The following is a 57,671-nucleotide window of genomic DNA, read 5'->3' on the forward strand; positions in this document are numbered from 1 at the left end:
CTGCCCGACCTGCGCGGCCGCACTCGCACTCACCGATCCAACGCCAGGAGGAAACGCACCATGACCATCGCCCCCGAACTCCCCAGCACAGCAACGCCCGAGTTCCTGGAACTCGAGATCACGAGCCGCTGCCAGCTCACGTGCTCGTCGCACTGCTACGCCGAGGCCGGTCCAACGCGCGACCATGGCAGCATGACCGCCGACGACTGGATGCGCGTCCTCGACCAGGCCGCTGCCGGCGGGACGAAGATCGTGCAGTTCATCGGTGGCGAGCCCACCCTGCACCCCGCCTTCACCGAACTCGTCGGCCACGCCCTCGACCTCGGCCTGCGAGTCCAGGTGTTCAGCAACCTCTACCGCGTGCGCGCCCAGCACTGGGCGCTGTTCGCCCACCCGCAGGTGAGCCTGGGGACCTCGTACTACTCCGACGACCCCGCCGAGCACGACGCCATCACCGGCCGCACGGGCTCCCACGATTCGACCCGAGCCAACATCGCGGAAGCGGTCCGCCGAGGGATCCCGGTCAAGGTCGGCATCATCCACATGAGGGACGGCCAACGCACCCAGCAGGCCCTCGCTGAGATGCGCACGCTCGGCGTGCAACGGGTGCACATCGACAACGTGCGCGCCGTGGGCAACGCGGCCCAGGCCGGTCTCCCGATCCCGTCGACGTCGGAGTTGTGCGGGCGGTGCGCGGACGGGAAGGCGGCGATCCTGCCAGACGGCAAGGTCGCGCCCTGCGTACTCGGCCGGTTCCTGCCCGCCGGCGACGTCAAGGCCAGCGCCTTGTCCGCGGTGTTCACCAGCGCTCAGTGGAGGCAGGTTGCCGCGAGCATCCCGCGCCGCCGAGGTAAGGGATGCACCCCGGACGAGGACTCCTGCATGCCGTCTCCCGGAAAGCAGGTCACGGCCTGCAACCCCGACAACGACGGCTCCGACTGCTCGCCGGCCGAGACTCCCGCCTGCAACCCCGCGTACGACGAGTAGGAGTTCACATGGACTGGCAGACCCACGCGCGGCGCCTGGCGGCCGACGTGACCCGGCCCGACTCGCGCTGGCACGAGCCGCTCGCTCGCACCCCCCGGCATGTGTTCGTGCCGCGCTGGTGGGAGAACCTCGACGGAGCGTGGGAGCTGCGCAACGGCGAGGCCGACCCCGAGGCCTGGATGCGTGCGGCCTACGCGGACCGGACCCTTGTGACCCGTGTAGGGCCGGCGCATGCAGACCTCGCCGAGTCGGGAGCCGTCACCGAGGGGAAACCCACGTCGTCGTCGACGCTGCCTGGTCTGGTCGTGTCGATGTACCGGCACGCGATGATCACTAACGAATCGCGGGTCCTGGTGACGACAGGAACCGGCTACGGCACGGCACTGCTGTGCACTCGGTTGGGCGACGCCATGGTCACCAGCGTGGACGTGGATCCGCACCTGGTTGATGTCGCCAGCGAGCGGCTCTCGTCGATCGGCCTGAACCCGAGGATGGTCTGTACGGACATCACAGGCCCGCTGCCCGGCGCGGTCGACCGGATCGTGTCCACGGTGTCCGTACGCCCCATCCCAGCATCATGGCTGGCCGCTCTCCGCCCCGGCGGCCGACTCGTCACCACGATCGCGGGGACCGGGCTGGTCCTCGTCGCGGACAAGACCCGCGACGGCGGAGCCAAGGGGCGCATCGCCCCGGACGCGGCCGGCTTCATGCGTACCCGCCACGGTGACGACTACGAGCACACCACCGATGAAGTGTGGGAGAAGGCGCACGCAGCCGACGGCGACCAGGTGAGTACCAGCCGGTATCCGCTGTTGTATGTGCCCGATTCCTGGGACGTGATGTCGATGCTCGAGCTCATGGCCCCGGGCATCGACTACCGGGTCAGCCAGGAGGGAGACGAGCGCACCGTGTGGCTGCTCCATCGTGACGGCTCCTGGGCCCGCGCCACCGCGGCCGGCTTCCTCGACTCACCAACCGTGCACCAGGGTGGACCACGCCGACTGTGGGACACCCTCGAGAAGATCCGGCACAGGCTCAATCGCGAGGGCGGGCTACCGACGTACGGAGCTCAGGTGAGTGTCGCCCCGGATGGAGTCACCACCCTGTCCCGCGGGACCTGGTCCGTCACGCTCTAATCCGAACTCGCTGAACGTGGTCGGCGGACGAGGTCCTCGAGGGACACACCCATGGCAGCGGCAATGCGGATCAGCGTGTCGATCTTCGGCGAGGAGAGCCCAGACTCGATCCGGCTGTACGTCGGCACGTCGACTCCACTACGGCCGCCGACATCGCGCTGGCTGAGGTTCAGCCCCTCACGCACACTCCGGATCTGGGCCCCCACCTGACGACGGCGAGCGATGACCCAGTCTTCGGGTGGGGTGGGGCGAGACACTCGTCAACGCTCGCGGTGCCATGATCGCTGGGGGAATAGGGTCGACCCTAATTTGTGTGATCTTGCTCAGCAGTGGGCATCGCTCTGGGACTCCCATCCGTGGGGCCGGTCGCGACACCCGAACCGATCACTTCCGAACCGACCGCTCTCTCCCCTGCAGTGGGAGCGGCTCCAGGTGGCGGAGCGGCGACATGTGCGTCCGCTGGCTCCGCAAGTGCTCGCCGAAACGGCTGAGCGCGACCGCCCCGTCTTCCGTTATGGAAGGCGGGGCGGTTTTGTGTCTGAGCGGCGCCCCCCGTCATTCAAGGGCGGGGGGCGCCCTTCCGACCGGATGCCACGCGGGCTCCCCGGCCGGGCTTGCCATGGGGTTGTGCGTCAGGCGGAATCATCAAGTCCGCCTCCCCGCAGCGCACTTTACCCAGTGGTGGGCTTCCTCAACAGCAGATACATGCTGCCGCCACGGAATCGGCACCGATCAGGGGAGCTGCGCCTCCGGCGAGCCTCCCCACCACGCCAGGACCTGGTAGAGGGTCTCGAAGCCGAGAGCGTCCCGTAGGGCCGCGAGCTCCTTCGCGACCGCGCGATTGCTCAGGCCGACGCGGGCACCTACCTGCTGCTGCGACAGGCCAGCAGTCAGCTCGTGAAGGATCTGCCTCTGGCGGCCGGTCGTGACCGTCTCACTGGCGCCGGCGACGTCCTGCCAGCGTCCGCTCCGGTGCCAGAACATGAGGAAGACTTCGCGCGCCCACATGACGGCGCTGCGGTCGACTACGTGCCAGCCCGCGTTCGTCTCGCTGTCGATGACATGGTTGTCAATGAACAGGTTGCGTCGGTCGACGAGCACCATGCGGGGGAAGGGACCGCTGTGCAGGCGCACCTCCGCACCGGCCGCAATGATCTCCTCGACGTAGGCGCGGGTAGGGGCGTGGGCGTGAGCGCTCACGGGATACAGAGTGCGCACCTTCACCCCGCGGGCCAGGACCTCCTGGCTGCGGGCGATACCGAGACGGACGACAGCAGGATCGCGGGCTTCCGGCTGGCCGGGCTGAGCGGTGTAGAGCTCGTTCGACGAGTCCCCAATCACCTGCCCTATGCGCGCGTTCATGGCCGCCTTGTCCCCCAGGAACTCGCTGCTGGGGCCGCCGTAGTAGCGGTGAGGGTCGAAGTGCGTAGCAAGCTGGTCCGTGAGATCGGGGATCTCGGACAGCCGGCTGAGGGCTCGCTCGAGGGCAGCCCGCTCCTGCGCGATGATCCGCTGGCCCGCGACACGTGGGTCGAGAGGTATGTAGTGACCAGGATGGTGCGCGTCCGGGGCGACGAACTGAGCGGCGAGGAGTCCGTCTACGGGGAGGCCGCCGGGGTCACCGCCGTGCGCGATGAGTTCGTACGCCGCGACCTCGTCGGGGAGCAGCGTCGGCCGATCGCCCTCGCCGATACCCATTTCACCCACCTCGTCCTCCCTGAGCGTGCAAGATCTTGCCGGTGCAGATTTCCGCTCGCGCTGCTGCTTGGTTCTCTCCGTGAGCGCATGTCAGCCTACGTAAAGCGACTGATCGGTCCGTAAGTAGGTTCGGAGACGCGCGTCACATCCACATGCGAGGAGCCGCAGATGAGGACCAAGATCCGGCACATCGCCGCTGCAATCCTGGTGGCAGCGCTGGCAGTTCTCGCGCCAGCGGCCGCCGCGCACGCCGTGACGTCGACCCCGGAGACCCCGGCGGCCGTAGCCGCGGACACCGTACCGACGACCGACGTCGCCCTGGACCCCGGCTGGGGCTAGCCCCCACAGCCGGGACCCGAAAGGTGCTCGGGAGGCCCTCTCGGGAAGAAGTGAGCCCCCTGCCGCTTGAATCGGCAGGGGGTTCACTGCTGTCAGGTTAAAGGCCGGGCGTCCCGTTTGGCATCACCGCGTGGTTGCAACTTGTTCCGCCCGTGCCTCAGGGACAAGTTACGGGAGAGTAGCGGGATAGCAAGATCACCACATGTAGACGGCCGGTAGATCTGCGGAGATCTACCGGCCGTCTGACCTGGCGTTAAGCCACTGTGGGGCTAACAGGATTTGAACCTGTGGCCTCATCCTTATCAGGGATGCGCTCTAACCAACTGAGCTATAGCCCCGCCGCGCTCTGCGGTGTGTCCCGCGCGCTGACTCCTGAAGATTAGCGCACGACCGGGGCAGTCCCAAAATCGGTTGTCGGAGGACCGTCAGCAGAGGTTTGAACTCCGGTTACTCGTCCTCGGCCAAGGTCAGCTCGATGCCGCCGACGAAGCCCGCGGAGAGGTTGTAGATGAACGCACCGAGGGTCGCCAGCGCCGTCGCGAGGACGACGTCGATGACCGCGATGATCGCCGTGAACATCAGGACGTGCGGGAGGGACAGGAATGACTGGAGGTCGAAGCCGTTCGACTCGTTCGAACCGGTGGCCTCCGAGATCGTGCCGCCGACCGTCGAGAACACGCCCATCGCGTCCAGGACCATCCACAGCACCGCCGACGCCACGATCGAGCAGATGCCCAGCGCGATGGAGAGCAGGAAGCTGACCTTCATCACCGACCACGGATCGGCCTTGGCGACCCGCAGCCGGGCCTTGCGGGTGCGCGGCGCGGTCCGTGCCCCGGCGCCGGTGCGCGGCCGTCGTACCGCCCCCGCGGGCGTCCCCGCGGGCGCCTGCGCGGCCTGCTGCGTCGCCGGGTAGGCCTGCGGCGGGTGGTAGGGCCCTGCGGGCTGCTCCGAGCGCCGTTCCCCGGGCAGCGGGGAGGCATCCGGCTGGGCGCCCGCCGCTGCCTGGCCTCGGGTGTCGGTCACGGTTCCCCCCTGGGTTCCCTGCGCATCCGGCGCGGACGCCTTGACCGCCTTCAACTGGGTCGTGTGCGTGTCCATCGGCTGCGCACCGCCCTCGGTGGCCCCGCCGGACGCGGCGGAGCCACGGCCGCCGCCGTCCGCATCCGTACCCGTGGAGGTACCGGCCGATCCGGCGCCCGTGGCTCCGCTCACGATGACTCTCTCCTCGTGCTACTCGGCCGAGGGCGCCTCACCCTCGTCCGTACCGCTGGTCTCGAGACCCTCGGCGGTCTCGGCGGTCTCGTCGACGGTGTCCTCACCGTCGACTTCCTCCGCCTCGCTGCCGGCCTCGGCGTTACGTGCGATGCCGACCACGGCATCGCGCTTGCCCAGGTTGATCAGTTGGACGCCCATGGTGTCACGGCCCGTCTCCCTGACCCCGCTGACTCGCGTACGAATCACACCGCCGGACAGGGTGATGGCGAGGATCTCGTCGTTCTCCTCGACGATCAACGCGCCGACGAGCGAACCACGGTCCTCCACGATCTTGGCGGCCTTGATGCCGAGGCCGCCGCGCCCCTGGACGCGGTACTCGTCGACACGGGTCCGCTTCGCGTACCCCCCGTCGGTGGCAGTGAACACGAACGTACCGGGTCGAACAACATTCATCGACAGAAGTTCATCGCTCTCGCGGAAACTCATGCCCTTGACACCCGAGGTGGCCCGGCCCATGGGGCGCAGAGTGTCGTCGGAGGCGGTGAACCTGATCGACTGTGCCTTCTTGCTGATCAGAAGCAGATCGTCGTCCGCCGAGACCAGTTCGGCTCCGATCAGTTCGTCGTCGGAACCGTCCTCGCGCTCCCGCAGGTTGATCGCGATGACACCGCCGGAACGGGGCGAATCGTAATCCTTCAGAGGCGTCTTCTTGACCAGACCGGCCTTGGTGGCGAGCACCAGGTAGGGCGCCGCGTCGTAGTCGCGGATGGCGAGGATCTCGGCGATCGCCTCGTCCGGCTGGAAGGCCAGCAGGTTCGCCACGTGCTGACCACGCGCGTCACGTCCGGCGTCCGGCAGCTCGTACGCCTTCGCCCGGTACACCCGGCCCTTGTTGGTGAAGAACAGCAGCCAGTGGTGCGTGGTCGAGACGAAGAAGTGGTCGACGATGTCGTCCTCCTTCAGCTTCGTACCGCGCACGCCCTTGCCGCCGCGCTTCTGCGCCCGGTAGTCGACGGTCTTGGTCCGCTTGACGTAGCCGCCGCGCGAGACCGTGACGACGATGTCCTCCTCGGCGATCAGGTCCTCGATGGACATGTCACCGTCGTAGGGCACCAGCATGGTCTTGCGGTCGTCGCCGAACTTCTCCACGATCGCGGCCAGCTCGGCGCTGACGATGCCGCGCTGGCGCTCCGGCGAGGCCAGGATCGCGTTGTACTCGGTGATCTTCGCCTGGAGCTCGTCGTGCTCCTGGATGATCTTCTGGCGCTCCAGGGCGGCCAGCCGGCGCAGCTGCATCTCCAGGATGGCGTTGGCCTGGATCTCGTCGATCTCCAGGAGCCCCATCAGGCCCGTACGCGCGATCTCGACCGTGTCGCTGGCCCGGATCAGCGCGATGACCTCGTCGATCGCGTCCAGCGCCTTCAGCAGACCGCGCAGGATGTGCGCCCGCTCCTCGGCCTTGCGCAACCTGAAGCGCGTACGGCGGACGATGACCTCGATCTGGTGCGTCACCCAGTGCCGGATGAACGCGTCGAGGGAGAGCGTGCGCGGCACACCGTCGACCAGCGCCAGCATGTTGGCGCCGAAGTTCGACTGCAGATCGGTGTGCTTGTAGAGGTTGTTCAGGACGACCTTGGCGACCGCGTCCCGCTTCAGCACGATGACCAGGCGCTGGCCGGTGCGGGAGGAGGTCTCGTCGCGGACGTCGGCGATGCCGCCGACCTTGCCGTCCTTCACCAGGTCGGCGATCTTCTGAGCGAGGTTGTCGGGGTTGGTCTGGTACGGCAGCTCCGTGACCACCAGGCACTGGCGGTTCTGGATCTCCTCCACCTCGACGACCGCGCGCATCGTGATCGAGCCGCGGCCCGTGCGGTAGGCCTCCTCGATGCCCTTGCGGCCGACGACCAGCGCGCCGGTCGGGAAGTCGGGGCCCTTGATCCGCTCGATCAGCGCGTCCAGGAGCTCCTCGTGCGAGGCCTCCGGGTTCTCCAGGTACCACTGGGCACCGGCCGCGACCTCGCGCAGGTTGTGCGGCGGGATGTTGGTCGCCATGCCGACCGCGATTCCGGCGGAGCCGTTGATCAGCAGGTTCGGGAAGCGGGCGGGCAGGACGGTCGGCTCCTGGGAGCGGCCGTCGTAGTTGTCCGTGAAGTCGACGGTCTCCTCGTCGATGTCGCGGACCATCTCCATCGACAGCGGGGCGAGCTTGCACTCGGTGTACCGCATCGCGGCCGCCGGATCGTTGCCCGGGGAGCCGAAGTTGCCGTTGGAGTCCACCAGCGGCATCCGCATCGACCACGGCTGGGCGAGGCGCACCAGGGCGTCGTAGATCGAGGAGTCGCCGTGCGGGTGGTAGTTGCCCATGACGTCGCCGACGACACGGGCGCACTTGTAGAAGCCGCGCTCGGGGCGGTAGCCGCCGTCGTACATCGCGTACAGGACGCGGCGGTGCACGGGCTTGAGGCCGTCGCGGACGTCGGGCAGCGCACGGGACACGATGACGGACATCGCGTAGTCCAGGTACGAGCGCTGCATCTCCGTCTCGAGCCCGACGGGCTCGACACGCATCGCGACGTCGCCGCCCTCTTCAGGGGTGACGGGAGTGTTCTCGTCGGTCATGGCCGGTGAAGATCCTTCCTGGTGCGGTCAGCTGAGACCGACTCAGATGTCGAGGAAGCGGACGTCCTTGGCGTTACGCTGGATGAACGCGCGGCGGGCCTCGACGTCCTCGCCCATCAGGACCGAGAACAGGTCGTCGGCCTGGGCGGCGTCGTCGAGCGTGACCTGGCCGAGGACCCGGTGCTCCTGGTCCATGGTGGTCACGCGCAGCTCTTCGGCGTTCATCTCGCCGAGACCCTTGAAGCGCTGGATCGAGTCCTCGCGGACCCGCTTGCCGCGCTGCCGCCCCATCTCCAGGAGCGCGTCGCGCTCGCGGTCCGAGTACGCGTACTCGACGTCGTCCCGGCCCCACTTGATCTTGTACAGCGGCGGACGGGAGAGGTACACGTGCCCGGCCTCGACCAGCGGCCGCATGAAGCGGAACAGGAAGGTCAGCAGCAGGGTGGAGATGTGCTGGCCGTCGACGTCGGCGTCCGCCATCAGGATGATCTTGTGATAGCGGAGCTTCTCGATGTCGAAGTCCTCGTGCACACCCGTGCCGAACGCGGAGATCAGCGCCTGGATCTCCTGGTTCTGCAGGATCTTGTCGATCCGCGCCTTCTCGACGTTGAGGATCTTGCCCCGGATCGGGAGGATCGCCTGGTACTGCGGGTTACGGCCGGACTTGGCCGAGCCGCCGGCGGAGTCGCCCTCGACGATGAAGATCTCGCACTTGGTGGGGTCGTTCGACTGGCAGTCGGAGAGCTTGCCCGGCAGGGACGCCGACTCGAGGAGGCCCTTGCGGCGGGTCAGGTCACGGGCCTTGCGGGCCGCCACGCGCGCGGTGGCCGCCTGGATGCCCTTGCGGATGATGTCCGCCGCCTCGACCGGGTTGCGGTCCAGCCAGTCGTTCAGGTGCTCGTAGACCGCCTTCTGCACGAAGGTCTTGGCCTCCGTGTTGCCCAGTTTGGTCTTCGTCTGCCCCTCGAACTGCGGCTCGCTCAGCTTGACCGAGATGATCGCGGTCAGACCCTCGCGGATGTCGTCACCGGTGAGGTTGTCGTCCTTCTCACGCAGCAGCTTCTTGTCGCGCGCGTACTTGTTGATCAGCGAGGTCAGCGCCGCGCGGAAGCCCTCCTCGTGGGTGCCGCCCTCATGCGTGTGGATGATGTTGGCGAACGAGTACACGCCCTCGCTGTAGCCGCTGTTCCACTGCATGGCGACCTCGAGGGACAGGCTCTTGTCCTTGTCCTCGGCCTCCAGGTCGATCACCGTCGGGTGCACCACATCGCCCTTGCGGGAGTTGAGGTACTTCACGAAGTCGACGATGCCGCCCTCGTAGTGGTACGTGACGGTCTTGTCCTCGGCCTTCTCGTCCGCGCCCGCCTCGTCGGCGCCCGCGACGGCCTTCGCCGACTCGCGCTCGTCGGTGAGCCGGATCGTCAGGCCCTTGTTGAGGAAGGCCATCTCCTGGAAGCGCCGCGACAGCGTCTCGAAGGAGTACTCGGTGGTCTCGAAGATGTCCGGGTCCGCCCAGAACGTGACCGAGGTGCCGGTCTCGCCCGTCTCCTCGTGCTGCGCCAGCGGAGCCGTCGGGACGCCCAGCTTGTACTCCTGCGTCCAGCGGTGACCGTCGGTCCTGATCTCGACCGACACCTTGGACGACAGGGCGTTCACGACGGAGACACCCACACCGTGCAGACCGCCGGAGACGGCGTAACCACCACCGCCGAACTTGCCGCCCGCGTGCAGCACGGTCAGCACGACCTCGACGGCCGGCTTGCCCTCGGACGCCACGATGCCGACGGGGATGCCACGGCCGTTGTCGACGACACGCACGCCGCCGTCGGCCAGGATCGTCACGTCGATGGTGTCCGCATGGCCGGCCAGAGCCTCGTCGACGGAGTTGTCCACCACCTCGTACACGAGGTGGTGCAGGCCGCGCTCACCGGTCGAGCCGATGTACATACCGGGTCGCTTGCGGACCGCGTCCAGCCCTTCGAGCACGGTGATGGCGCTGGCGTCGTAGGAGGCGGTGACCTCACCGTTCGCGCCGGCGTCGGTGGACGGGATGTTCTCGTTGGGGTTGCCGGAATCGGCCACGAAGCGCCCTTTCTGGCACAGCACGAGCCGGGCTCGTCGGCGGGTTGCCGGAGCGGCTGCGGCATGTTGCGTTGGTAAGCCTTGATCAGCGTTGCTCAGCTTTTCCCGGACGGTCCCCACGTTCGGGGCGGGATTGCCTCCCAGTCTACCGGTAGCGCCGACAGTGATGGGGGTTTGCCGGTACCTGAGTCCGCATGTGCCGCCCTGAACCCGCCTCTGCCGACTCCCGATATGTGGATGGGGTCTCCAAGAGGCTCACAGAGGCACTCAGCGCTTCCGGCTGTCAACCCTTGGCTACTCCGGGGTCAGGTCGCGATTCGCAACCGCGTGCGGTTGTACGACGATCAGCCGAGGGCGGCGCACGAAGGCTCCACGCTCGGCTGATGACGTGACGCAAGTCACCCGTAGGTATCGCCGGGGCCCGTGCTCCCGGGGGCGCGCAACGGGCCGTAGCGCCGGGGCGGACCGCCGGGATTGAGCACCTTGATCATCCGAACGGTGCCATGCCCCAGGTCCTCGTTCAGCCGTGCGACCAGCGCGGGAGAGAGATGACGCAGCTGGGTCGCCCAGGCCGTGGAATCGCACTGGACGACCAGCACCCGCTCGTCCTCGTCATACCGCTGAGGCACACAGTGCTTGGCGAGATCCTCGCCCACGATCTGCGGCCAGCGGCCCATCACCCCACCCACCGCGGCCGGGGTCTCCCAGCCGCGCTCGGTGATCAACCGGTTGATCGCCGAACCCAGCGCCATCGGATCGCGGCCGTCGGCGCGCGCGCCGGAGCGCAGACCACCACGCCGCGCCTGTTTCTTCTGCTGCGCCGCGTCACCACGCGCGCGTGCCGCCTCCTTCGCCGCCCTGAGCGCCACGCGCGCCAGGTCGACACCGGAGGGTTCCTTCTTCGGAGCGGATCCGTCGGTGCTCACGCGCGCTCCACCACCCCGTCCGCCACCACGTACCGCACACCGGTCAGTAGGTGCGGCACATCGTCGTCCACAGCAGCGGTGACCAGCACCTGCTCCCCGGGCGCGACCAGCTCCGCCAGCCGCTCCCGGCGCCGCGCGTCCAACTCGGCGAACACGTCGTCGAGCACCAGCACCGGCTCATTGCCCTCGGCACGCAACAGGTCGTACGACGCCAGGCGCAGTGCCAGCGCGTACGACCAGGACTCGCCGTGCGAGGCATACCCCTTGGCGGGCAGCTGCCCCAGCTTGAGGGCCAGGTCGTCGCGGTGCGGACCGACCAGCGTGACACCCCGCTCGATCTCCTGCTTGCGGGCGTCCGCCAGCGCCGCCATCACCTGGCCGTACAGATCCTCACGCGTGTGCGCCTCACCGGGCGCCGACGGCTTGTACTCCAGCCCGACCGGGCCACCACCCGGCGCCAGCTGCTCATACGCCTTGTCGGCCAGCGGCTGGAGCGCGGCGATCAGGTCGAGCCGCTGGGCGAGCAGCTCGGCACCGGCCCGCGCGAGGTGCTGGTCCCACACGTCCAGCGTGGACAGATCCATCGAACGGCCACCGTGCCGCCGGGCAAGGGCCGCGCTCTTCAACAGGGTGTTCCGCTGCTTGAGGACACGCTCGTAGTCGGACCGCACACCGGCCATCCGCGGCGACCGCGCCGTGATCAACTCGTCCAGGAAGCGCCGCCGCTCACCCGGGTCGCCCTTCACCAGCGCGAGATCCTCCGGCGCGAACAGCACCGTCCGTACGATCCCCAGCACATCCCGCGGTCTGACCTGCGAGGACCTGTTGATACGGGCACGGTTGGCCCGGCCCGGGTTGAGCTCCAGCTCGACCAGCTGCTGCCGGTCGCCCTGCCGCACCTGCGCCCGGATGACCGCCCGCTCGGCGCCCATCCGGACCAGGGGAGCATCGGAGGCGACCCGGTGGCTGCCGAGGTTGGCGAGATAACCGACGGCCTCGACGAGGTTGGTCTTGCCCTGGCCGTTGGGGCCGACGAAGGCGGTGACGCCCGGGTCGAGCGGAACCTCGACCCGGGCATAGGAGCGGAAGTCGGCCAGCGACAGATGCGTGACGTGCATGGGTGTTTCGCCGACCTCCCCGTGACCTGCTACTTCGTCTCTACTTCGCCTCTACGGCGTGGCCGCCGAACTGGTTGCGCAGCGCGGCGATCATCTTCATCTGCGGCGAGTCCTCCTGCCGGGAGGCGAACCGCGCGAACAGCGAGGCGGTGATCGCGGGAAGCGGCACCGCGTTGTCTATCGCGGCCTCCACCGTCCACCGGCCCTCGCCGGAGTCCTGAGCGAAACCCTTCAGCCTGTCCAGGTGCTCGTCCCCGTCGAGGGAGTTCACCGCGAGGTCGAGCAGCCAGGAACGGATGACCGTGCCCTCCTGCCAGGAGCGGAAGACCTCGCGCACATCCGTGACGGAGTCGACCTTCTCCAGGAGCTCCCAACCCTCAGCGTAGGCCTGCATCATCGCGTACTCGATGCCGTTGTGGACCATCTTCGCGAAGTGGCCCGCGCCGACCCTGCCGGCGTGCACCGCACCGAAATCGCCCTCGGGCTTGAGCGCCTCGAAGACCGGCCGCACCTTCTCGACGTGCTCGGCGTCACCGCCGTACATCAGCGCGTAGCCGTTCTCCAGGCCCCAGACACCGCCGGAGACCCCGCAGTCGACGAAACCGATGCCCTTGGCCGCCAGCTCCTCGGCGTGCCGCTCGTCGTCCGTCCAGCGGGAGTTGCCGCCGTCGACGACCACGTCACCGGGCTCCAGCAGCTCGGCCAGCTCGTCGACCGTGGACTGGGTCGGCGCCCCGGCCGGGACCATCACCCACACCACGCGGGGCCCGCTGAGCTTGCCCACAAGCTCTTCCAGGCTGTGGACGTCGGCGAGGTCCGGGTTGCGGTCGTATCCGACGACGGTGTGGCCCGCGCGGCGGATCCGCTCGCGCATGTTGCCGCCCATCTTGCCGAGGCCGACGAGACCGAGCTCCATCAGTTGGTTCCTTAGGTTGCGGTGTGGCAGGAGAGGCACTTTCGTGCCGCGCCCGAGCCTAATCGCGACCCTTTGTGCACAGTTGTGGGCCCAGCCGCTCACCTGGGGAAACCCACCCGGGCACAGCGCCCGCCACCCACAGGGAGGCGGCGGCACTGTGCACAGCTGTGGACAACGTCAGCCGCTCAGCCGCACCGGCATGATCAGGTACTTGTACGCCTCGTCCGCCTCCGCGTCGAGCGCCGGCTTCCCGCTCAGCAGCGCCGGCTTCGTGGACGTCGTGAACGACAGCTGGGCCACCGGCGAGTCGATCGCGCTCAGACCGTCGAGCAGGAAGGTCGGGTTGAAGGCGATCGAGACGTCGTCGCCCTCCAGCTGCGCGTCGACCCTCTCCACAGCCTGTGCGTCGTCACTGGAGCCGGCCTCCAGGATCAGCACGCCCTGCTCGAAGCTGAGCCGCACCGGGGTGTTCCGCTCGGCCACCAGGGCGACACGCTTGACGGCCTCCACGAAGGGGGCGGTCTCGATCACGGCGACGGAGTTGAACTCGGTCGGGAACAGTGAGCGGTACTTCGGCAGGTCGCCCTCGAGCAGCCGCGTGGTCGTCCGCCGGCCCGCGCCCTCGAAACCGATGAGCCCCTCGCCCGCGCCCGAGCCGGACAGCGCCAGGATCACGCTGTCGCCGCTCGTGAGGGCCTTGGCGGTGTCCAGGAGCGTCTTGGCGGGCACCAGGGCCACCGCGGACGCCTCGGGGTTCTCCGGCTTCCACAGGAACTCACGGACCGCGAAGCGGTACCGGTCGGTGGAGGCCAGGGTGACCGTGTCGCCCTCGATCTCGATGCGGACACCGGTCAGCACCGGCAGGGTGTCGTCACGCCCGGCGGCGATGGCCACCTGGGAGACGGCGGAGGCGAAGACCTCACCGGGGACGGTGCCCGTCGCGTTCGGCATCTGCGGCAGCGAGGGGTACTCCTCCACCGGCAGGGTGTGCAGCGTGAACCGGGACGATCCACAGACCACCGTGGCCCGTACACCGTCTGTGGAAATCTCCACCGGCCGGTTGGGCAGGGCACGGCAGATGTCGGCGAGCAGCCGCCCCGAGACCAGGACCGTGCCCTCCTCCTCGACCTCGGTCTCGACGCTGACCCGCGCGGAGACCTCGTAGTCGAAGCTGGACAGGCTCAGCTGGCCGTCCTCGGCCTTCAGCAGCAGGCCGGCGAGGACCGGCGCCGGCGGACGGGCCGGGAGGCTGCGTGCCGCCCAGGCCACTGCCTCCGCGAGTACGTCGCGTTCCACCCGGATCTTCACCGTAAGCCCGCCTCCTGCTGTTGCCGGGGCTTCTCGCCCTGCTGCGTCTTCGTCGTCTGACTCGGTGTCGTGAACCCCGGTGAGGGGAAGAACACCGGGGACCAGTCTGACGCACCGCACTGACAGCTGGTGCCCGTCGAGGTCAAGTCGTGACGAGGCGCGGTCAAAGGCCGAAGAGCGAGTTGTGCACAGGGCCCTCTTCGAAACGGATTCCCAGCTCTCTCTAGTTGGGAGTAGTAGTAGGGGCTGTGGATACCGTGGATAACCCCGTTTTCCCAGGTCAGGGGCCAGATTTTATCCACTGCCCCTGTGGGTTAAGCCGGTGGACAACCAGGTGTCTCTGTGGAGAACAGAAAGTTCTGCACACACCGTGCACAGCCCGAGGCGACTTCTCCCCAGCGCCGTCCCCAGCTTTACCCACCTTTCCCACAGGCCAACCCGGCAGCTTCGTGTGACGCCTTTCACTCGACACGGTGAGCCGGCGCGTCACGTTGCCGAACAGTGGACAGCCATGTGGAGAAGCTGGGAATCGCTGGGGACAACCACCCCTCAGCCTGTGAGGTATCGGTGGACAACTTCATACACAGGCTGTGGATGCCTTCCTCGTCCACAGCCTGTGGAGATCCGTCGTCCACGATTCCACAGCCCCCTGAGCTGGCCCGATGCCTTTTCACCCGTCGGCCTGTGGACGACGTTCGGGACAACTTCACAGTCCCCAGGGTGTGGACGCAAGAAAGTCGGCAAATCTGTGGAGGACGCCCGTAACCAGGCCGGTAATCGAACAGCTGAGGGGCGCACCTTCGCGGCGCCGCTCGGTGGACGCGCCCCGTCAGAGGCGCGGAGAACCGCGTGAGCAACCATGGACGGACCCGCGGCGACCCCCTGCCGAGCCACCCCAGGACGCCGAAAGGCGCCCCGGGGATCTCTCCCAAGGGCGCCCTGAACGCCGTAGAACTAGCCGTTCTTGATGCGGTTCGTCAGCTCCGTCACCTGGTTGTAGATCGACCGCCGCTCCGCCATCAACGCCCGGATCTTCCGGTCGGCGTGCATCACGGTCGTGTGGTCCCGGTTGCCGAACTGCGCCCCGATCTTCGGCAGTGACAGGTCCGTGAGCTCTCGGCACAGGTACATGGCGATCTGCCGCGCGGTGACCAGCTGGCGGCCGCGCGAGCTGCCGCACAGGTCCTCGACCGTGAGCCCGAAGTAGTCCGCGGTCGCCGCCATGATCGCCGTCGCGCTGATCTCCGGCGTCGCGTCCTGGCCGCCGGGGATCAGGTCCTTGAGGACGATCTCCGTCAGCCCCAGGTCCACCGGCTGCCGGTTGAGCGACGCGAACGCCGTCACCCGGATCAGCGCGCCCTCCAGCTCACGGATGTTGCGCGAGATCCGGGAGGCGATGAACTCCAGCACCTCCGGCGGTGCGTTGAGCTGCTCCTGGACCGCCTTCTTGCGGAGGATCGCGATGCGCGTCTCCAGTTCCGGCGGCTGGACATCGGTGGTCAGGCCCCACTCGAAACGGTTCCTCAGCCTGTCCTCCAGTGTCACCAGCTGCCTGGGCGGCCGGTCACTGGACAGCACGATCTGCTTGTTCGCGTTGTGGAGCGTGTTGAAGGTGTGGAAGAACTCCTCCTGCGTCGACTCCTTGTCCGCGAGGAACTGGATGTCGTCGACGAGCAGGATGTCCATCTCGCGGTACCGCTTGCGGAAGCTGTCGCCCTTGCCGTCGCGGATCGAGTTGATGAACTCGTTGGTGAACTCCTCCGAGCTCACGTAGCGCACGCGCGTGCCGGGGTAGAGGCTCCGCGCGTAGTGCCCGATCGCATGCAGCAGGTGCGTCTTGCCGAGTCCCGACTCCCCGTAGATGAAGAGGGGGTTGTAGGCCTTGGCGGGTGCTTCGGCGACGGCGACCGCGGCCGCGTGCGCGAAGCGGTTGGACGCGCCGATGACGAAGGTGTCGAAGAGGTACTTGGGGTTGAGGCGGGCGGTCGGTTCGCCGGGACCCGACGCCGGTGCGGGCTTGGCGCCCAGCGGTCCGGGCGCGCCGGGCGCGGCCGGCAGGTCCGGGCGTCCCGGACCGCCCCGGCGGCCCTGGCCGGGCCCGCCCGGCGGCTCGGACCGCTCGCGGCGGCCGGTGTCCCGCTGGTCGTAGTCGCCACGGTCGTAGTCGGACCGTTCGTATTCGGGACGGTCGTAGTCGGGGCGCTGCGGTTCGTACTCCGTGCGCTGCTGCTCGTACGGCGGCCGGTCCATCGGCTGCTGGGGCCGGTAATCCTGGGAGTAGGCGTCGCCGTAACCGTCCGAGCGGTAGGTGTCCTGCGACGGTGAGGCGTAGGGGTCGCGTTCGGGGAAGCCGAGGCGGGGCTGCTGCCAGCTGTATTCGTCCTGCCCCGGGCGGGGCCAGGCGCCGGGTTCGGGGCGCTGGTACTCGGAGGGGTAGGCGGGCCGGGCGGTGGGAAGCTGGTCGGCGCGCGGGGGCGGCGGTTGGTCGCGGCCGCCCTGCTCGGGCGGGTGGTCGGCGCGGTGTCGGCCGTATCCGCCTTCGTACTGCGGGGAGGGGAGCTCGGGCTCCTCGTAACGCTGTGGCTGCACGGGGGGTGCCGGCGGGGTCGGGGGTTCGCTCGCGGAGTCGTCCACGGTGATCGCGATCCGGATCGGGCGCCCGCACTCGCGGCTCAGCGTCTCGCTGACGATGGGCGCGAGCCGGCCCTCCAGCACGTTCTTCGCGAATTCGTTCGGTACCGCGAGCAGAGCGGTGTCCGCGACCAGGGCGAGCGGCTGGCAGCGTCGGATCCAGTGTTCGTCCTTGCCCTCCACACCCTGACCGCGGCCCTCACCGAGGAGCTGCTCCAGTACTCGTGGCCACACTGCGGCAAGATCGGCAGGTACGTCAGCCACAGGGCACGCTCTCTCACAGGTCCCACGAACGTGTGGTTCGAGGACGGGTCGGGATGAATATCGGGTCGGGCGGGGATAAAGGAACGAATCGGAGTTCAGCCACGGTAGTCAGCGTGGCGGGTGCGGTTCAAGTTGTTGTCCCCAGCCTGTGGATAGTGTCTCTCCGTCACTGCTGGTTTGACCGAATGGCGTAGCCCCGCGTACCGTAACCAGGTCGAGTTGTCGATGGCTGCTGCCGCCTGCCTCCGATGGGCACAGATCGCTGAAGGTGATCGGGAAGCGGTGCACTCGGGCGTGATGCGAGCTACTCGTGGGCGCACGGTGACAGCCAGGACGGCACCCGCCACACCGATTTGATTTCTGGAGCCCCCGAGTGAGCAAGCGCACCTTCCAGCCGAACAACCGTCGTCGTGCCAAGACCCACGGCTTCCGCCTGCGGATGCGCACCCGTGCCGGTCGCGCGATTCTGGCGAACCGCCGCAGCAAGGGTCGCGCCAGCCTGTCCGCCTGATTCCGATCAGGTCATGACATCGTGCTGCCCACCGAGAACCGGCTGAGGCGGCGCGAGGACTTCGCGACCGCTGTACGACGAGGTCGCCGGGCCGGCCGCTCGTCCCTCGTCGTCCACCTTCGTAGCGGTGCCACGGACCCGCACGCGCCTGGGGAGAGCGCTCCCTCGACGCGTGCGGGTTTCGTCGTGAGCAAAGCAGTGGGTGGCGCGGTCGTGCGCAACAAAGTCAAGCGCAGACTGCGTCACCTGATGCGTGACCGAGTCGCCCTGTTTCCCCCCGGTAGCCTGGTAGTCGTACGAGCGCTGCCCGGAGCGGGCGACGCCGACCATGGACAGCTGGCCCGAGACCTGGATGCCGCCATCGAACGGCTACTGGGAGGGGGCGCGCGATGAAGTACCCACTGCTGGCTCTGATCAAGCTGTACCAGTGGACGATCAGTCCGTTGCTGGGGCCGGTGTGCAAGTACTACCCGTCGTGCTCCCACTACGGCTACACAGCCATTGACCGGCACGGTGCGATCAAGGGGACGGCGCTCACTGCCTGGCGCATCCTGCGGTGCAATCCGTGGTCGCTCGGCGGTGTGGATCATGTTCCTCCGCGTAAGCGACCGCGGTGGCACGAAATGCTGCGTGGCGCCTGGCGTGCACGCAAGGGCGGGCCCTCCGCCGCCGAACCGGCCACCGAGGAGAAGCTTGCTTCCGAGCTTCCTTCGAGCCCGGCCGCAGAGACTTCGTCCCATGCCCAAGGAGCATGATTAGTGGACACGATTGCCAGCTTTTTCAGCTTCATCACGACACCCGTTTCATGGGTCATCGTCCAGTTCCACTCGGTGTACGGGAAGATCTTCGGTCCCGACACGGGGTGGGCCTGGGGCTTGTCCATCGTGTCTCTGGTGATCCTGATCCGCATCTGCCTGATCCCGCTCTTCGTGAAGCAGATCAAGGCGACCCGGGCCATGCAGACGCTGCAGCCTGAGATGAAGAAGATCCAGGAGCGCTACAAGAACGACAAGCAGCGTCAGTCCGAAGAGATGATGAAGCTGTACAAGGAGTCGGGTACCAACCCGCTCTCCTCGTGCCTTCCCATCCTCGCGCAGTCGCCGTTCTTCTTCGCCCTGTACCACGTGCTCAACGGCATCGCGACGGGCTCGACGATCGGCGTCATCAACGACCCGCTGCTCGCCAGCGCCCGTAAGGCGCACATCTTCGGTGCCCCGCTCGCCGCGAAGTTCACGGACGGGTCGTCGAAGGTGGAGGCGCTCGGCGCTTCCCTGACCGACGTCCGGGTCGTCACCGCGATCATGATCGTCCTGATGTCGGCGTCGCAGTTCTACACGCAGCGTCAGCTGATGACGAAGAACGTCGACACCACCGTGAAGACGCCGTTCATGCAGCAGCAGAAGATGCTGATGTATGTCTTTCCGGTCATGTTCGCCGTCTTCGGCATCAACTTCCCGGTCGGTGTCCTCGTCTACTGGCTGACCACCAACGTGTGGACCATGGGCCAGCAGATGTACGTCATCCGCAACAACCCGACCCCGGGCTCCAAGGCTCAGGCCGCGTACCTGGAGCGTCTGACCAAGCACGTCACGCACCACGGCAAGGCCGGTAAGCGCAGCGAGCGCACCATCATCAAGGCGATCGTTGCCAAGGGCCGGGACCGCAACGAGTTCGAGCGCAAGTTCATCAACGCGCTGACCAAGGCGGGCCTCGTGGCCCAGGCCGACGGCGCCGTGGTGAAGGGCGAGGCTCAGGCCGCCGCGGAGACCGAGGACGGCGTCGTGACCACCGGTGCGGCCAAGCGTCAGCAGCCCAAGCGCCAGACCAAGGCCCAGCGTCAGTCCGGCAGCGCGAAGGCGGCCGGCGAGCCGGCGGCCTCTGCTGAGAAGGAGGACTCCGCCGAGAAGGAGGACTCTGCCGAGCCGACGACCTCGCTGGAGAAGTCCGACGAGCCGCAGGACGCCAAGCCGGCCGCCCGGCAGCAGCCCCCGAAGGGCGGTTCCAACGGCCGCAGCAGGGCCCAGTCCGGTCAGCGCAAGGGCGGTCCGCAGCGCCCCAAGTCCCCGTCCAAGAAGTAAGAAGGAGCCCATCCCGTGACGGAAGGCACCACCTCCGCTGCCGAGGGTGCAGACACCCTCTCCCGCCTGGAGCAGGAGGGCGAGATCGCGGCGGACTACCTCGAGGGTCTGCTGGACATCGCCGACCTCGACGGCGACATCGACATGGATGTCGAGGCCGACCGCGCCTCTGTGTCGATCATCAGCGAAGCGGGCGGCCGCGACCTGCAGAAGCTGGTCGGCCGTGACGGCGAGGTGCTGGAGGCGCTTCAGGAGCTGACCCGCCTGGCTGTGCACCGGGAGACCGGTGACCGCAGTCGGCTGATGCTCGACATCGCGGGCTACCGCGCCAAGAAGCGCACCGAGCTCTCCGAGCTGGGTGCCAAGGCTGCTGCCGAGGTGAAGAGCACCGGCGAGCCCGTGAAGCTCAAGCCGATGAGCCCGTTCGAGCGCAAGGTCGTGCACGACGCGGTCAAGTCCGCCGGACTGCGCAGCGAGTCGGAGGGCGAGGAGCCGCAGCGGTTCGTCGTCGTGCTGCCCGCCTGATCGGTCCCCCCGTTTCACCGGCCCCGTCTGTTGAGCAGGCGGGGCCGAACTTTGTCAGCCTGGTAGTTCTGGTGGCCGGTGCGTGAAGCGCCGGCGCTGTACGGAAGGACGGTCCCCGTGACGGAGGCTGCAGAGCTCCCCCCGGCGCCTGAGCAGGCGCGGGAAGTGTTCGGCGAGCGCTATGCCGATGCGGTCCGCTATGCGGAGCTGCTCGCCGAGGCAGGCGTGCAGCGTGGTCTGATCGGCCCACGGGAGGTACCTCGCCTGTGGGAGCGGCACCTGCTGAACTGCGCGGTGCTCTCCGAGGCTGTTCCCGAAGGGGTGACGGTGTGCGATGTCGGCTCCGGTGCCGGCCTGCCGGGCATTCCGCTGGCGCTGGTCAGGGAAGACCTCAACATCACGCTGCTGGAGCCGCTGCTGCGGCGCACCAACTTCCTGACCGAGGTCGTCGAGCTGCTGGGCCTGGACCATGTGACCGTCGTGCGTGGTCGCGCCGAGGAGGTCATGGGCAAGCTGCCTCCGGTGCATGTGGTGACGGCGCGTGCTGTGGCCCCGCTGGACCGGCTGGCCACCTGGGGCATCCCGCTGCTGCGGCCCTACGGCGAGATGCTCGCCCTGAAGGGGGACACGGCGGAGGAGGAGCTGAAGGCTGCGGCCACCGCCCTCGCCAAGCTCGGCGCGGTGTCCACGTCCATCCTGCATGTGGGTGAGGGGGTGGTGGACCCGCTGTCCACCGTCGTGCGGGTGGAGGTCGGGGAGAGTCCGGGGGGTGTGCGCTTCGCGGCGAAGCGGGCGAAGGCGGCTCGTACTGGCCGGACGCGTAGGCGCCGCTGATCCGTCCTGACGACCAGACGTACTCCACACAAGCTGCCAAACCTACGCATGACGGAGTGTCGCGGCTTTTCGGTACTGCTCGCTGTGCATCGTGTTTCACGTGAAACGTCGCTCACTGTTGCACGGCATCATCGGCCGGGGCCGCGCTGCGGCCGAACCGCGCGACCGAAAGCCCCTCGGTTCCCTCAGAGAAGAGGCCTCTGGTGACACTCCGTCCCTCCTGCGGGGCAGGAAGTTGTCCACAGAGGTGGATTTCTCCACAGAAGAACAGGCCTCACTGGTTCACGACCCCGAAGGCATGGGAGGCTCTGTTCATTGCGAGCCTGAAGTCGAGGAGAGTGAATCCTTGCGGTCCGACGCCAACATCGCGGGACCGATGACCGATCCGGTCCCCGGTCCCCGTACCGAGTCGATGGGGGCGGATGTTTCACGTGAAACACCGCCTCCGATGGACGACACTCCCATCGGTCGTGCTGCCCAACTTGCGGTGGAGGCTCTGGGTCGCGCCGGCGAAGGCCTGCCACGTCCGGAGCAGACCCGAGTCATGGTGGTCGCCAACCAGAAGGGCGGTGTGGGCAAGACGACGACGACCGTCAACCTTGCCGCATCGCTGGCACTCCACGGTGCCCGCGTCCTGGTGATCGACCTCGACCCACAGGGCAATGCCTCCACCGCGCTGGGGATCGATCATCACGCCGAAGTTCCATCGATCTACGACGTGCTGGTCGAGAGCAAGCCGCTGGCTGAGGTCGTCCAGCCGGTAGTGGACGTCGAAGGCCTCTTCTGCGCCCCCGCCACGATCGATCTCGCCGGTGCGGAGATCGAGCTGGTGTCCCTGGTGGCACGCGAGAGCCGGCTTCAGCGCGCGATCCAGGCGTACGAACAGCCGCTGGACTACATCCTCATCGACTGCCCGCCCTCGCTCGGCCTGCTGACGGTCAACGCGCTGGTCGCGGGCGCCGAGGTGCTCATCCCGATCCAGTGCGAGTACTACGCTCTGGAGGGCCTCGGCCAGCTGCTGCGCAATGTCGACCTGGTGCGGGGGCACCTCAACCCCACACTGCATGTGTCGACCATCCTGCTCACCATGTACGACGGCCGGACGCGTCTTGCTTCCCAGGTCGCGGACGAGGTGCGCAGCCACTTCGGCGACGAGGTGTTGCGGACGAGCATTCCTCGCTCTGTCCGTATCTCCGAGGCGCCGAGCTATGGGCAGACGGTACTGACCTACGATCCTGGATCGAGTGGTGCCCTCTCCTACCTTGAGGCGGCCCGAGAAATCGCGCTCAAGGGTCTCGGCGTCAGCTACGACCCGACGCAGGCCCACATTGGCGCACAGAGTAATCCGAGCATGGTGGAGGGGATCCAGTGAGCGAGCGACGGAGGGGGCTGGGGCGTGGTCTCGGCGCACTGATCCCAGCTGCCCCGACAGAGAAGACTCCGGCCCAGACAGCGGTGGGCGGTACGGGATCTTCGTCCTCCGCGGTGGTCCCGGTACTGACGACCGACCGTGGGGTCGCCGCCGCCAAGGTGACGACGCTGCCGGCTGTTTCACATGAGACTGAGGAGCCCTCGGTCTTCGGTGTGGCTCCGGAAGTGCCCCCTTCCCCGGTGGGCGCCTACTTCGCGGAGATCCCCCTCGACGACATCTCGCCGAATCCGCGCCAGCCGCGTGAGGTCTTCGACGAGGACGCACTGCAGGAGCTGGTCACCTCCATCCAGGAGGTAGGCCTCCTACAGCCGGTCGTCGTACGCCAGCTGGGTCCCTCGCGCTATGAGCTCATCATGGGCGAGCGGCGCTGGCGGGCCTGCCGTGAGGCCGGCCTGCAGGCCATCCCGGCGATCGTCCGGGCGACGGATGACGAGAAGCTCCTCCTGGACGCGCTGCTGGAGAACCTCCACCGCGCCCAGCTGAACCCGCTGGAAGAGGCCGCCGCCTACGACCAGCTGCTGAAGGACTTCAACTGCACGCACGACCAGCTGGCCGACCGCATCGGGCGCTCCCGTCCGCAGGTCTCCAACACCCTGCGGCTGCTGAAGCTCTCGCCGGCCGTCCAGCGCCGAGTCGCCGCCGGAGTCCTGTCGGCCGGGCACGCTCGGGCGCTGCTCTCCGTCGATGACTCGGAGGAGCAGGACCGGCTGGCCCACCGGATCGTGGCCGAGGGGCTGTCGGTGCGGGCTGTCGAGGAGATCGTGACCCTCATGGGCTCGCGGCCGCAGATGACCGCCCGTGCCAAGGGGCCGCGTGCGGGCGCCCGGGTCTCCCCGGCGCTGAGCGACCTCGCTACCCGGCTCTCGGACCGCTTCGAGACGCGGGTGAAGGTCGACCTGGGCCAGAAGAAGGGCAAGATCACCGTCGAGTTCGCTTCGATGGAAGACCTTGAGCGGATCCTCGGCACGCTCGCCCCGGGCGAGGGCCCGGTCCTCCACCAGGGGATCCACGACGCCGACTCCGCGGGTCCTGAGGAATCCGAGGACTGACCGTCCCGGGGGCGTTCTGCCCGGGACCGTGGCGGGTGTTCTCGCGCGGGACCAAGGTGGTTTCCGCCCGCGTCGGCGCCCTGTCCCCTGTCCGTCCGAGAGCGGATCGTGTCCGGTGTGTACCGGAACACGATCCGCTCTTTGCTTTCAGGCGGTATCGATGGAATCGCTGTGTGGATACGATGCGTTCGGGTACGGCGGATCCACCTGACGGCTGGCAGCACCTCTGAATGGGAGGCGGGAGCCATGCGATCGATGAGCCGCACCGGACTGGTGAGCGCGGGCCTGGGACTGGGCGCGACCGTCGGATTCGTCGGCAGTCTGCTCAGAGAACGCAACGCTCTGACAGCCGCTCGCGATGCTGCGGGCGAAGGAAGCGAGGAACAGCCTTCATGGGGCGTCGGCTCGTACCGCTCACGCTGGACAACCTTCAGGACCTTCCCAAGCGCTGTCGCTCGTGTGTCTTCTGGGAACTGGATCCCGTCAGCGGCGAAGCAGCGGTAAAGGCGGGCACATCCGCGTTGGAGAAGGAGGCCTGGATCTCCGCCGTGCTGCTCGACTGGGGATCGTGCGGCCGGGTGGTGTATGTCGACGACGTACCTGTGGGCTTTGTGCTTTACGCTCCGCCCGCCTACGTCCCGCGCTCCACGGCATTTCCCACGAGTCCGGTGTCACCGGACGCCGTCCAGCTCATCACCGGCTACATCATGCCCGGCTACCAGGGACAGGGGCTCGGGCGCGTGATGGTCCAGACAGTCGCCAAGGATCTGCTGCGCCGGAGCTTCAAGGCGATCGAGGCGTTCGGCGACGCCCGCTACAAGGAGCCGGCCTGTCTGCTGCCCGCCGACCATCTGCTGGCCGTGGGTTTCAAGACGGTCCGGCAGCACCCCGTGCATCCACGGATGCGGCTGGAGCTGCGGACGACGCTCTCTTGGAAGGAAGACGTGGAGCTGGCGCTCGATCGGCTCCTGGGAGCCGTACAGAAGGAACCAGTGCTACGGCCGCTCTAAGTGAGTGCCCCGCAGTTGATCGAAGCGAGTCCTCAAAGCAAATGGGCCAACCCCGAGGGGTTGGCCCATTCGTGTTTCACGTGAAACGTCACTCGGCGATGTAGTCGTCGAGGTCGCGCAGGAGCGCCGCCTTCGGCTTGGCACCGACGATCGTCTTGGCAACCTCGCCGCCCTGGTACACGTTCAGGGTGGGGATCGACATAACGCCGTACTTGGCGGCCGTCGTCGGGTTCTCGTCGATGTTCAGCTTGACGATCTCGATCTTCTCGCCGTGCTCGGCGGCGATGGCCTCAAGAGACGGGGCGATCTGGCGGCACGGGCCGCACCACTCGGCCCAGAAGTCCACCAGGACGGGCTTGTCGCTCTTGAGGACGACCTCCTCGAAGTCGGCGTCGGTCACATGCTTCAGAGTGCCGGCCACGGCGGGCTCCTTTACTCGTTCGTGCGGTGGGGCGGAAGGGGGATGATCAGACGGTGGTCTTCTCGGGCTCTGCCTTCTCCTCGTCCGCGAGGGCGGCGAGGAAACGCTCGGCGTCGAGAGCAGCGGAGCAGCCGGTACCGGCCGCGGTGATCGCCTGGCGGTAGGTGTGGTCCACCACGTCACCGGCGGCGAACACACCCGTCAGGTTGGTGTGCGTCGAGGGCGCGTCGACCTTCAGGTAGCCCTCCTCGTCCAGGTCCAGCTGGCCCTTGAACAGCTCGGTGCGCGGGTCATGGCCGATCGCGATGAACAGGCCCGTCACCGGCAGGTCCGAGAGCTCACCGGTCTTGACGTTGCGCAGCTTGAGACCGGCCAGCTTCTGCTCGCCCTGGACCTCGGCGATCTCGCTGTCCCAGGCGAACTTGATTTTCGGGTCGGCGAAGGCGCGCTCCTGCATCGCCTTGGAGGCGCGCAGGGTGTCCCGGCGGTGGACGATCGTGACGGACTTGGCGAACCGGGAGAGGAAGGTGGCCTCCTCCATCGCGGTGTCGCCGCCGCCGATCACAGCGATGTCCTGCTCCTTGAAGAAGAACCCGTCACAGGTGGCGCACCAGGAGACACCACGGCCGGAAAGGGCGTCCTCGTTCGGCAGACCCAGCTTGCGGTGCTGGGAGCCGGTGGTGACGATGACGGCCTTCGCCCTGTGGACCGTGCCGGCGGTGTCGGTGACGGTCTTGATCTCACCGGTCAGGTCGACGGAGACGACGTCGTCCGGAATCAGCTCGGCACCGAAGCGCTCGGCCTGGGCGCGCATGTTGTCCATGAGGTCGGGACCCATGATGCCGTCGCGGAAGCCCGGGAAGTTCTCCACCTCGGTGGTGTTCATCAGCGCACCGCCCGCGGTGACGGCACCCTCGAACACGAGGGGCTTCAACGACGCGCGCGCGGTGTAGAGCGCCGCCGTGTAGCCGGCGGGCCCGGAGCCGATGATGATCACGTTACGGACGTCGCTCACGACTTGATTCCTCGTCTCTGGTCTACGTCATTCGACCGGTGGGAGTTCTTGTCAGAAGCTCTCACCCCACCCAACGGATCCTACGGGGCGCGCATTCCCGGTGTGTCCGGGCACACGGGCATCCCACACCGTACGGATTTCCACGCCAGGCGGGAGGATGCGTCCCTCCGCTCCCAGGGGTCGAAGACCACTCAGGGACGTGCCAGGGACTCCGTCAGCAGAACCTCGCCAGGGGATGCCGACGACCGGCTCTCACACGTGGCGTCGACGATGAAGACCGTCACCCGGGTGCTGTCGGAGGTATCGGGGAGGACGACGAGAAATGCATCCTTCCCCCCGTACGTCCCCTTCTTCGCACCGAGGACGTCGTCGTTCTGGCTGATGCCCTGGCGGACGCACGGCGGCACCGGCACCGAGGGCTGGATCCGGGTGGTGTAGGGCGAGTCCGTGGAGCCGGGCGAAGTGGATTCGCCCTGGATTCCCAGGTCCGGCTTATTGGAGCCACGCGGGCTCGTCTTCGTGCCGAGGAGGTTCTCCACCTCTGTCGGGAGGGCGCCCTTGGAGAAGCCCTCCGCTGAGCTCGTCGGCTTGCCCTGCGCGGTAGGCGGCCCATCGCCGCCGAGCGACTGGAGGAAGAACGAACCGGCGCCCAGGACGGCCGCGGTGAAGACAGCTCCGAGAACGACGGTCCGACGGCGTCGGCCGCGTCCCTTTCCCTGCGCCTGTCCGCGGTCGTGCCCGCGGTCCTTGCGGCCGGGACCGGTCGAAGCGCTCGACCGTCCGGCGGGACGGTTCACTGGGGGCGAAGCGAGGGTCGATGTTTCACGTGAAACATGTGTCTCGGGTGCCGTGGCGTTCAGCAGTGCCTCAGCGGCGAGCGCGGCGTCGATCCGGCCCGCGACGTCAGCCGGCATGCGCGACGGCCCCGGCAGTGCGCCCAACAGGCCCCGGATCTCCTCCAGCGAAGCGTGGACGTCGGCACAGAGCTCACACTCGTCCAGGTGCTGTCGTACCTCCGCGGTCCGGGCATCCGGGAGCAGGCCTTCGGTGAGGTCGGAGATCTCCGCGACGTCCGGGTGCCCGGTCGTGTCTGTCGTGGAAGTCACGCTCGCCCACCTCCGCCCTTCACTGCGGCTGAATCACTCGGCCCGGTCTCCTGTGAGCCCCCGTTCTGAGGCCTCGCTGCCGGTGGGACGGATGTCCCCTCCGCCCGGTTCCGTGCCGGGCCCGGCACGTTCTCGTCGCCGGTGTTTTCTGGCCGTAGATGGGTGAGTAGCGGCAGGAGTCTGGCTCTGCCGCGGGCACAGCGGCTCTTCACCGTCCCCGTGGGCACATCGAGGATCCGGGCCGCCTCCGCGACCGGGTAGCCCTGCATGTCGACGAGGACAAGGGCGGCGCGCTGATCGTGCGGCAGCGTGCCGAGGGCTTCGAGGAGCTGGCGGTGCAGATCGTTGCGCTCGGCCGGAGCGGAGGCCGATTCATGCGGCTCCAGCAACTGCTCGAGGCGCTCGGTGTCGTCGACGGGGGCGGTCTTGCGGGAGGCCGCCTTGCGGGCCCGGTCAAGACAGGCGTTCACCGTGATCCGATGCAGCCAGGTCGTGACGGCCGACTGGCCCCGGAAGGTGTGGGCGGCCCGGTAGGCGGAGACCAGAGCGTCCTGGACGGCGTCAGCGGCTTCCTCGCGGTCACCCAGGGTCCGCAGCGCGACCGCCCAGAGCCGGTCCCGATGCCGTCGCACGATCTCACCGAAGGCGTCGGGGTCACCTTCCACATGGCGGGCGAGCAGGTCCTGATCGCTCACTCCGTCGTATCCGGCCCCCTCCGCCATCTGCCCCTCCGCCTTCGGTGCCTCCGGTGAGACGTCAGCCTGTGAACTTCACTTCGGTGATGGCCTGCTTGTAGCCGGGTCCGGCATACGCGGCCGAGTCGTTGCCCGAGTACGGCACGGCGGTGAGCCACACGAGGACGTACTGGCTCTTCACCTTCTTGCTGACCTTCACCGTGGCGGTGTTTCCGGTGGTGGTGATGCTGCCGATCTTCGTCATCGAGCTGATCGACCCCGGGGTCAGCGAGTCGGCCGCGTACAGGTCGACCGTTGTGTGATCGCCAGCGTAGCGAAGTGAGATGGTCCCCGTGGCGAGTTCCTTGGCGGAGCCGAGGTCGTAGACGATGCCTACGCCGGGCTTGTAGGGGGCCAGCTCGGGACCGTCTGTGAAGCTCTTGGTCTTCCAGTACGTCGAGGTATTGCCGTCGTAGCTCAGCTTCACGTCGTTCGGATGCTGGGCCCCGCCGTCGGCGACGTACTCCTGCGCGTTCTGGATCTTTATCGCGGCGGCGGGCGCGGGGCTTGCGCTGCTCTTGTCCCCGTCGTCCGAAGGCTGGGTGTTCGTGGGGTCGTCGGACTTGTCGCCCTGGTTCATCAGGGCGTCCGCGAGCTGCCAGCTGCCCAGGCCCAGCGCGGCGATCAGCAGGGCGGAGACCGCCCACTTGAGGGCCTTGCCGGTACGGCTCTGGAGCGGGGGCGGCGGGGCCTGGAGGGCCTGCGTCACGCCGGGAGGCGTGGGGCGGCCGTAGGTGCCCTGCTGGTAGGTGGTTCGCTGGTACTCGGGCGGTGCCGTGAACGACGGCTCCGGCGGGCGGATGCGGGGCATCTCGCCGATCGCCTTCACCAGCTCCTCCGGCGTGGTGCACGCGGACTCGTGGCGGGAGGCGGTGGCTCCGTCGTTGATCAGGGCCCGCATGGCGAGCTCGGACAGGCCGCGGTGGACACCCGCACGCACCTGGTCGGGTGCGATCAGGCCGACGTCCTTGGGCAGCCCCGGTAGACCGTAGGCGTCGCTCTGGTACGGCCAGCGCTGGGTGAGCGCCGCGTACAGCAGGGCGCCGGCCGCCTCGGTGTCGGTGCGCTGCGGGCTGTCGGAACTGATGCCGCGCAGCGCCGCGTTCACCGCGAGGCCGCGGATACGCCACTGACCGCTGGAGGTGCGCAGCACGGCGTTGGGGTTGAGCCGGAGATGGGCCAGCCCCTCGCGGTGGGCGGCCGCCATCGCGGATGCGATCTGACTGACCATCTGGTAGGCGTCGTGCGGCTCCAGCGGGCCGGCCGCGAGCAACGCGGTCAGCTCGGTGGCGTCGGGCAGCCACTCGTGCACCACATAGACGAGGTCGTTCTCCTCGACCGCGTCCAGGACCTGTACGAACCGGGGATCCCCGAGCAGCGCGGCAGAGCGGGCCGCGGCCAGCACGGCGCGGGTGCGCGCATGGTCGGCCGGCAGGATGTGCACGCCGACGGCGCGCCGCAGTTTCTCATCGACCGCACGCCAACTGCTGAATCCGTCCAGACGGGTGACGCACTCCTCAAGACGGTAGCGTCTGGCGAGCTTGTGACCGCTGTGCAGTTCGGGAGGCAAAGCCTTCTTCCCTGGGCTCGCGGCTGTGCCGCTCCCCTGTGCCTCTTCGCTGTCCGTGTCCCGCTCCGGGTTCTGGGCCACCCCGTCGGCCGTGGACTGCTCCGCCTTGGCGGTCAGCGGCTTGTCACCGCTGTTGTCTGCCACGTCGACGGCAGCCGTGCTCCGTTCCGCCACCGTCGTTCCCTGCCTCCCCATCCGTTGCACGCTGTCCGACGCCGAATCCAATTGTGCCCACAGTCTGCCGCTATGCACGACACACGGCGACGGACGATGGTTGTGCGCGTACCCCTACCTCAGCGACCCAGACGCCCGCGCACCATACCCACGAGGGAGTTGAGCTCCTCGATCCGCATGCGGCGCGCGGCCACATAGAAGACGCCCAGCAGTACCGCTCCGCCGGCCAGCAGCGCGGCGAAGGAACCGATCACGCCCTGCCCCAGAGTGTGGCCGATGCCGTAGCAGGCCGCACCGCTGAGCAGAGCGGCCGGGACGGAGGCGATGCACAGCCGCGCGTAGGTGCGGGTGACCTGGGAGCCGTCCAGGTCGCCGCCGAGCCGCTTGCGCAGCCGCTTCCAGGCGACACCCACGCCGATCGCGTAGGCGAGGCCGTAGGAGGCGGCCATGCCGGCCACCGCCCAGCGAGCCGGAAGCAGGAAGTAACAGGTGACCGAGGCGCCCGCGTTGACCGCGGCGACGATGACCGTGTTGTAGAACGGGGTGCGGGTGTCTTCGTAGGCGTAGAACGCACGCAGGACGACGTACTGCACCGAGTACGGGATCAGGCCGAGGCCGAAGGCCATCAGCATGTACCCCATGTTGGTGGCCTCGCTGGTGCCCGAGGAACCGAAGATCAGGGTGCACATCGGGATGCCGAGTGCCACGAAGCCGAAGGCGATGGGGACGATGGCGACGGCGGTCGTCCGCAGGCCCTGGGAGATGTCGTCGCGGACGGCGCCCGTGTCGTTCTCGGCGGCCGAGCGGGAGATCCGTGGCAGCAGGGCGGCCATCAGGGAGACCGTGATGATGGCCTGCGGCAGGCCCCAGATCAGCTGGGCGTTGGCGTAGGCGGCGAAGCCGGTGCCGTCGACCGGGGAGTGCTTGCCCGCCGAGGTCGACAGCTGGGAGACGACGAGCGCACCGGCCTGGTTGGCGAGGACGAACAGCACGGTCCACTTGGCGAGGGTGGCGGCCTTGCCGAGGCCGTGGCCCCTCCAGTCGAAGCGCAGCCGCAGCCGGAACCCGGTCTCGCGCAGGTAGGGGATCATCGCGAGGGCCTGGACCACGAGGCCGAGCAGCACGCCGAGGCCGAGCAGCCGCTGGCCCTCCGGCGGGATGGTGGTGACCTTCATGCCGGAGTGCGCGGCGGTGCCGTACACCCAGATGAACAGGCCGAGGGTGACGATGATGACGATGTTGTTGAGGACTGGCGTCCACATCATCGCGCCGAACTTGCCCCGCGCGTTGAGGATCTGACCCATCACCACGTGGATGCCCATGAAGAAGATCGAGGGAAGGAAGTAGCGGACGAAGGTGATGCCGACGTCATTGGCCGCCGGGTCGCTGGCGACCGAGTCGGACAGCAGGCGGATCAGGAAGGGCGCGGCCGCGATCGTGGCCGCGGTGAGCAGGCCCAGCGCCACCATCACGAGGGTGAGCAGACGGTTGGCGAACGCCTCGCCGCCGTCCTCGTCCTCCTTCATGGCCCGCACGAGCTGTGGCACGAAGACGGAGTTGAGGCCGCCGCCGACGGTCAGGATGTAGATCATCGTCGGCAGTTGGTAGGCGACCTGGAACGTGTCGCCGAGCAGACCCACGCCCAGGGCGGAGACGATCAGTGCGGAGCGGACGAAACCCGTGAGGCGGGAGACCATCGTGCCCGCCGCCATCACGGCACTGGACTTCAGCAGCCCGGAGGCACGCCCGCCCTTCTTGGCCGCAGGGGCAGAGGGTGCTGCGGGGGCCGCCGGAGCGGCGGGCACCGGCTCGGCGGCGGGGGTCCCGGGTGCGGACGGCGCCTGCGGGAACTGGGGGGCCGCGTACTGGTTCTGGGCGGCGGGGACCTGCGGCGGCGACGGGTACTGGCCCGAGGATGGCGGGTACTGGCCGGCGAGGGGCGGGTACTGGCCGGCGGGAGCCGGGTACTGGTCGGCGGAGCCCGGTACGGACCGGGGATCCGTCTGCGGGTTGCCGCTGCCCTGCTGCTGGTCCCGGAAGAGGTGCGCGAAGGCGTCCGGCTCGTGGCGCTCCTCACCGGAGTGCGTGACCAGATCGTCCACGCCCACGAACTGGGTCGTGCGCGGGTTGTCGCCGTATGGCAGGTACTGGGTCGGGCCCTCCGGCTCAGGCGGCGGGGTCTGGGCCCACACATGCGGGTCCGGGGCGTACGGTGACTGCGCGGGCTGGCCGTACAGCGGCTGCTGCGGGTACGTGCCCGGGGGCGGCGGGGGGTGCGCGGCGCGGTCGTAGAGCGCCTCGGCGACCGGGTCCTGGGCGGAGAGGTCCTGTGCCCGGTAGGGGTCCTGGTCGTAGGCGTCCTGGAGGTACATGTCAGCCGCGTGCTGCTGCGGCGGGACCTGGCCGGCCTCCGGCGGCGGCTCGGGGTAGCCCGAACCGGCCGCGCCCTGGCCGCGTTCACCGTCGTACGGCGCGTTCATGGTTACCCCACCTCATCGTCCCGGGCCACACCGGCCACGACATCGCTCAACGGTCCACTCTCTCACCCGTCCCGGACGGGTCGGCGCTTTCCGGTGCGGTGTCCGGTGTCGGGTCACTCGGCTGCTCCGGGTCGTCTGCCCCGGAGCGGGCCCCCGACTCTTCCCGGAGACGATCCTCACGAGCGTCGGAGTTCCCCGCCGGGCCGGTGTCCTCGGTCTCCAGGGCCTCGGGAGTCTCCGGGGTCCCCGGCGTGTCCGGGGTGCCCTCGCCCGTCTCGTCGGGACCGTCGCCCTCCTCGGCACGGCGGGCGGCGGCCCGCTTGCGCTGGGTGTACATCCGGAACCCGGCGAGCACCAGCAGCAGCACACCGCCGCCGATGACCAGCATCACGGTGGGCGTGACCTCGGTGACCTTCACGTCGAACCGGACGGGGGCGCCGTACTCCTGGCCGTCCTCGGTGTAGAGCTGGGCGATGACCTCCACCCGGCCGTTGGCGTTGGCCGACGTGGAGAACTTCACGGACTGGGTGTGGCCGCCGGAGACCTCGACCGGCTGCTCGTAGTAGGCCTTGCCGCCGATCTCGAGTCGGGTCGGCATGGTCGAGGTGAGCCGCAGGACGAGGTGGTCGACGCCCTGGACCAGGTTGTTCTGGACGGTCACCGGGATGGTGGCGCTGCGGCCGGAGAGCTTGGTCTCGGACTTGTCGATCAGCTTGACCTGGCCGAGGAGGCTGTCGAGCCAGGACTCCACGTCCGTGCGGAAGATGTCGGCTTCGCTGCCGCGGCCTCGCCAGGACGTGGACATCTCACGGTTTATGGCCCGCCCGAAGGGGGTCACCACCCGGGACTGGTTGGTGAGGATCACCTGGAAGTTGTCGAGCTTGTCCTGGGTACGGGCGATCTGCTCGAAGGCCGTCCGGGGCAGCTCCTGCTTGCGCAGCGCGGAGGGATAGGCGGACGACGAGGGGATCTTCGTGGTCGCGCCGGGGTCGGGCTTGGCCTTGGCCGCGGCCGCGAGGTCCTGGGACTGCGACCAGTTGCCGTCCTGCAACGCGGTGAGCGCCGTCGCCATCGCCTGGGCCTGGCTCGCCGACGGCATCCGCTGCGGGGCGACGACGATGCTGCGCTCTTTGTCGGTCTGCGTGTTCAGCGCCAGGCTCTGGGCCAGGAACTGCTGCACCGCGAGGGTGGCCGAGTCCGCCTTCGTCAGATCGCCCTGGAACGCCGTGGACAGTCGCGCGTCCGCGACCACCGCCGTCGTGCCGCCGCCGATCGGACGTGCCGCCGAGGGCGTGTAGGGCAGCCCGCCGGTCTCCTGGAGGCTGTCGCTGCGGGCGATCACCTTGTCGGCGCCCGCCGACGTGGCGACCTTGATGATCGACGGGTCGACGGCACCGTTCACGGGCCATGCGAAGTCGGTGCTCGGTGTGACATGGAGAACGGTCTCCACCGTGGTGGCGGCGACGTCGGTGGCGTCCTTGAGATGACTCAGCGAGCCGGTCACGCTGGTGCCGTTGTGGGCGAGGGAGGCCAGGTCCGGGTCGGCGAAGGGAAGGGCCACGACTTCCTTGTCCGCCACCGCGTCCTGCAGATCGGCCAGGAACTGCTTGGCCACCGCCTGATGGGTGCCGGCTGTGGTGCTGTCGCCGGCGCCCTGGATCCGGTAGCTGCGGGTCATCGCGTCCACGGAGGCCAGCAGGTCCGGGTCGATCACCCAGGTGACGTCCAGGTCCTTGCCGAGCGACAGCATCTGCGCCAGCCGGCCGCCGGGTGAGATCTCCTTGGCGAGGTCGTCGTCGAGGAAGACCGGCGTCTGTAGTTCACCCGCGCCCGTCTTCGCCGTCACATGGACCGTGGAGATCAGCGGCCACAGATACGTAGTCCTGGTCCTTGTGTCGGCCTCGGAGGGCTGCCATGGCAGGAACGTCCGCTGGATGCCGAGCACCTGCTCCCACGGCTGCGCGGACGTCTGGCCGGACAGCGAGACGCCGAACGGGTACACCCCGTCCTGGCCCAGGTCGAGCTTGTCGACCGGCACGGAGATGCTGAAGTGCTCGGCGACCCCCGGGGCGAGCGAGTCGAAGTCCTCTGTGTACTTGCCGCCGACCGCGGTGCCGAGGCTCGAATTCAGGTCGGCGGGGTGCCGGGCGGCGGAGTCGATCGCGGAGCGCGTGCTGAGCTGGGAACCCACACGCAGGTCCACATGGGCGTCCGTGACGGCCTGCTTGCCGTTGTTGGTCACCGTGCCGGAGACCGTCAGCGTGTCCCCGTCGGTGGGGGCGCTGGGGCTGAGCGAGTCCAGGGCAACGGACACCGTGTCCGAGTCGGCCGCCTGCGCCGGAACCGCGGCGGGCAGCTGCACCAGTGCGGCCAGCAGAGGCGCACCCGCGAGCAGTGCTCCGGTGCGCCGCAGCCAGCGACGGGCAGGTGAGGGCGTCCCCTGGATGTCTGCCGCCTCGGCCACGCGCTCGTCCGTCCCTCGTCATCGTCAGTGGTCGTCGGAATGTGCGTCCACGCATGGTAACGAGGCGCGCTGAGCGGAAGTGCCGCGGTCTGCTCCACAAGATCGGGGGAGGAGATCGGCCCGTCCCCTATATCCAGTATCGTCGGGAGACTCATGTAAGTGGCGAGCGCTGCCCTTGTGCGGGTATGGAGTGAGCTGTCCCACTCTCCTTGTACGGAGGCTTTGTGTGGGGCGCTGCCGGAATATGGAGGCGCTTCGAGCCGCTCGGGGCACGTACCCTGTTCTGTTGTGCCGAACGCCAATGAAGACACTCCTTCCTCTGCCCTGAGCCAGGCGCAGCAGCGCGCGGTGAGCGAACTGCTGCGGGTGGCGCCCGTCGCCGACGACCTCGCCCGCCGATTCCAGGAGGCCGGGTTCTCGCTTGCCCTGGTCGGCGGCTCGGTCCGGGACGCGTTGCTGGGCCGGCTCGGCAACGACCTGGACTTCACCACCGACGCCCGCCCCGAGGACGTACTGAAGATCGTCCGGCCCTGGGCGGACGCGCTCTGGGAGGTCGGTATTGCTTTCGGCACCGTCGGGGCGCAGAAGGACGGTTACCAGATCGAGGTCACGACCTACCGGTCCGAGGCGTACGACCGCACCTCGCGCAAGCCTGAGGTGTCGTACGGCGACTCCATCGAGGAGGATCTCGTCCGGCGGGACTTCACGGTCAATGCCATGGCGGTGGCGCTGCCGGAGAAGGAGTTCATCGACCCGCACGGCGGGCTGGACGACCTCGCGGCCCGTGTGCTGAGCACCCCGGGGACGCCCGAGGACTCCTTCTCGGACGACCCGCTGCGGATGATGCGCGCCGCCCGTTTCGCAGCCCAGCTCGACTTCGAGGTGGCCCCCGAGGTCGTCGCGGCGATGAAGGACATGGCCGGGCGCCTGGAGATCGTCTCGGCCGAGCGGGTCCGGGACGAGCTGAACAAGCTGATCCTCTCCACCCACCCTCGCAAGGGGCTGACGCTGCTCGTCGACACCGGCCTCGCCGACCATGTTCTTCCCGAGCTGCCCGCCCTGCGCCTGGAGAGCGATGAGCACCACCGCCACAAGGACGTCTACGACCACTCGCTGATCGTCCTGGAGCAGGCCGTGGCGCTGGAGGAGGACGGCCCCGACCTCACCCTCCGCCTTGCCGCGCTGCTGCACGACATCGGCAAGCCGCGCACCCGCCGTTTCGAGACGGACGGCCGTGTCTCGTTCCACCACCACGAGGTGGTCGGCGCGAAGATGACCAAGAAGCGCATGACGGCCCTGAAGTACTCCAACGAACTGGTGAAGGACGTCTCACGCCTGGTCGAACTCCATCTCCGCTTCCATGGGTACGGCGCCGGGGAGTGGACGGATTCGGCGGTGCGTCGCTATGTCCGTGACGCGGGCCCCCTGCTCGACCGTCTCCACAAGCTGACCCGGTCCGACTGCACTACCCGCAACAAGCGGAAGGCAGTGGCGCTCTCCCGTGCCTACGACGGCCTGGAGGGGCGCATCGCCGAGCTTCAGAAGCAGGAGGATCTCGACGCCATCCGCCCGGACGTCGACGGCAACCAGATCATGGAGATCCTCGGGATCCGGCCCGGCCCGGAGGTCGGCAAGGCGTACAAGCACATGCTGGAGCTCCGGCTGGAGGACGGGCCGATGGAGCACGATGCTGCGGTGGCCGCGCTCAAGGAGTGGTGGGCCGAGCAGGGCTGAGCGTGTGGATCGGCGTCATGTTTCACGTGAAACATGACCTGGCCGGGACGTGACGAGGGGCGATGTTTCACGTGAAACATCGCCCCTCGTCGCTACTCCTCCACTTCGAGTAGTCCTTCTTGGCGAGACGTGACTCTGCTGCGCCCTCGCTGGCGTTCGAAGCGGGCCATGGCCGTTGCAACCGCCGCGTAGATGAAGGCGACGGCGATGACGAGGGTCGCGGAACGGCCGTCCGGTGGGAGCATCAAGGCTGCGACGCCGGCCGCCCCCACGAAGGCGACGTTGAAGAGCACGTCGTACACGGAGAAGATCCGGCCGCGGAAGCCGTCGTCGACGGACGACTGGACGATGGTGTCGGTGGCGATCTTCGCGCCCTGGGTGATCAGTCCCAGGACGAAGGCGGCGACGAGCATGGGGACTGTCGTGAACGGGAGGCCCAGAGCGGGCTCCAGTACAGCGGCGGACGCGGCGCACGCGACGATCCATCGCCCGGGGCCGAGCCGCCCCGCGGCCCAGGGCGTCACCACGGCCGCCGCGAAGAAGCCCGCCCCGGAGATTCCCAACGCCAACCCCAGCAGCCCGAGCCCGTCGTCCGGGTCGGAGGAGAGGGCGTAGCGGCACAGCATCAGTACCAGGACGAGCAGGGCGCCGTAGCAGAAGCGCATCACCGTCATGGAGAGCAGCGCCCAGACCGCCTCGCGGCGCCGAGGTGCGGCGAGGTGCCGTATCGCCTCCAGGAGGTCGCGTGCGGTGGTGATCACAGCCGTTCCCAGGCTCGGCTGTGCCGGATGCCGGTCGGGCCCGAGGAGGCCGGGGGCCATGGTCAGCGAGGCGAGGGCTGCGGACAGGTACAACGCCGCGCCCAGCAGTACGACCGCCGCATCGGAGTCGGAGGCCAGCAGCCGAACGGCGAAGGCGAGCCCGCCGCCGACGGTCGCGGCGAGGGTTCCTGCGGTTGGGGACAGGGAGTTGGCCAGCACCAGACGTTCGGGGTCGACCACGCGTGGGAGGGCGGCGGACAGCCCCGAAAGGACGAAGCGGTTGACGGCCGTGACGCACAGCGCGGAGACGTAGAAGAGCCAGTCGGGTACATGGCCGGCGATCAGGATGGCCGTGACCGCGGCCAGCAGCGCACGCAGCAGATTGCCGTAGAGGAAGACCTGGCGGCGGCGCCAGCGGTCCAGCAGGACGCCGGCGAAGGGGCTCACGAGGGAGTACGGCAGGAGCAGGACCGCCATCGCCGAGGCGATCGCACCCGGTGAGGTCTGCTTCTCCGGGGAGAAGACGACGTAGGCGGCGAGCGCGACCTGGTAGACGCCGTCGGCACCCTGGGAGAGCAGACGGACGGTGAGCAGGCGGCGGAAGTCCCGCTGGCGCAGCAGGACACGCAGGTCGCGGACGACGGGCATGGGGCACAGCCTCACACACGGGGAGAGTCCCCGGGTCGGGGGACCCGGGGACTCTCACAGCCCTGGCAGGAGCGTTATTTTGCGAGCGCCGGACGTCAGCGTTCGGTGGTGCCGAGTTACCGCTCGACGTCGCCGCGGATGAACTTCTCCACGTTCTCGCGGGCCTCGTCGTCGAAGTACTGGACCGGCGGGGACTTCATGAAGTAGCTCGACGCGGACAGGATCGGGCCGCCGATACCGCGGTCCTTGGCGATCTTCGCGGCACGCAGGGCGTCGATGATGACACCCGCGGAGTTCGGGGAGTCCCAGACCTCGAGCTTGTACTCCAGGTTCAGCGGGACGTCACCGAAGGCACGGCCCTCCAGGCGGACGTAGGCCCACTTGCGGTCGTCCAGCCACTGCACGTAGTCGGACGGGCCGATGTGGACGTTCTTCTCGCCGAGGTCCCGGTCGGGGATCTGGGAGGTGACGGCCTGCGTCTTGGAGATCTTCTTGGACTCCAGGCGCTCGCGCTCGAGCATGTTCTTGAAGTCCATGTTGCCGCCGACGTTCAGCTGCATCGTGCGCTCCAGGACGACGCCCCGGTCCTCGAACAGCTTCGCCATGACGCGGTGCGTGATGGTGGCGCCGACCTGCGACTTGATGTCGTCACCGACGATCGGGACGCCGGCCTCGGTGAACTTGTCCGCCCACTCCTTGGTGCCGGCGATGAAGACCGGGAGGGCGTTGACGAAGGCGACCTTGGCGTCGATGGCGCACTGGGCGTAGAACTTCGCCGCGTCCTCGGAACCGACGGGCAGGTAGCAGACGAGGACGTCGACCTGCTTGTCCTTGAGGATCTGGACGATGTCGACCGGCGAGGCCTCGGACTCCTCGATGGTCTGGCGGTAGTACTTGCCGAGGCCGTCGAGGGTGTGGCCGCGCTGGACGGTCACGCCGGTGTTCGGCACGTCACAGATCTTGATGGTGTTGTTCTCGGATGCGCCGATGGCGTCCGCCAGGTCGAGACCGACCTTCTTGGCGTCCACGTCGAACGCGGCGACGAACTCGACGTCCTTGACGTGGTAGTCGCCGAACTGGACATGCATCAGGCCGGGGACCTTGGACGCCGGATCGGCGTCCTTGTAGTACTCGACTCCCTGGACCAGCGACGCGGCACAGTTGCCCACGCCGACGATGGCTACGCGAACCGAACCCATTCCGGTTGCTCCCTGTGTGTACGAGTGAGGCCCTGACCGGGTCTCACGTGGTGGTGTCGTCGGACAAATCCGGCCGGGTCTCCCCGGACCGGGGCAGGTTGCCCGGCGTTCCATTGGTGGTGTTCTGCTGAGCGGAGCCTCCGGAAGCGGGACCCTTCATGTCCCGCCCGGCCCGCTCGCTCTCGATGAGCTCGTTCAGCCAGCGCACTTCGCGCTCCACGGACTCCATTCCGTGGCGCTGGAGCTCAAGCGTGTAGTCGTCGAGGCGCTCCCGGGTGCGTGCCAGCGAGGCGCGCATCTTCTCCAGACGCTCCTCCAGCCGGCTGCGACGGCCCTCCAGTACGCGCATCCGCACATCGCGCGAGGTCTGCCCGAAGAAGGCGAACCGTGCCGCGAAGTGCTCGTCCTCGTACGCGTCGGGGCCGGTCTGGGAGAGGAGCTCCTCGAAATGCTCCTTACCTTCGGCCGTCAACCGGTAGACGATCTTGGCGCGGCGGCCGGAGAGCGGTGCGGCGAGGGCGTCCTCGGTGGTGTTCCCCGGTTCCTCGATCAACCAGCCGTTGGCGACCAGCGTCTTGAGGCAGGGGTAGAGCGTCCCGTAGCTGAACGCCCGGAAGACGCCCAGTGAGGTGTTGAGCCGTTTCCGCAGCTCATAGCCGTGCATCGGGGATTCGCGGAGCAGGCCGAGCACGGCGAACTCAAGGATGCCGGACCGTCGGCTCATGGTCGCCTCCTCTCGTCTCTGACGCGCTTATCTCGCTCTGATGTATCGGCTCGATACATCACGACGATAGATCGGCGATCCCGGTGCGACAAGAGGAGCGACGGTGAACGGGATCACATCACCGATTCGTAGGAGGCAACTTGCCTGATTTGGGGTGAACTTCGGGGCTCGGTGGGTTTTGGTGGTGCGTAGTCTGTGCGGCATGCAAACCACCGGGAACCAAGTGACGCCTGGGGGGCGTCCCTGTCCCCGGTGCAGTACGGGTGAATGCAGGACCGACCACATCCGTACTTTGGGGGGACCGGAAACCAGCCGCCGTTTCCAGGCGCGCACGGGTGCGCCTGCCCGAGGAGTAATCGTTCGATGAGCGAGCACCGTCGCAAACCGTCGCAGCCGCAGGGAGGCGGACGTGCCGCGGCCCGACGCGGCCAGTCCGGCCCGTCCTCCGGCCGCCGTGCGGCACCGCGAGGCGCCACCGGGTCTCCTTCCGACTCCTATGGGTCCTCTTCCTATGGGTCGGACTCGCAGAGCTCGGAAGGCGAAGAGCGCCCGTACGGAAGCCGTGCCGAGGCACGCCGGGCAGCGCAGAGAAACACGGGAAGCCGCCGCAGAGCGGCCGACAACGCGAGCCGCGGTCCGGGTGGCCCTGCCGGGCCCGGGCGTGGCAGAGGCCGGGCGTCCACGGCGCCCGGCAAGAAACGCATCATCGACTACCCCAGGGCGAACAGGTTTGGCTGGCGCCGCTGGGTGCCCTCCTGGAAGCTCGTCTCCGGGCTGTGCATCACCTTCTTCGGCAGCCTGGTGGCGCTGGTCGGCGTCGGATACGCCATGGTGGGCGTCCCGGACGAGAACACCGCGGCCAAGTCCCAGAACAACGTCTATTACTGGGCCGACGGCAAGCAGATGGTCGCGACGGGCACCGGCGTCAACCGGCAGAACGTCGGCATCGCCGAGATCCCCGAGGCGATGCAGTACTCGGTGATCTCGGCGGAGAACAAGAGCTTCTACTCGGACCCGGGCGTCGACTTCAAGGGCATCGCCCGTGCTCTCGTCAACATGGCCCAGGGCGGTGAGACGCAGGGTGGTTCGACGATCACCCAGCAGTTCGTCAAGAACACCTACCTCAGCCAGGACCAGACGCTCACACGCAAGTTCAAGGAGATGTTCATCTCCGTCAAGGTGGGCACCAAGTTCACCAAGCCGGAGATCCTCCAGGGCTACCTGAACACCTCGTACTTCGGCCGTGGCGCGTACGGTATCCAGGCCGCCGCCCAGACCTACTACGGCGTGGACGCGAAGGACCTCACTCCGAGCCAGTGCGCGGTCCTGGCGGCCCTCCTCAAGGGCGCCACGTACTACGACCCCGCGGGCAACCCGGACATCGACATCGCGGCCAGCAAGGAAGCCAACTTCAAGCGCTCCCATGAACGCTGGGCCTGGATCCTCGAGGAGATGCACAAGGACAAGCACCTCACCGATGCCCAGTACCAGGAGGCGATCAAGAAGTACCCGATGCCCCAGGGCCGCAAGGCGACCAAGGGGATGACCGGCCAGATCAGCTACCTCGCCGACACGGCCAAGAAGTACGTCCTCGCGCACTCCAACATCACCGAGGCGCGGTTCGACCAGGGCGGCTACCAGATCTACACGACCTTCCAGAAGGACAAGGTCAACTCGCTGTCCGCGGCCGTGCAGAAGGTCCAGAAGGAGCGTCTGGACCCGAAGAACCGCGAGAAGGACAAGAATGTCCAGTTCGGCGCGGCGTCGGTGGTACCCAACGACGGCGCGATCGTCGCCCTGTACGGCGGTGCCGGCTACGAGAACAACCACTTCACCAACAACGCCGACACCTCCGGTGTCCCCGTCGGTTCGACGTGGAAGCCGTTCGTCCTGGCCGCGGCCATGGAGTACGGGACGTACAAGACCTCCCCCGACGGGGTCTCGCCGCTGAGCAAGTACAACGGCAACGACAATCTCAAGGTGCAGAGGCCGGACGGCACGTACTACCTGAACAAGGACAACTCGATCTTCCGTCAGAGGAACGAGAGTGACCACGCCTGGGGCTATATCTCCCTGCGCAAGGCGATGGAGCAGTCCATCAACACCCCGTTCGTTCAACTGGGTGTGGACGTGGGACTCACACATGTACGTGACATGGCCCATGCGTCCGGAATTCTGACCGACAGCATGTTGCAGGGTCTGAACCCGTCGTTCGCCATCGGTACTTCCACCCCCAGCGCCATCCGCATGGCCGATGCGTACGCGACCTTCGCGGCGTCCGGCAAACACGTGGACCCGTATTCCGTGACCGAGGTCAAGCAGGACGGACAGGAGTTGACCGGCTTCGCCAAGCCGAAGGCGAGCACGGCCATGTCCGCCAACGTCGCGAACAACGTCACAGACGTACTGCAGAACGTCATCCAGAACGGTACGGGTCAGAACGCCAAGGCCCTGGGCCGTACGGCGGCGGGCAAGACCGGAACCACCGACAGCAACAAGTCGGCCTGGTTCGTCGGCTACACCCAGCAGCTGGCGACCTCGGTCGCGATGTTCCGCGAGAACCCGAAGGACGCCGAACTGCTCTCCATGAACGGCACCGCCGGTGTGGCGTCCATCCACGGTGGTGACATCCCGACCTCGGTGTGGACCGAGTACATGAAGGCCGCTCTGAAGGGCAAGAACGACCCCGGCTTCCCGGAGGCCACCAAGATCGGTGAGATCGCCGACGAGGCGGGGGCTCCCTCCCCGACTCCGACGCCCAGCATCACGCCGAGCGAGACGCCGAGCGAGACGCCGAGCGCCACGCCGAGCGAGACGGCGACCTCGCCGTCGCCCAGCGCGACCGAGAGCTGCCAGTTCGCCTGGAACTGCTCCAGCGACGGCGGTACCGACACGGGCAGCACGGGAGGCACGACGTCCTCGCCGACGGCTACGGAGACGACCGGTGAGGGAGACACCAGAGGCAACGCCAACGGCGGCGGAAACCTCTTCGGCGGGTCGACGGGCTGACTGACGAACAGAGGCCGGTGTTCATCGCCTTCCAAAGGCGATGAACACCGGCCTCTGCGTGTACCGGCCGCAGTGCAAGGACTTACAAGCTGGGGTCCTGCATGGATCCGGAAACCCATTTCGCGCAGACGCAGCCGAACGAATCCGGGGACCGCACCACCAGCCGGATCTGCGTGTGGTGCCCGTCGGCGAGGGTGTCCTTCAGCGTCAGGGAGAGATCAGGGATGCTCTTGTCGTTGCAGTCCCATCTCGTAGTGATGAGAGAGATCCACTGGAGCCGGTCGCGGAACAGCTCGCGATCCGCACCGCGAGCGCTTGCGACGGAGCGGCCGCAAAACCCACGAGCAGTGCGGAACTAAGAGCTACCTGGCCAAACCTTGCCGTTTTCTTTTATTTGTTTCCCCCAGTTTTTGAAGCGCCTCGAACCTGGGGGCGGCGTTACTTCCGGGAAAGTGGCCGCGGCAAGATTAATAATCTTCGTAATTGGGGTGTATTAATCCAAAATAACAGGTGCATTCCCTGGCGGTGTGTCGTCCTCAGGTACATACGGCAGGATGTCCCCCATGCCCAGTGCAGAGACGACGCCCGCGGGCGTGCGCGAGCCGGAGCCGGTGCGACCGACCAGGGAAGATCCGGTCGCCGCAGCCGGCAGTGAGCTGATCGGTGGCCCGATCGGGCGGCGTGCGCTGCTCGGGACGTCCTGGTGGACGCCACTACGGGTCGTGGTCCTCGTGGCGGTCGGCATGTTCGCCCTGGGCCTGATCCAGAAGGCGCCCTGCTATGACGGCGGCTGGTTCTTCGGCGCGAGCTCCCAGTACACCCACGCCTGCTACTCGGACATTCCGCACCTCTACCAGGGGCGAGGCTTCGCCGACGGTCTGGTGCCGTACTTCGACAAGCTCCCCGGTGACATGGACTACCTCGAATACCCGGTGCTGACCGGTGTGTTCATGGAGGTGGCCGCATGGCTCACGCCGGGCAGCGGCAGCATCCAGCTCCAGGAGCAGGTGTACTGGTTCGTCAACGCCGGCATGCTGATGATCTGCGCCGCCGTCATCGCGGTGTGCGTGGTCCGTACGCACCGCCGGCGCCCCTGGGACGGCCTGCTGGTCGCCCTGGCCCCCGCCTTCGCACTGACCGCCACCATCAACTGGGACCTCCTGGCGGTCGCCCTGACGGCCGCGGCGATGCTGATGTGGTCCCGAAGCCGTCCCCTCGCCTTCGGCGTCCTCCTGGGGCTTGCTACGGCCGCCAAGCTGTATCCCGTGTTCCTGCTGGGGCCGCTGTTCCTGCTGTGCTGGCGTGCGGGTAAATGGCGGGAGTTCTTCATCGCGGCGGGCGGTGCCGTCGTCGCCTGGCTCGTCGTGAACCTGCCGGTGATGATCTTCGCCTTCGACGGCTGGTCGAAGTTCTACACGTTCAGCCAGGAACGGGGCGTCGACTTCGGATCCTTCTGGCTGATCTGGGCGCAGAACACGACCACCCCGCCCAGCACCGGCTTCGTGAACAACGCGGCGATGGTCCTGGTGGTGCTCTGCTTCCTGGGTATCGCGGCCCTGGCCCTCACCGCCCCGCGCCGGCCGCGCTTCGCCCAGCTGGCCTTCCTGGTGGTGGCGGCTTTCATCCTCACCAACAAGGTCTACTCCCCGCAGTACGTCCTGTGGCTGGTGCCGCTGGCCGTGCTGGCCCGGCCCAAGTGGCGGGACTTCCTGATCTGGCAGGCGTGCGAGGTGGCGTACTTCCTGGGGATCTGGATGTACCTCGCGTACACGACCAGCGGTGACGCCCACAAGGGCCTGCCGACCCACGGCTACCACTGGGCCATCGCCGTGCACCTGCTCGGCACGCTCTACCTCTGCGCGATGGTCGTACGCGACATCCTCATGCCCGAGCGAGACGTGGTGCGCCGCTCCGGGGACGACGACCCCTCGGGCGGCGTGCTGGACGGCGCGGAGGACGTCTTCGTGCTCGGCGCGGCCGCTCGTCCCCCGCGTCATGCCGCCCAGTTCGAGGGGCCGCAGGTGGAGTGGGGAAGCCGCTCCTCCGAGGACAGTTCGCTCTGAGCGAACAACCCGGGCTGGGCGAACATCCCGGACCGAAGGAAGGGGCCGTACACGGAGTTCCGTGTACGGCCCCTTCGGTGTTCTGAGAACCCGTCAGCGGTCCACGATGCGGTCGAACTGGGTGGTGGTGTGCCGCAGATGGGCCACCAGCTCCTCGCCCACGTGCGGCTCCGGAGCATCGGTCGGCACGAACAGGATCGACACCTGCATGTGCGGCGGCTCCGCGAACCAGCGCTGCTTGCCGCCCCAGACGAACGGCGAAAGGTTCCGGTTCACCGTGGCCAGGCCGGCCCGTGCGACGCCCTTGGCGCGCGGCATGACGCCGTGCAGGGCCTTCGGGGCCTCCAGGCCCACTCCGTGCGACGTACCGCCCGCCACGACCACCAGATAGCCGTCCGAGGCCGCCTTCTGCTGCCGGTAGCCGAACCGGTCGCCCTTGGCGACGCGGGTGACGTCCAGGACCGCCCCGCGGTACTCGGTGGCGTCGTGGTCCCCCAGCCACAGCCGGGTGCCGATCCGGGCCCGGAACCGGGTCTGCGGGAACTGCTGCTGCAGCCGGGCGAGTTCGTCGGCCTTGAGGTGGCTGACGAACATCGTGTGCAGCGGCAGCCGGGCCGCGCGCAGCCGGTCCATCCAGCCGATGACCTCCTCGACGGCGTCCGAGCCGTCGGTACGGTCCAGCGGCAGGTGGATGGCGAAGCCCTCCAGGCGGACGTTCTCTATGGCGGAGTGCAGCTGCGGCAGGTCCTGCTCGCTGATGCCGTGCCGCTTCATGGTGGACATCACCTCGATGACCACGCGCGCGCCCACCAGGCCGTACACGCCGTCGATCGACGACACCGAGCGGATGACCCGGTCGGGCAGCGGCACGGGCTCCTCGCCGCGCCGGTACGGCGTCAGCACCAGCAGATCGCCGCCGAACCAGTCCTTGATGCGCGCGGCTTCATACGTCGTACCGACGGCGAGGACGTCCGAGCCCAGACGCGTGGCCTCCTCCGCCAGGCGTTCGTGCCCGAAGCCGTAGCCGTTGCCCTTGCAGACCGGGACGAGGCCCGGGAACTGCTCCTGCACGTGCTTGTGGTGCGCCCGCCAGCGCGCGGTGTCGACGTAGAGCGTGAGCGCCATGGCCGGACCTGGAACCTTTCTGGATGGCTGGGGTGTGTCAGGGCTATAGAAGCACGGAGCGTGACGTCAGCGGCGCGACATGTAGATGTCGAGCGCCTTGTGGAGCAGCTTGTTCAGCGGGAAGTCCCACTCGCCGAGGTACTCGGCGGCCTGGCCACCGGTGCCCACCTTGAACTGGATGAGGCCGAAGAGGTGATCCGTCTCGTCCAGCGAGTCCGAGATGCCACGCAGGTCGTAGACGGTGGCGCCGAGCGCGTAGGCGTCGCGCAGCATCCGCCACTGCATGGCGTTCGACGGGCGCACCTCGCGGCCGATGTTGTCGGAGGCGCCGTAGGAGTACCAGACGTGCCCGCCGACGATCAGCATGGTCGCCGCGGACAGGTTCACCCCGTTGTGCCGGGCGAAGTACAGCCGCATCCGGTTGGGGTCCTCGGTGTTGAGCGCCGTCCACATGCGCTCGAAGTACGACAGCGGGCGCGGCCGGAAGTGGTCGCGCACGGCCGTGATCTCGTACAGCCGCTGCCACTCGGCCAGATCCTGGTAGCCGCCCTGGACGACCTCGACGCCGGCCTTCTCGGCCTTCTTGATGTTGCGCCGCCACAGCTGGTTGAAGTTCTTGTGGACCTCTTCCAGGGAACGGTTCGCCAGCGGCACCTGGTAGACGTAGCGCGGCTGCACGTCACCGAAGCCGGCGCCGCCGTCCTCGCCCTGCTGCCAGCCCATCCGGCGCAGCTTGTCCGCCACCTCGAAGGCGCGCGGCTCGATGAAGTCGGCCTCGATGTCGCGCAGCCGCTTCACGTCCGGGTTCTGGATGCCGGCCTTGATGGAGGTGGCTTCCCAGCGCCGGATGATCACCGGCGGGCCCATCTTCACGGAGAACGCGCCCTGCTGCTTGAGGTGGGCCAGCATCGGCTGGATCCACTCGTCGAGATTCGGCGCGAACCAGTTGATGACCGGGCCCTCGGGAAGGTACGCGAGGTAGCGCTTGATCTTGGGCAGTTGGCGGTACAGCACCAGGCCCGCGCCGACCATCTCGCCGGTGCGGTCGTCGAACCAGCCGAGGTTCTCCGAACGCCACTCCGCCTTCACATCTGCCCAGGCCGGGACCTGCATGTGGCTGGCAGCCGGCAGGCTCTGGATGTATGCCAGATGCTGTTCGCGGCTGATGGTCCGCAGGGTCAGGCTCATGTCGGGGCGCTCCTCGGGCTGGTGTGTCCCCATGGGTACAGGGGCTCCGGCTCTCGCGCCGAAGCCTACTGCGCCTCGCCCGCGGCCCGACTGGGCGTACACCACCTACGCCCCGGCTCTGGTGCGGCCGGGGTGTAGGCGGTGGTGCGCAAGGTGCCGGAGGCCTACCCGAAGAGGCCGCCGTGCGCCATGCCGATGAAGAAGCCGATGCCGGCGGCACCGAGACCCAGGATCAGACCGAAGCGCTCGCGTGTGGTGATCGAGACCCACTGTCCGTACAGGCCGGTGAAGATGCCGATCAGACCGGCCCACGAGCTGAGCAGGTGCAGGCTGTGGAAGAACGAGGTGATGAAGGCGATCAGCCCGAGCGCCAGTGTCACTGCCATCAGCGAGTCCTGAAGCGGATGGGTCTTGCCGTCGGTGGCGAACAGGGAGCCGGCGGTGTTGGGTCGCAATGCCTGTGCCATAGGGCACCTCCTGCGGAAGGCGGCGCATCGTAGCGCCGTACACACCCGATGTGTACAGATTGAGGGCCCCGGCGGCCGGATTTCAACCGGAAGCAGGTGTGCGGGTAGTCTGTACCGTCTGCACCGGTGTCTGCTCAGGCCCGCGGTCGGGGATCCCGAGGGAAGCCCCCCGCATGTCAGTGGCGGCCGATACCGTTGCGTACGCATCACAACCCTCCTGCCACGGAACGACCGTGGCCGCTGAGTCCAAAGGAGGTGGGTTCCACATGCGTCACTACGAGGTGATGGTCATCCTCGACCCCGATCTGGAGGAGCGCGCTGTCGCCCCCCTGATCGAGAACTTCCTCTCCGTCGTCCGTGAGGGCAACGGCAAGGTGGAAAAGGTCGACACCTGGGGCCGTCGTCGTCTCTCGTACGAGATCAAGAAGAAGCCCGAGGGCATCTACTCGGTCATCGACCTGCAGGCCGAGCCTGCGGTCGTGAAGGAGCTCGACCGCCAGATGAACCTGAACGAGTCGGTCCTCCGGACCAAGGTCCTCCGTCCCGAGACCCACTGAGCTCCCAGCTCAGCTGATCTCGGGTTTCGAGTAGCAGCAAGCAGCCAGCAGCAAACCCGCCGAGAGGTTCCCCCATGGCAGGCGAGACCGTCATCACGGTCGTCGGCAATCTTGTCGATGACCCCGAGCTGCGCTTCACCCCGTCCGGTGCGGCGGTCGCGAAGTTCCGCGTCGCGTCCACTCCCCGCACCTTCGACCGCCAGACGAACGAGTGGAAGGACGGCGAAAGCCTCTTCCTGACCTGCTCGGTCTGGCGTCAGGCGGCGGAGAACGTCGCCGAGTCGCTCCAGCGAGGCATGCGCGTCATCGTGCAGGGCCGGCTGAAGCAGCGGTCCTACGAGGACCGTGAGGGTGTCAAGCGCACGGTCTACGAGCTGGACGTCGAGGAAGTCGGCGCCAGCCTGCGGAACGCCACGGCCAAGGTCACCAAGACCGCCGGTGGTGGCGCCCGCGGTGGCCAGGGTGGGTTCACCGGCGGTGGCGGCCAGGGTGGCGGCAGCTGGGGCGGCGGCCAGCAGGGCGGCGCTCCCAACGACGACCCCTGGGCTTCCGGCGCTCCCGCCGGCGGCGGCAACCAGGGTGGCGGCGGTTGGGGCGGCGGCGCCGGCAGCAGCAGCAGCGGCGGTGGCGGCGGCGGCTACTCGGACGAGCCCCCCTTCTAAGGGCAACGGGCTCGCATCCCCACTTCTTGATCACACAGGAGAAACACCATGGCGAAGCCGCCTGTGCGCAAGCCTAAGAAGAAGGTCTGCGCGTTCTGCAAGGACAAGGTCCAGTACGTGGACTACAAGGACACGAACATGCTGCGGAAGTTCATTTCCGACCGCGGCAAGATCCGTGCCCGCCGCGTGACCGGCAACTGCACGCAGCACCAGCGTGACGTCGCCACGGCCGTCAAGAACAGCCGTGAGATGGCGCTGCTGCCCTACACGTCCACCGCGCGATAAGGGAAGGGTGACCGACACATGAAGATCATCCTCACCCACGAGGTCTCTGGCCTCGGTGCCGCCGGCGACGTCGTTGACGTCAAGGACGGCTACGCTCGCAACTACCTGATCCCGCGGAAGTTCGCTATCCGCTGGACCAAGGGTGGCGAGAAGGACGTCGAGCAGATCCGTCGTGCTCGCAAGATTCACGAGATCCAGACCATCGAGCAGGCCAACTCCGTGAAGGCCCAGCTCGAGGGTGTCAAGGTCCGTCTGGCCGTCCGCTCCGGCGACGCCGGTCGTCTCTTCGGTTCCGTCACCCCGGCCGACGTCGCTGCCGCGATCAAGGCCTCCGGTGGCCCCGAGGTCGACAAGCGCCGCATCGAGCTGGGCGCGCCGATCAAGACGCTGGGCGCCCATGAGACGTTCGTGCGTCTGCACCCCGAGGTTGCCGCCAAGGTCAACCTCGAGGTCGTCGCGGCCTGACGCTGCGCTCGGCTTGAGCAGTAGCTGAAAGGGGTCGCATCCGTGAGGGTGCGGCCCCTTTGGCTTGCCGACAGTGGGGCCGGGCGGCGGGTGTTTCACGTGAAACGTGGCGGCTCGCGGTGTTTCACGTTTCACGTGAAACGGTCGATGGACCGTGCCGGTCAGCCGTCAGCGCGTTGCGCCGGTCACGATCCAATGGCCCGAGCGTGTCCGCAGCCAGAGGGTCAGCATCCGGGTGGCCATCATCAGGGTCATGGCTCCCCAGAGCGCCGTGAGCCCGCCGCCGAAGGCGGGGACCAGGAGCGCCACCGGTGTGAAGACAGCGAGGGTCACGACCATGGCCCCTGCGAGATAGGGCCCGTCTCCAGCACCCATCAGAACGCCGTCGAGGACGAAGACCACGCCGGAGATCGGCTGGGAGAGCGCCACGATGAGCAGCGCGGGCAGCGCGGTGTCATTCACGGTCGGATCGCTGGTGAACAGTGGGAGGAAGAGCGGTCGGGCAGCCATCACGAGCAGGCCCAGAACGATCCCGGTGGCGATGCCCCACTGAACCATGCGCCGACATGCCTCACGGGCGCCGGCAGTGTCGCCCGCACCGAGATAGCGGCCGATGATGGCCTGCCCGGCGATCGCTATCGCGTCCAGGGCGAAGGCCAGCAGGCTCCACAGGGACAACACGATCTGGTGCGCCGCGATATCGGCGTCGCCCAGCCGGGCCGCGACGGCCGTAGCGATCATGAGGACAGCCCTGAGTGAGAGTGTCCGCACGAGGAGAGGTACGCCGGCCTGTGCCGAAGCGCGAATCCCGGCGATGTCGGGGCGAAGGGACGCCCCGTGCCTGCGGGCTCCCCGTACGACGACGGTCAGATAGACGGCCGCCATCCCGCACTGGGCGATGACGGTGCCCCAGGCGGAGCCGGCGATGCCCAGTCCGGCGCCGTAGACGAGGCCGACGTTCAGCCCGGCGTTGGCGACGAAGCCCGCGACGGCGACGTACAGCGGGGTCCGGGTGTCCTGGAGGCCGCGCAGGACGCCGGTGGCAGCGAGCACCACCAGCATGGCCGGGATCCCCAGTGAGGAGATCCTGAGGTAGGTCGTCGCGTAGGGTGCCGCGGTAGCCGAGGCCCCGAAGAGGTCCACGATGCCGGGTGCCAGCGGCAGGACGACGGCGATGACGCCGGCACCGAGCAGCAGCGCCAGCCAGATGCCGTCCATGCCCTGACGGATGGCCGCTTGGAGATCACCGGCGCCGACCCGGCGGGCGACGGCCGCCGTGGTGGCGTAGGCGAGAAAGACGAAGACGCTCACGGCGGTGGTGAGGAGCGCTGAGGCGACGCCGAGACCGGCGAGCTGTGCGGTGCCGAGATGGCCGACGATCGCGCTGTCGGCCATGACGAAAAGCGGCTCGGCGACAAGTGCGCCGAAGGCCGGTACGGCCAGTGCGACGATCTCTCGGTCGTGCCGCCGTCGGGTGGCTTCGGGGGTCGCGGGAGCCTGTGACATGGGCGCTAATCTAATCGTCCACAGGTAAGAGATGCAATTGCACACTGACCCTTACCGGGGCTTGCGCGTCCCGCGCTGTCGCGCGTCGTTCGAAGTGATCTTGATCCGACTGGGAAAGTTTTTCTTCTGCACAGCCGGTGGATGGGAAAGGTGCAGGTCAGCGCCAGTTGCGGAGAGAGATCGAGGGCTTGTTCACAGGGCTGTCCACCGCGTCGTGCACAGGTTTTGGGAGGTTCTCCACAGCATATGGGCCGTCGTCCACATGGCCTGTGGATAACCAGATTGGCTGACGGTGCCCGCGGGCCTACCGTGGTGCGGCGCCCGCTCCTCCTTATGGCCTCGGAAACCTCACAAAACCGACGCGTCCAGAACCGGAATGGGGCGCCGTGGTTTGTCAGTGCCGTGCCGTAGAAATGGGGCCACGGCGAGGTCCGCCGGGCGGACGGGAGGAGGTGACTCGGTGAGTATTTCCGAGCCCTTGGACGATCCGTGGGCCGAGACCGGTCCAAGTGATCGTCTGCCCGCTTCCCGTGGACGCGGTGAGGGCGGCCGAGGGCGGGACGACCGGCACGACCGGGGCCGGGACAGCGGTGACTGGGACGGCGGAGGTTCTACCTTCGAGCGAGTCCCCCCGCAGGATCTGGACGCCGAGCAGTCCGTGCTCGGCGGCATGCTGCTGTCCAAGGACGCCATCGCCGATGTCGTGGAGATCCTCAAGGGCCACGACTTCTACAAGCCCGCGCACGAGACGATCTACCAGGCGATCCTCGACATCTATGCCAAGGGCGAGCCGGCCGACCCCATCACCATCGCTGCCGAGCTCACCAAGCGCGGCGAGATCAACAAGGTCGGCGGGGCCTCCTATCTGCACACCCTCGTCCAGACGGTGCCGACGGCGGCGAACGCCGAGTACTACGCGGAGATCGTTCACGAACGGGCCGTGCTACGCCGTCTTGTCGAGGCCGGGACACGCATCACGCAGATGGGATACGCGGCCGACGGCGACATCGACGAGATCGTCAACAGTGCCCAGGCGGAGATCTACGCGGTCACCGAGCAGCGGACCAGCGAGGACTATCTGCCGCTCGGCGACATCATGGAGGGCGCCCTCGACGAGATCGAGGCGATCGGCTCCCGTACCGGCGAGATGACCGGCGTGCCCACCGGCTTCACGGACCTGGACTCGCTCACCAACGGCCTCCACCCGGGGCAGATGATCGTCATCGCCGCGCGTCCCGCCATGGGTAAGTCCACTCTGGCGCTCGACTTCGCCCGGGCCGCGTCGATCAAGCACAACCTGCCCAGCGTCATCTTCTCCCTCGAAATGGGCCGCAACGAGATCGCGATGCGTCTGCTGTCCGCCGAGGCCCGGGTCGCCCTGCACCACATGCGCTCCGGCACGATGACCGACGACGACTGGACCCGGCTCGCCCGCCGGATGCCGGACGTCTCGGCCGCACCGCTCTACATCGACGACTCGCCGAACCTGTCGATGATGGAGATCCGCGCCAAGTGCCGCCGGCTCAAGCAGCGCAACGACATCAAGCTCGTGATCATCGACTATCTGCAGCTGATGCAGTCCGGGTCCAAACGCTCCGAGAGCCGTCAGCAGGAGGTCTCGGACATGTCCCGAAACCTCAAGCTGCTCGCCAAGGAGCTGGAGGTCCCGGTGATCGCGCTCTCACAGCTCAACCGTGGTCCCGAGCAGCGCACGGACAAGAAGCCGATGGTGTCCGACCTGCGTGAGTCCGGCTCCATCGAGCAGGACGCCGACATGGTCATCCTGCTCCACCGCGAGGACGCCTACGAGAAGGAGTCACCGCGCGCGGGCGAGGCGGACATCATCGTCGGCAAGCACCGAAACGGCCCGACCGCGACGATCACCGTGGCCTTCCAGGGCCACTATTCCCGTTTCGTGGACATGGCACAGACCTGAGCCGCACCACCGAAATGCACTCGACGCAGGTCCGCCCACCGGGTGGACTGGGCGCATGACGACACTTCAGGAAGAGCTGCTCCCCGCCACCCGGCGGACGCTGCTGCATCGGATCGCCGTCGCCCAGGCCGAAGGACGGGCGCCGTCACTGGTGGCGACGGTCGTGCGGGGCGGGCGGGCCGTCTGGCACGGGGCGCGGACCTCGGTGGACGGGCACGGGCCGGACGAGAACGTGCAGTACCGGATCGGGTCGATCACCAAGACGTTCACGGCCGTTCTGGTGCTCCGGCTGCGCGACGAAGGACTGCTCGATCTCGGCGATGCACTGGAGAAGCACCTTCCGGGCACCGGCGCGGGAGAGGCGACGATCGCCGAACTCCTCGCGCACACAGGGGGGTTGGCGGCCGAGTCGCCCGCACCCTGGTGGGAGCGCACTCCGGGCTCGCTGCGGCCGGAGCTCAGTGACGTTCTCGGTGAGCAGCCCCTCCTGCACCCCGTCGGGCGCCGGCACCACTACTCCAACCCCGGCTACACCCTGCTCGGCGCCCTGGTTGAGGAGCTCCGCGGCGCCCCCTGGGAGGAGGTACTCCGGCAGGAGGTGCTCGAACCGCTGGGCCTCGACCGCACGAGCGCCCAACCGCGGGCGCCGCACGCGGGCGGCTGGGCGGTGCATCCCTGGGCCGACGCGATGCTTCCGGAGCCGCTGGAGGACCTCGGCCGGATGGCACCGGCAGGACAGCTCTGGTCGACCACTGGCGACCTGGCCCGCTTCGCCGCGTTCCTGGCGGCCGGCGACGACCAGGTCCTGAGCGCGGAGTCGGTAAGGGAGATGCGCATCCCGGCGGCTCCCGTCGAGCCCGCCGACCTGCTGGACGGCGCCACCTACGGCCTCGGTCTCCAGGTCCAGCGTCGCAACGGCCGGCTGCTGATCGGGCATTCCGGCTCGCTGCCCGGCTTCCTGGCCAGCCTCACCATCAGCGTGGACGACGACGTGGCGGCCGTGGTGCTCGCGAACTGCACCTCAGGTCCTCTGTTGTCCACCGTCGGCGCCGATCTCGTCCGTATCGTCGCGGAGGCCGAACCGCGCATCCCCGAGCCATGGCGGCCCCTGGCTCAAGTCGAGCCGTCCTTTCTGGAATTGGCGGGCCAGTGGTACTGGGGTACGCACCCCTTCGCACTGCGGGTGACGGCCGACGGACTGGTCTCGCTCGGGCCGCTGTCGGGCGGCGGCCGCCGTGCGCGTTTCCGGGCCAACGGTGACGGCACCTGGACCGGCCTTGAGGGCTACTACGCCGGAGAGCTTCTACGGCCCGTACGGCGCCCGGACGGCACCGTGAGTCACCTGGACCTCGGTTCGTTCGTGTTCACGCGTCAGCCGTACGAGGAGACGGCTCCTGTGCCCGGTGGGGTGGACCCCGAGGGGTGGCGGGGGATCGGCTAACCGGCGGGGGGTGGTGTTTCACGTGAAACACCACCCTGAGCTCATGCCGTCGGTGCCTGGCGGTCAGATCTCAAGCTTGAAACCGACGTGCGAGGCGGTGAAACCCAGCCGCTCGTAGAAGCGGTGGGCGTCGGTGCGTGACGCGTCCGAGGTCAGCTGCACCAACTGGCAGCCCTGACGACGGGATTCCTCGATCGCCCACTCGATGAACCGGGTACCCAGCCCGCCGCCGCGCTCGTCGGCGTGGATGCGTACGCCCTCGATGATCGACCGCGTGGCGCCGCGCCTCGACAACCCGGGGATGATCGTGAGCTGGAGCGTGCCGACGACACGGCCCTCGCGTACGGCGACGACCAGCTGCTGGTTGGGGTCGGCGCTGAGCCGCTCCAGGGCGCCCAGATAGGGCGCCAGGTCATCCGGTGATTCCCGCCGGGCGCCCAGCGGGTCGTCGGCCAGCATGCCGACGATGGCCGGGATGTCATCGGCGACCGCGGCACGTATGTCTAGATCTCCCATGCCCGCAGCCTATGCGGGCACGTTCAGCGACTCCACGACCCGTACCAGGGGAGCCAGCTCCGCCTTCCTGGCCGCCTCGTCGAGGGCCTCGCGCAGTGCGGTGTCATTGGTGGGACGAGCTTCTTCGAGCAGCCGGAGTCCCGCCTCGGTGACGTTTGTGTAGATGCCGCGTCGGTCGGTCGGGCAGAGGTAGCGCTCCAGGAGGCCCCGGTCTTCGAGGCGGGTCACCAGCCGTGTGGTGGCGCTCTGGCTGAGGACGACCGCGTCGGCGACCTGCTTCATCTGCAGATGGCCCCCTTCGCCGTCGTGCTGGCGGCTGAGGACGTCCAGCAGGGAGTATTCGCGCACGCTCAGGTCGTGCTGCCCCTGTAGGGCGCGCTCGATGTGCGCCTCGATCCTCCCGTGGAGCAGGGAGAGAGCGCACCAGCCCTGGGCAAGGGCGGTGAGCGCGGGGTCCGTCGCTGTCATTGGCGTGTTCCTCCGTCCCGGAGCGGCTGAAACCAGGATAGAGCAGGTCCGCAATATCCATTGGCTGCATATAGTCAGCGTCAACAACTAATGTGGATGCATGTAAATCGCTGCAATCGTCTTGGGAGGCCGCACCCCCTATGCCTCTCGCGCTTCTGGCCCTTGCGATCGGCGCCTTCTTGCGAGAACCGCCGAATGAGCACCGCCGCCCCGCTCGCCCCCCAGAACGCCGAACTCGTGATCGCCGAGGCCGGTCGAGCGCCGTGGGCAGGGTGTCGAAGAGGCCGCCGGGCTGGACGGCGTACCGGGAGATTCTCAGCCCGCGGCCACCGTCAGCGGTGCGAATCGCCGTGTCCAGTCTCCCGGCAACTCCGCGAGGCCGTAGGTCATGACGGAGTTCATGGCGACGGAGGCCAGCCCCCGCTCCTTCGCCCACGCCAGCAGTTCCTCGTGCCGGATGTCGATGTCGGTGCGGAGCGGGCGGTCGGTGTGGTCGGCGAGCGAGGCGATGAGGGACTTCGCCGTCTCCGTGTCCCGGGCGATCAGCGGTCCGACGACATGGGTGTCCATGTTCGGCCAGGCGGCCGCGTAGCCGACGATCCGGTCGCCGTCCACGGCCACCCGCAGTTGGTCCGAGAACGCGGGCAGGCGGGCGATGAGAGGTGTGCGGTCGGCACCGAACACCTCCGCGTCCAGCCGCAGGATGGAGGCAAGGTCCTCGGCCGCGGCCGCCCGTGTCGCCATCCGGGGCTCGACCCCGCCCGGGGCGAAGGGCCCGGCCAGCATCTCCGAGCGTCCCGTGGTCTTGAACCCCAGCTCCTCGTAGAGCGGACGGCCGTACGGCGTCGCGTACAGAGTCAGCGGAGTCGTCCCCATCGCCGAGACGATGTGGCGCATCAGCCGGCGTCCGACGCCCTGACGGGCATGCCGTCCGGCAACCAGGACCATGCCGATCGCGCCGAGATCCGGGCGGTCCCCCGGGCCGTACTCCGTGATGACACAGGCGGCGACCAGCCCTCCGCCGGGGTCGTCGATCCCGTACCCCTTCCCGGCCGTGAGGAGCAGGCGCCATTTGTGTTCCTCACGCGGCCACCCCCGATCCTCGGACAAGTCGGCGCAGGCGGTGAGATCGCGTGGCGTCAGTCGGCGAATGGGCAGAACGGCGACGGAAGGAGTGGGCACGCAGGTCAGGCTGTCCGACCGGCACCCGTGGCGTCCACCTGTTTCCAGGTAGACGCACGCGCTTTTGGCCATGCCGTAGCCCTGAGCGCAGCCCCAGGACAGACAGGGGACGTTTCACGTGAAACATCGCCGCCCTGTCGCTGCCCGAGCCCTCCCTCGAGGAGTGGTGAACCCTTCCCACTAGCCTCGGGTCCCATGGCGAGACTTCATCTCTTCGACCTCGACGGCACATTGCTGCACGGCACCTCCGCCCCCGTCGAGATCTCCCGGCAACTCGGCCTGGAAGCCGAGACGGTGGAGCTTGATCGGGCGATTTCGGCAGGACGGATAACCTCGCCCGAGTATGCGGCACGGGTGTACTCCCTCTGGGCCGAGTTGACCGATGCGCAGGTGGCCGCGGCATTCGACGGAGCGCCTTGGCTGGCCCGTATCCGGGACGTCTGGGCCGAGATCAGGGAAGCGGGTGACTATTGCGCGGTGGTCTCGCTCTCTCCCTCGTTCTTCGTGGAGCGCCTATTGGACTGGGGAGCCCACGCGGCCTTCGGATCGCGTTTCCCGGCGGTGCCGTTCGTCGAGCCGGTGGACCCGGCGGGTCTCCTTGATCCTGCGGCGAAGGTGACCATCGCCGACCGCCTGTGCGAGCAGTTCGGGGTCGGCCGAGCGGACTGTGTCGCGTACGGGGATTCCATGTCGGACAGGGAATTGTTCGCTGTGGTCCCGGTGTCCGTGGCGGTCAATGCGGACGGACATCTCGCCGGTCTCGCGACGTACTCCTACACGGGCCGTGATCTATGGGATGTCTATGAATTGGCGTGCGGCGCGCAGTAGTTGAGGGACCTTGTGGTTCACCCCTTGTTGGATTGGTGGGGGAGACAGGGGGGACTTGTGTGCGGAGCGACGGCCGGTAGGGTCGACTCCGGTTCACATCCCGGATGAGGCGTTCCGGCGTGAGTGGCTGCGGCCCATGCCACACTTTCGCCTTACTTGTCCGTACGCGAAGGAAGCACGGGTTCAATGTGGCCATGTCGGCCACGGGCCTGGCCGGGGAGAGCTAGCCGTAAACGGGGGAATACAGGCACCTTCCGAGTGA

The 57,671-nt window shown here is 68.0% G+C and carries 49 protein-coding genes and 1 tRNA gene; 22 read left to right on the top strand and 28 right to left on the bottom strand.

Translation table 11 applies throughout. The features are described 5' to 3' along the window. Positions 1-60: 60 nt before the first annotated feature. Positions 61-987: a radical SAM protein gene (locus AB0D59_RS01425; protein ID WP_362559367.1), complete on the top strand. Its 927-nt coding sequence runs from the start codon at positions 61-63 to the stop codon at positions 985-987. An 8-nt stretch (positions 988-995) separates the two neighbouring features. Continuing rightward, complete coding sequence (locus AB0D59_RS01430; RefSeq protein ID WP_362559368.1) at positions 996-2,123, top strand: protein-L-isoaspartate(D-aspartate) O-methyltransferase; 1,128 nt, start codon at positions 996-998, stop codon at positions 2,121-2,123. Here AB0D59_RS01430 and AB0D59_RS01435 read toward each other — a convergent pair. Together AB0D59_RS01435 and AB0D59_RS01440 are read right to left on the bottom strand one after the other, a co-directional pair. Next, positions 2,120-2,380, bottom strand: coding sequence for a helix-turn-helix transcriptional regulator (locus tag AB0D59_RS01435; protein ID WP_362559370.1), 261 nt, complete (start codon positions 2,378-2,380; stop codon positions 2,120-2,122). The genes AB0D59_RS01430 and AB0D59_RS01435 overlap by 4 nt on opposite strands. Before the next feature lie 475 nt (positions 2,381-2,855). Further along, entirely contained in the window at positions 2,856-3,830 is a 975-nt protein-coding gene (locus AB0D59_RS01440) for a hypothetical protein (protein WP_362559373.1), read from the bottom strand. 159 nt (positions 3,831-3,989) lie between these two features. Between AB0D59_RS01440 and AB0D59_RS01445 the strand changes: the two genes are divergently transcribed. Further along, entirely contained in the window at positions 3,990-4,160 is a 171-nt protein-coding gene (locus AB0D59_RS01445) for a hypothetical protein (RefSeq protein WP_362559374.1), read from the top strand. 264 nt (positions 4,161-4,424) lie between these two features. Here AB0D59_RS01445 and AB0D59_RS01450 read toward each other — a convergent pair. From AB0D59_RS01450 to dnaA, 9 genes are all read right to left on the bottom strand, one after another. Next, a tRNA-Ile gene (locus tag AB0D59_RS01450) sits at positions 4,425-4,498 on the bottom strand. Positions 4,499-4,607: 109 nt separating this feature from the next. Beyond that, on the bottom strand, positions 4,608-5,375 hold the full coding sequence (locus tag AB0D59_RS01455; protein WP_362559376.1) for a DUF3566 domain-containing protein: 768 nt from the start codon (positions 5,373-5,375) through the stop codon (positions 4,608-4,610). A gap of 18 nt (positions 5,376-5,393) precedes the next feature. Then, positions 5,394-7,997, bottom strand: a complete 2,604-nt coding sequence (gyrA, locus tag AB0D59_RS01460) for a DNA gyrase subunit A (RefSeq protein ID WP_362559378.1) — start codon at positions 7,995-7,997, stop codon at positions 5,394-5,396. A 42-nt stretch (positions 7,998-8,039) separates the two neighbouring features. After that, the gene (gene gyrB, locus AB0D59_RS01465) at positions 8,040-10,103 is read right to left on the bottom strand and encodes a DNA topoisomerase (ATP-hydrolyzing) subunit B (RefSeq protein WP_362559379.1); all 2,064 of its coding nucleotides are present in this window, start codon (positions 10,101-10,103) and stop codon (positions 8,040-8,042) included. A 374-nt stretch (positions 10,104-10,477) separates the two neighbouring features. Next, positions 10,478-11,005, bottom strand: coding sequence for a DciA family protein (locus AB0D59_RS01470; RefSeq protein ID WP_362559382.1), 528 nt, complete (start codon positions 11,003-11,005; stop codon positions 10,478-10,480). After that, a complete protein-coding gene (gene recF, locus AB0D59_RS01475; RefSeq protein ID WP_362559384.1) occupies positions 11,002-12,123 on the bottom strand; it encodes a DNA replication/repair protein RecF in 1,122 nt (373 codons plus the stop codon). The genes AB0D59_RS01470 and recF overlap by 4 nt, the downstream gene beginning before the upstream one ends. A 40-nt stretch (positions 12,124-12,163) precedes the next feature. Beyond that, the gene (gnd, locus tag AB0D59_RS01480) at positions 12,164-13,039 is read right to left on the bottom strand and encodes a phosphogluconate dehydrogenase (NAD(+)-dependent, decarboxylating) (protein ID WP_362559387.1); all 876 of its coding nucleotides are present in this window, start codon (positions 13,037-13,039) and stop codon (positions 12,164-12,166) included. 177 nt (positions 13,040-13,216) lie between these two features. Beyond that, entirely contained in the window at positions 13,217-14,347 is a 1,131-nt protein-coding gene (dnaN, locus tag AB0D59_RS01485; protein ID WP_351695869.1) for a DNA polymerase III subunit beta, read from the bottom strand. Between the two features lie 954 nt (positions 14,348-15,301). Beyond that, positions 15,302-17,242 carry a chromosomal replication initiator protein DnaA gene (gene dnaA / locus AB0D59_RS01490; RefSeq protein WP_362559390.1) on the bottom strand — a complete coding sequence of 647 codons (1,941 nt, stop codon included), beginning with the start codon at positions 17,240-17,242 and terminating at the stop codon, positions 15,302-15,304. Between the two features lie 373 nt (positions 17,243-17,615). On the opposite strand from dnaA, the gene rpmH reads away from it, so the two are divergent. From rpmH to AB0D59_RS01535, 9 genes are all read left to right on the top strand, one after another. After that, positions 17,616-17,753, top strand: coding sequence for a 50S ribosomal protein L34 (gene rpmH, locus AB0D59_RS01495; RefSeq protein WP_005482975.1), 138 nt, complete (start codon positions 17,616-17,618; stop codon positions 17,751-17,753). 21 nt (positions 17,754-17,774) lie between these two features. Next, positions 17,775-18,146 (top strand): ribonuclease P protein component, encoded by a 372-nt coding sequence (rnpA, locus tag AB0D59_RS01500; protein WP_362559393.1) that lies wholly within the window; start codon positions 17,775-17,777, stop codon positions 18,144-18,146. Continuing rightward, a complete protein-coding gene (gene yidD, locus AB0D59_RS01505; RefSeq protein WP_362559395.1) occupies positions 18,143-18,508 on the top strand; it encodes a membrane protein insertion efficiency factor YidD in 366 nt (121 codons plus the stop codon). Before rnpA ends, yidD begins: the two co-directional genes overlap by 4 nt. Positions 18,509-18,511: 3 nt before the next feature. Further along, entirely contained in the window at positions 18,512-19,831 is a 1,320-nt protein-coding gene (yidC, locus tag AB0D59_RS01510; protein WP_362559398.1) for a membrane protein insertase YidC, read from the top strand. A 15-nt stretch (positions 19,832-19,846) separates the two neighbouring features. Beyond that, entirely contained in the window at positions 19,847-20,356 is a 510-nt protein-coding gene (locus AB0D59_RS01515) for a R3H domain-containing nucleic acid-binding protein (protein WP_362559400.1), read from the top strand. Positions 20,357-20,473: 117 nt separating this feature from the next. Beyond that, positions 20,474-21,190 carry a 16S rRNA (guanine(527)-N(7))-methyltransferase RsmG gene (rsmG, locus tag AB0D59_RS01520; protein ID WP_362559402.1) on the top strand — a complete coding sequence of 239 codons (717 nt, stop codon included), beginning with the start codon at positions 20,474-20,476 and terminating at the stop codon, positions 21,188-21,190. Between the two features lie 298 nt (positions 21,191-21,488). Next, the gene (locus AB0D59_RS01525) at positions 21,489-22,562 is read left to right on the top strand and encodes a ParA family protein (RefSeq protein ID WP_351696270.1); all 1,074 of its coding nucleotides are present in this window, start codon (positions 21,489-21,491) and stop codon (positions 22,560-22,562) included. After that, the gene (locus tag AB0D59_RS01530; RefSeq protein ID WP_362559405.1) at positions 22,559-23,671 is read left to right on the top strand and encodes a ParB/RepB/Spo0J family partition protein; all 1,113 of its coding nucleotides are present in this window, start codon (positions 22,559-22,561) and stop codon (positions 23,669-23,671) included. The genes AB0D59_RS01525 and AB0D59_RS01530 overlap by 4 nt, the downstream gene beginning before the upstream one ends. A 392-nt stretch (positions 23,672-24,063) precedes the next feature. Then, positions 24,064-24,681 carry a GNAT family N-acetyltransferase gene (locus AB0D59_RS01535; protein ID WP_362559407.1) on the top strand — a complete coding sequence of 206 codons (618 nt, stop codon included), beginning with the start codon at positions 24,064-24,066 and terminating at the stop codon, positions 24,679-24,681. A gap of 88 nt (positions 24,682-24,769) precedes the next feature. Here the strand turns inward: AB0D59_RS01535 and trxA are convergent, their stop codons facing one another. The 7 genes from trxA to AB0D59_RS01570 all read right to left on the bottom strand — a co-directional run bounded on the left by trxA (position 24,770) and on the right by AB0D59_RS01570 (position 34,645). After that, positions 24,770-25,102, bottom strand: a complete 333-nt coding sequence (gene trxA, locus AB0D59_RS01540; protein WP_351695853.1) for a thioredoxin — start codon at positions 25,100-25,102, stop codon at positions 24,770-24,772. Positions 25,103-25,148: 46 nt separating this feature from the next. Further along, entirely contained in the window at positions 25,149-26,117 is a 969-nt protein-coding gene (gene trxB / locus AB0D59_RS01545) for a thioredoxin-disulfide reductase (RefSeq protein ID WP_362559410.1), read from the bottom strand. A gap of 191 nt (positions 26,118-26,308) precedes the next feature. Beyond that, the gene (locus AB0D59_RS01550) at positions 26,309-27,223 is read right to left on the bottom strand and encodes a hypothetical protein (protein ID WP_362559412.1); all 915 of its coding nucleotides are present in this window, start codon (positions 27,221-27,223) and stop codon (positions 26,309-26,311) included. Then, the gene (gene sigM / locus AB0D59_RS01555) at positions 27,220-27,945 is read right to left on the bottom strand and encodes an RNA polymerase sigma factor SigM (RefSeq protein ID WP_362559414.1); all 726 of its coding nucleotides are present in this window, start codon (positions 27,943-27,945) and stop codon (positions 27,220-27,222) included. Before sigM ends, AB0D59_RS01550 begins: the two co-directional genes overlap by 4 nt. Before the next feature lie 34 nt (positions 27,946-27,979). Beyond that, on the bottom strand, positions 27,980-29,701 hold the full coding sequence (locus AB0D59_RS01560; RefSeq protein ID WP_362559417.1) for a serine/threonine protein kinase: 1,722 nt from the start codon (positions 29,699-29,701) through the stop codon (positions 27,980-27,982). A gap of 119 nt (positions 29,702-29,820) precedes the next feature. Next, entirely contained in the window at positions 29,821-32,181 is a 2,361-nt protein-coding gene (gene murJ, locus AB0D59_RS01565) for a murein biosynthesis integral membrane protein MurJ (protein ID WP_362559420.1), read from the bottom strand. Positions 32,182-32,227: 46 nt separating this feature from the next. Further along, complete coding sequence (locus AB0D59_RS01570; protein WP_362559422.1) at positions 32,228-34,645, bottom strand: DUF6049 family protein; 2,418 nt, start codon at positions 34,643-34,645, stop codon at positions 32,228-32,230. A 288-nt stretch (positions 34,646-34,933) separates the two neighbouring features. On the opposite strand from AB0D59_RS01570, the gene AB0D59_RS01575 reads away from it, so the two are divergent. Then, positions 34,934-36,379 (top strand): CCA tRNA nucleotidyltransferase, encoded by a 1,446-nt coding sequence (locus AB0D59_RS01575; protein ID WP_362559425.1) that lies wholly within the window; start codon positions 34,934-34,936, stop codon positions 36,377-36,379. Between the two features lie 92 nt (positions 36,380-36,471). Here the strand turns inward: AB0D59_RS01575 and AB0D59_RS01580 are convergent, their stop codons facing one another. The 3 genes from AB0D59_RS01580 to AB0D59_RS01590 all read right to left on the bottom strand — a co-directional run bounded on the left by AB0D59_RS01580 (position 36,472) and on the right by AB0D59_RS01590 (position 39,711). Beyond that, positions 36,472-37,788: an MFS transporter gene (locus AB0D59_RS01580; RefSeq protein ID WP_362559427.1), complete on the bottom strand. Its 1,317-nt coding sequence runs from the start codon at positions 37,786-37,788 to the stop codon at positions 36,472-36,474. A 116-nt stretch (positions 37,789-37,904) separates the two neighbouring features. Next, positions 37,905-38,987 (bottom strand): inositol-3-phosphate synthase, encoded by a 1,083-nt coding sequence (locus AB0D59_RS01585; protein ID WP_362559430.1) that lies wholly within the window; start codon positions 38,985-38,987, stop codon positions 37,905-37,907. Positions 38,988-39,030: 43 nt separating this feature from the next. Next, positions 39,031-39,711, bottom strand: a complete 681-nt coding sequence (locus tag AB0D59_RS01590; protein WP_362559432.1) for a helix-turn-helix transcriptional regulator — start codon at positions 39,709-39,711, stop codon at positions 39,031-39,033. A gap of 747 nt (positions 39,712-40,458) precedes the next feature. Here AB0D59_RS01590 and AB0D59_RS01595 point away from each other — a divergent pair. Both AB0D59_RS01595 and AB0D59_RS01600 read left to right on the top strand, forming a co-directional pair. Beyond that, positions 40,459-42,720, top strand: a complete 2,262-nt coding sequence (locus AB0D59_RS01595) for a transglycosylase domain-containing protein (protein WP_362559435.1) — start codon at positions 40,459-40,461, stop codon at positions 42,718-42,720. A gap of 563 nt (positions 42,721-43,283) precedes the next feature. Continuing rightward, complete coding sequence (locus AB0D59_RS01600) at positions 43,284-44,783, top strand: glycosyltransferase 87 family protein (RefSeq protein ID WP_362559438.1); 1,500 nt, start codon at positions 43,284-43,286, stop codon at positions 44,781-44,783. A 93-nt stretch (positions 44,784-44,876) separates the two neighbouring features. On the opposite strand, the gene AB0D59_RS01605 is transcribed toward AB0D59_RS01600, so the two are convergent. The 3 genes from AB0D59_RS01605 to AB0D59_RS01615 form a co-directional block, all read right to left on the bottom strand. Continuing rightward, positions 44,877-45,908: an alanine racemase gene (locus AB0D59_RS01605; protein ID WP_362559440.1), complete on the bottom strand. Its 1,032-nt coding sequence runs from the start codon at positions 45,906-45,908 to the stop codon at positions 44,877-44,879. 66 nt (positions 45,909-45,974) lie between these two features. Next, entirely contained in the window at positions 45,975-47,096 is a 1,122-nt protein-coding gene (femX, locus tag AB0D59_RS01610; RefSeq protein WP_362559442.1) for a peptidoglycan bridge formation glycyltransferase FemX, read from the bottom strand. Positions 47,097-47,260: 164 nt separating this feature from the next. Then, a complete protein-coding gene (locus AB0D59_RS01615) occupies positions 47,261-47,563 on the bottom strand; it encodes a hypothetical protein (protein ID WP_362559444.1) in 303 nt (100 codons plus the stop codon). A 266-nt stretch (positions 47,564-47,829) separates the two neighbouring features. Here AB0D59_RS01615 and rpsF point away from each other — a divergent pair, with 266 nt between their 5' ends. The 4 genes from rpsF to rplI all read left to right on the top strand — a co-directional run bounded on the left by rpsF (position 47,830) and on the right by rplI (position 49,532). Beyond that, complete coding sequence (rpsF, locus tag AB0D59_RS01620; RefSeq protein WP_005482942.1) at positions 47,830-48,120, top strand: 30S ribosomal protein S6; 291 nt, start codon at positions 47,830-47,832, stop codon at positions 48,118-48,120. Between the two features lie 74 nt (positions 48,121-48,194). Then, a complete protein-coding gene (locus AB0D59_RS01625; RefSeq protein ID WP_362559446.1) occupies positions 48,195-48,782 on the top strand; it encodes a single-stranded DNA-binding protein in 588 nt (195 codons plus the stop codon). A gap of 48 nt (positions 48,783-48,830) precedes the next feature. Then, positions 48,831-49,067, top strand: a complete 237-nt coding sequence (rpsR, locus tag AB0D59_RS01630) for a 30S ribosomal protein S18 (RefSeq protein ID WP_006381652.1) — start codon at positions 48,831-48,833, stop codon at positions 49,065-49,067. 18 nt (positions 49,068-49,085) lie between these two features. Continuing rightward, positions 49,086-49,532 (top strand): 50S ribosomal protein L9, encoded by a 447-nt coding sequence (rplI, locus tag AB0D59_RS01635; protein ID WP_362559449.1) that lies wholly within the window; start codon positions 49,086-49,088, stop codon positions 49,530-49,532. A gap of 168 nt (positions 49,533-49,700) precedes the next feature. Here rplI and AB0D59_RS01640 read toward each other — a convergent pair whose 3' ends face one another. Continuing rightward, on the bottom strand, positions 49,701-51,038 hold the full coding sequence (locus AB0D59_RS01640) for an MATE family efflux transporter (protein ID WP_362559452.1): 1,338 nt from the start codon (positions 51,036-51,038) through the stop codon (positions 49,701-49,703). 460 nt (positions 51,039-51,498) lie between these two features. Between AB0D59_RS01640 and dnaB the strand changes: the two genes are divergently transcribed. Both dnaB and AB0D59_RS01650 read left to right on the top strand, forming a co-directional pair. After that, positions 51,499-52,974, top strand: a complete 1,476-nt coding sequence (gene dnaB / locus AB0D59_RS01645) for a replicative DNA helicase (protein ID WP_362559454.1) — start codon at positions 51,499-51,501, stop codon at positions 52,972-52,974. A gap of 55 nt (positions 52,975-53,029) precedes the next feature. Further along, complete coding sequence (locus tag AB0D59_RS01650; protein WP_362559456.1) at positions 53,030-54,415, top strand: serine hydrolase domain-containing protein; 1,386 nt, start codon at positions 53,030-53,032, stop codon at positions 54,413-54,415. Between the two features lie 63 nt (positions 54,416-54,478). Here AB0D59_RS01650 and AB0D59_RS01655 read toward each other — a convergent pair whose 3' ends face one another. The 3 genes from AB0D59_RS01655 to AB0D59_RS01665 form a co-directional block, all read right to left on the bottom strand. Further along, positions 54,479-54,931, bottom strand: a complete 453-nt coding sequence (locus tag AB0D59_RS01655; protein ID WP_362559459.1) for a GNAT family N-acetyltransferase — start codon at positions 54,929-54,931, stop codon at positions 54,479-54,481. 9 nt (positions 54,932-54,940) lie between these two features. Further along, on the bottom strand, positions 54,941-55,399 hold the full coding sequence (locus AB0D59_RS01660; RefSeq protein WP_362559461.1) for a MarR family transcriptional regulator: 459 nt from the start codon (positions 55,397-55,399) through the stop codon (positions 54,941-54,943). 315 nt (positions 55,400-55,714) lie between these two features. Continuing rightward, the gene (locus AB0D59_RS01665) at positions 55,715-56,581 is read right to left on the bottom strand and encodes a GNAT family N-acetyltransferase (protein ID WP_362559463.1); all 867 of its coding nucleotides are present in this window, start codon (positions 56,579-56,581) and stop codon (positions 55,715-55,717) included. Between the two features lie 195 nt (positions 56,582-56,776). Here AB0D59_RS01665 and AB0D59_RS01670 point away from each other — a divergent pair, with 195 nt between their 5' ends. Continuing rightward, positions 56,777-57,409, top strand: coding sequence for an HAD-IB family phosphatase (locus AB0D59_RS01670; RefSeq protein WP_362559465.1), 633 nt, complete (start codon positions 56,777-56,779; stop codon positions 57,407-57,409). Positions 57,410-57,671: the final 262 nt, after the last annotated feature.

The organism is Streptomyces sp. NPDC048417 (assembly GCF_040651615.1).
In the GTDB taxonomy this organism is placed as follows: Bacteria; Actinomycetota; Actinomycetes; order Streptomycetales; family Streptomycetaceae; genus Streptomyces.

Coding starts and splice junctions, on each gene's coding strand:
- femX (WP_362559442.1), bottom strand. CDS start 47,096: ATGAGCCTGACCCTGCGGACCATCAGCCGCGAACAGCATCTGGCATAC.
- AB0D59_RS01525 (WP_351696270.1), top strand. CDS start 21,489: ATGGGAGGCTCTGTTCATTGCGAGCCTGAAGTCGAGGAGAGTGAATCC.
- gnd (WP_362559387.1), bottom strand. CDS start 13,039: ATGGAGCTCGGTCTCGTCGGCCTCGGCAAGATGGGCGGCAACATGCGC.
- AB0D59_RS01535 (WP_362559407.1), top strand. CDS start 24,064: ATGGGGCGTCGGCTCGTACCGCTCACGCTGGACAACCTTCAGGACCTT.
- AB0D59_RS01660 (WP_362559461.1), bottom strand. CDS start 55,399: ATGACAGCGACGGACCCCGCGCTCACCGCCCTTGCCCAGGGCTGGTGC.
- murJ (WP_362559420.1), bottom strand. CDS start 32,181: ATGAACGCGCCGTACGACGGTGAACGCGGCCAGGGCGCGGCCGGTTCG.
- recF (WP_362559384.1), bottom strand. CDS start 12,123: ATGCACGTCACGCATCTGTCGCTGGCCGACTTCCGCTCCTATGCCCGG.
- AB0D59_RS01670 (WP_362559465.1), top strand. CDS start 56,777: ATGGCGAGACTTCATCTCTTCGACCTCGACGGCACATTGCTGCACGGC.
- AB0D59_RS01580 (WP_362559427.1), bottom strand. CDS start 37,788: ATGCCCGTCGTCCGCGACCTGCGTGTCCTGCTGCGCCAGCGGGACTTC.
- AB0D59_RS01655 (WP_362559459.1), bottom strand. CDS start 54,931: ATGGGAGATCTAGACATACGTGCCGCGGTCGCCGATGACATCCCGGCC.
- AB0D59_RS01625 (WP_362559446.1), top strand. CDS start 48,195: ATGGCAGGCGAGACCGTCATCACGGTCGTCGGCAATCTTGTCGATGAC.
- sigM (WP_362559414.1), bottom strand. CDS start 27,945: ATGGCGGAGGGGGCCGGATACGACGGAGTGAGCGATCAGGACCTGCTC.
- gyrA (WP_362559378.1), bottom strand. CDS start 7,997: ATGACCGACGAGAACACTCCCGTCACCCCTGAAGAGGGCGGCGACGTC.
- AB0D59_RS01600 (WP_362559438.1), top strand. CDS start 43,284: ATGCCCAGTGCAGAGACGACGCCCGCGGGCGTGCGCGAGCCGGAGCCG.
- AB0D59_RS01615 (WP_362559444.1), bottom strand. CDS start 47,563: ATGGCACAGGCATTGCGACCCAACACCGCCGGCTCCCTGTTCGCCACC.
- AB0D59_RS01640 (WP_362559452.1), bottom strand. CDS start 51,038: ATGTCACAGGCTCCCGCGACCCCCGAAGCCACCCGACGGCGGCACGAC.
- rpsF (WP_005482942.1), top strand. CDS start 47,830: ATGCGTCACTACGAGGTGATGGTCATCCTCGACCCCGATCTGGAGGAG.
- AB0D59_RS01445 (WP_362559374.1), top strand. CDS start 3,990: ATGAGGACCAAGATCCGGCACATCGCCGCTGCAATCCTGGTGGCAGCG.
- AB0D59_RS01590 (WP_362559432.1), bottom strand. CDS start 39,711: ATGAGCCGACGGTCCGGCATCCTTGAGTTCGCCGTGCTCGGCCTGCTC.
- AB0D59_RS01650 (WP_362559456.1), top strand. CDS start 53,030: ATGACGACACTTCAGGAAGAGCTGCTCCCCGCCACCCGGCGGACGCTG.
- yidD (WP_362559395.1), top strand. CDS start 18,143: ATGAAGTACCCACTGCTGGCTCTGATCAAGCTGTACCAGTGGACGATC.
- rplI (WP_362559449.1), top strand. CDS start 49,086: ATGAAGATCATCCTCACCCACGAGGTCTCTGGCCTCGGTGCCGCCGGC.
- AB0D59_RS01425 (WP_362559367.1), top strand. CDS start 61: ATGACCATCGCCCCCGAACTCCCCAGCACAGCAACGCCCGAGTTCCTG.
- rpsR (WP_006381652.1), top strand. CDS start 48,831: ATGGCGAAGCCGCCTGTGCGCAAGCCTAAGAAGAAGGTCTGCGCGTTC.
- AB0D59_RS01585 (WP_362559430.1), bottom strand. CDS start 38,987: ATGGGTTCGGTTCGCGTAGCCATCGTCGGCGTGGGCAACTGTGCCGCG.
- AB0D59_RS01605 (WP_362559440.1), bottom strand. CDS start 45,908: ATGGCGCTCACGCTCTACGTCGACACCGCGCGCTGGCGGGCGCACCAC.
- AB0D59_RS01430 (WP_362559368.1), top strand. CDS start 996: ATGGACTGGCAGACCCACGCGCGGCGCCTGGCGGCCGACGTGACCCGG.